Origin of the sequence: Campylobacter sp. 1569, assembly GCF_024723675.1 — a bacterium.
GTDB lineage: Bacteria > Campylobacterota > Campylobacteria > Campylobacterales > Campylobacteraceae > Campylobacter_D > Campylobacter_D jejuni_C.
On record NZ_JANQDB010000005.1, the window covers coordinates 1 to 57,671 of the forward strand.

Annotated in this window: 55 protein-coding genes (1 of these 55 running past the window's edge); 13 read left to right on the top strand and 42 right to left on the bottom strand. The window is 29.8% G+C overall.

Going from position 1 to position 57,671, the window contains the following annotated elements; all coding sequences use genetic code 11:
- A partial coding sequence (locus tag CAMP5060_RS03400) for a cache domain-containing protein (protein WP_337217906.1) occupies window positions 1-935 on the bottom strand: 935 nt, incomplete at its 3' end.
- 179 nt (window positions 936-1,114) lie between these two features.
- Window positions 1,115-1,711, bottom strand: a complete 597-nt coding sequence (locus CAMP5060_RS03405) for a peroxiredoxin (protein ID WP_337217907.1) — start codon at window positions 1,709-1,711, stop codon at window positions 1,115-1,117.
- A 186-nt stretch (window positions 1,712-1,897) separates the two neighbouring features.
- Between CAMP5060_RS03405 and CAMP5060_RS03410 the strand changes: the two genes are divergently transcribed.
- The 6 genes from CAMP5060_RS03410 to CAMP5060_RS03435 all read left to right on the top strand — a co-directional run bounded on the left by CAMP5060_RS03410 (window position 1,898) and on the right by CAMP5060_RS03435 (window position 5,210).
- Entirely contained in the window at window positions 1,898-2,182 is a 285-nt protein-coding gene (locus CAMP5060_RS03410) for a DUF362 domain-containing protein (RefSeq protein ID WP_337217908.1), read from the top strand.
- Window positions 2,183-2,326: 144 nt separating this feature from the next.
- The gene (gene ndk / locus CAMP5060_RS03415; RefSeq protein ID WP_214126485.1) at window positions 2,327-2,740 is read left to right on the top strand and encodes a nucleoside-diphosphate kinase; all 414 of its coding nucleotides are present in this window, start codon (window positions 2,327-2,329) and stop codon (window positions 2,738-2,740) included.
- Window positions 2,740-3,093, top strand: coding sequence for a hypothetical protein (locus tag CAMP5060_RS03420; RefSeq protein WP_214126486.1), 354 nt, complete (start codon window positions 2,740-2,742; stop codon window positions 3,091-3,093). Before ndk ends, CAMP5060_RS03420 begins: the two co-directional genes overlap by 1 nt.
- A gap of 14 nt (window positions 3,094-3,107) precedes the next feature.
- Window positions 3,108-3,254, top strand: coding sequence for a 50S ribosomal protein L32 (rpmF, locus tag CAMP5060_RS03425; protein ID WP_012662034.1), 147 nt, complete (start codon window positions 3,108-3,110; stop codon window positions 3,252-3,254).
- A gap of 5 nt (window positions 3,255-3,259) precedes the next feature.
- The gene (gene plsX / locus CAMP5060_RS03430; protein WP_214099955.1) at window positions 3,260-4,249 is read left to right on the top strand and encodes a phosphate acyltransferase PlsX; all 990 of its coding nucleotides are present in this window, start codon (window positions 3,260-3,262) and stop codon (window positions 4,247-4,249) included.
- Window positions 4,236-5,210, top strand: coding sequence for a beta-ketoacyl-ACP synthase III (locus tag CAMP5060_RS03435; RefSeq protein WP_087699612.1), 975 nt, complete (start codon window positions 4,236-4,238; stop codon window positions 5,208-5,210). The genes plsX and CAMP5060_RS03435 overlap by 14 nt, the downstream gene beginning before the upstream one ends.
- Window positions 5,211-5,215: 5 nt before the next feature.
- Here the strand turns inward: CAMP5060_RS03435 and motB are convergent, their stop codons facing one another.
- The 3 genes from motB to polA are packed head-to-tail and all read right to left on the bottom strand — an operon-like array spanning window position 5,216 to window position 9,397.
- Window positions 5,216-5,962 carry a flagellar motor protein MotB gene (motB, locus tag CAMP5060_RS03440; protein WP_337217909.1) on the bottom strand — a complete coding sequence of 249 codons (747 nt, stop codon included), beginning with the start codon at window positions 5,960-5,962 and terminating at the stop codon, window positions 5,216-5,218.
- Between the two features lie 9 nt (window positions 5,963-5,971).
- Window positions 5,972-6,745, bottom strand: coding sequence for a flagellar motor stator protein MotA (motA, locus tag CAMP5060_RS03445; RefSeq protein ID WP_039619177.1), 774 nt, complete (start codon window positions 6,743-6,745; stop codon window positions 5,972-5,974).
- A gap of 12 nt (window positions 6,746-6,757) precedes the next feature.
- On the bottom strand, window positions 6,758-9,397 hold the full coding sequence (gene polA, locus CAMP5060_RS03450) for a DNA polymerase I (RefSeq protein ID WP_337217910.1): 2,640 nt from the start codon (window positions 9,395-9,397) through the stop codon (window positions 6,758-6,760).
- Window positions 9,398-9,527: 130 nt separating this feature from the next.
- Between polA and CAMP5060_RS03455 the strand changes: the two genes are divergently transcribed.
- Window positions 9,528-10,883 carry an MFS transporter gene (locus CAMP5060_RS03455; RefSeq protein WP_087699617.1) on the top strand — a complete coding sequence of 452 codons (1,356 nt, stop codon included), beginning with the start codon at window positions 9,528-9,530 and terminating at the stop codon, window positions 10,881-10,883.
- On the top strand, window positions 10,883-11,887 hold the full coding sequence (locus tag CAMP5060_RS03460) for a nucleoside hydrolase (protein WP_337217949.1): 1,005 nt from the start codon (window positions 10,883-10,885) through the stop codon (window positions 11,885-11,887). Before CAMP5060_RS03455 ends, CAMP5060_RS03460 begins: the two co-directional genes overlap by 1 nt.
- On the opposite strand, the gene CAMP5060_RS03465 is transcribed toward CAMP5060_RS03460, so the two are convergent.
- On the bottom strand, window positions 11,843-12,286 hold the full coding sequence (locus CAMP5060_RS03465; protein WP_337217911.1) for a YqaA family protein: 444 nt from the start codon (window positions 12,284-12,286) through the stop codon (window positions 11,843-11,845). The two genes, CAMP5060_RS03460 and CAMP5060_RS03465, sit on opposite strands and share 45 nt — an antisense overlap.
- 275 nt (window positions 12,287-12,561) lie before the next feature.
- Between CAMP5060_RS03465 and trpB the strand changes: the two genes are divergently transcribed.
- Entirely contained in the window at window positions 12,562-13,737 is a 1,176-nt protein-coding gene (gene trpB, locus CAMP5060_RS03470; RefSeq protein WP_047208611.1) for a tryptophan synthase subunit beta, read from the top strand.
- A gap of 60 nt (window positions 13,738-13,797) precedes the next feature.
- On the opposite strand, the gene CAMP5060_RS03475 is transcribed toward trpB, so the two are convergent.
- The 20 genes from CAMP5060_RS03475 to CAMP5060_RS03570 all read right to left on the bottom strand — a co-directional run bounded on the left by CAMP5060_RS03475 (window position 13,798) and on the right by CAMP5060_RS03570 (window position 36,548).
- The gene (locus CAMP5060_RS03475) at window positions 13,798-14,871 is read right to left on the bottom strand and encodes a restriction endonuclease subunit S (protein ID WP_442863347.1); all 1,074 of its coding nucleotides are present in this window, start codon (window positions 14,869-14,871) and stop codon (window positions 13,798-13,800) included.
- A 50-nt stretch (window positions 14,872-14,921) separates the two neighbouring features.
- Window positions 14,922-16,964: an HsdM family class I SAM-dependent methyltransferase gene (locus CAMP5060_RS03480; RefSeq protein ID WP_337217912.1), complete on the bottom strand. Its 2,043-nt coding sequence runs from the start codon at window positions 16,962-16,964 to the stop codon at window positions 14,922-14,924.
- 151 nt (window positions 16,965-17,115) lie between these two features.
- On the bottom strand, window positions 17,116-19,941 hold the full coding sequence (uvrA, locus tag CAMP5060_RS03485; RefSeq protein ID WP_337217913.1) for an excinuclease ABC subunit UvrA: 2,826 nt from the start codon (window positions 19,939-19,941) through the stop codon (window positions 17,116-17,118).
- Window positions 19,942-19,962: 21 nt separating this feature from the next.
- Entirely contained in the window at window positions 19,963-21,039 is a 1,077-nt protein-coding gene (gene serC, locus CAMP5060_RS03490) for a phosphoserine transaminase (protein WP_337217914.1), read from the bottom strand.
- A gap of 12 nt (window positions 21,040-21,051) precedes the next feature.
- Window positions 21,052-22,215, bottom strand: coding sequence for an exodeoxyribonuclease VII large subunit (gene xseA, locus CAMP5060_RS03495; protein WP_337217915.1), 1,164 nt, complete (start codon window positions 22,213-22,215; stop codon window positions 21,052-21,054).
- Window positions 22,212-22,913, bottom strand: a complete 702-nt coding sequence (ubiE, locus tag CAMP5060_RS03500) for a bifunctional demethylmenaquinone methyltransferase/2-methoxy-6-polyprenyl-1,4-benzoquinol methylase UbiE (RefSeq protein ID WP_261529807.1) — start codon at window positions 22,911-22,913, stop codon at window positions 22,212-22,214. Before ubiE ends, xseA begins: the two co-directional genes overlap by 4 nt.
- Window positions 22,914-22,920: 7 nt before the next feature.
- The gene (locus CAMP5060_RS03505) at window positions 22,921-24,132 is read right to left on the bottom strand and encodes a hypothetical protein (protein WP_214099962.1); all 1,212 of its coding nucleotides are present in this window, start codon (window positions 24,130-24,132) and stop codon (window positions 22,921-22,923) included.
- Window positions 24,107-24,520: a Fur family transcriptional regulator gene (gene perR / locus CAMP5060_RS03510; protein WP_214099963.1), complete on the bottom strand. Its 414-nt coding sequence runs from the start codon at window positions 24,518-24,520 to the stop codon at window positions 24,107-24,109. The genes CAMP5060_RS03505 and perR overlap by 26 nt, the downstream gene beginning before the upstream one ends.
- A gap of 81 nt (window positions 24,521-24,601) precedes the next feature.
- Window positions 24,602-26,431: a 1-deoxy-D-xylulose-5-phosphate synthase gene (gene dxs / locus CAMP5060_RS03515; RefSeq protein WP_263667282.1), complete on the bottom strand. Its 1,830-nt coding sequence runs from the start codon at window positions 26,429-26,431 to the stop codon at window positions 24,602-24,604.
- Window positions 26,428-27,243: a flagellar assembly protein FliH gene (fliH, locus tag CAMP5060_RS03520; RefSeq protein WP_214135802.1), complete on the bottom strand. Its 816-nt coding sequence runs from the start codon at window positions 27,241-27,243 to the stop codon at window positions 26,428-26,430. Before fliH ends, dxs begins: the two co-directional genes overlap by 4 nt.
- A gap of 4 nt (window positions 27,244-27,247) precedes the next feature.
- The gene (fliG, locus tag CAMP5060_RS03525) at window positions 27,248-28,276 is read right to left on the bottom strand and encodes a flagellar motor switch protein FliG (protein ID WP_039619192.1); all 1,029 of its coding nucleotides are present in this window, start codon (window positions 28,274-28,276) and stop codon (window positions 27,248-27,250) included.
- A complete protein-coding gene (gene fliF / locus CAMP5060_RS03530) occupies window positions 28,276-29,961 on the bottom strand; it encodes a flagellar basal-body MS-ring/collar protein FliF (RefSeq protein ID WP_087699639.1) in 1,686 nt (561 codons plus the stop codon). The genes fliG and fliF overlap by 1 nt, the downstream gene beginning before the upstream one ends.
- Before the next feature lie 14 nt (window positions 29,962-29,975).
- A complete protein-coding gene (hisC, locus tag CAMP5060_RS03535; RefSeq protein ID WP_337217916.1) occupies window positions 29,976-31,067 on the bottom strand; it encodes a histidinol-phosphate transaminase in 1,092 nt (363 codons plus the stop codon).
- Entirely contained in the window at window positions 31,057-32,130 is a 1,074-nt protein-coding gene (gene pheA / locus CAMP5060_RS03540; protein ID WP_126341098.1) for a prephenate dehydratase, read from the bottom strand. Before pheA ends, hisC begins: the two co-directional genes overlap by 11 nt.
- On the bottom strand, window positions 32,127-32,888 hold the full coding sequence (locus CAMP5060_RS03545; RefSeq protein WP_337217917.1) for an HAD-IIA family hydrolase: 762 nt from the start codon (window positions 32,886-32,888) through the stop codon (window positions 32,127-32,129). Before CAMP5060_RS03545 ends, pheA begins: the two co-directional genes overlap by 4 nt.
- Before the next feature lies 1 nt (window position 32,889).
- Window positions 32,890-34,095: a diaminopimelate decarboxylase gene (gene lysA / locus CAMP5060_RS03550; RefSeq protein ID WP_337217918.1), complete on the bottom strand. Its 1,206-nt coding sequence runs from the start codon at window positions 34,093-34,095 to the stop codon at window positions 32,890-32,892.
- A gap of 17 nt (window positions 34,096-34,112) precedes the next feature.
- Window positions 34,113-35,174, bottom strand: coding sequence for an LptF/LptG family permease (locus tag CAMP5060_RS03555; RefSeq protein WP_261529785.1), 1,062 nt, complete (start codon window positions 35,172-35,174; stop codon window positions 34,113-34,115).
- A gap of 3 nt (window positions 35,175-35,177) precedes the next feature.
- Window positions 35,178-35,717 carry an aminoacyl-tRNA hydrolase gene (gene pth / locus CAMP5060_RS03560; RefSeq protein ID WP_214126200.1) on the bottom strand — a complete coding sequence of 180 codons (540 nt, stop codon included), beginning with the start codon at window positions 35,715-35,717 and terminating at the stop codon, window positions 35,178-35,180.
- Between the two features lies 1 nt (window position 35,718).
- The gene (locus tag CAMP5060_RS03565; protein WP_087699653.1) at window positions 35,719-36,255 is read right to left on the bottom strand and encodes a 50S ribosomal protein L25/general stress protein Ctc; all 537 of its coding nucleotides are present in this window, start codon (window positions 36,253-36,255) and stop codon (window positions 35,719-35,721) included.
- A 65-nt stretch (window positions 36,256-36,320) separates the two neighbouring features.
- On the bottom strand, window positions 36,321-36,548 hold the full coding sequence (locus tag CAMP5060_RS03570) for a helix-turn-helix domain-containing protein (protein WP_039627042.1): 228 nt from the start codon (window positions 36,546-36,548) through the stop codon (window positions 36,321-36,323).
- A 116-nt stretch (window positions 36,549-36,664) separates the two neighbouring features.
- Here CAMP5060_RS03570 and CAMP5060_RS03575 point away from each other — a divergent pair, with 116 nt between their 5' ends.
- Entirely contained in the window at window positions 36,665-37,147 is a 483-nt protein-coding gene (locus tag CAMP5060_RS03575) for a glycine-rich domain-containing protein (RefSeq protein WP_214135799.1), read from the top strand.
- A gap of 22 nt (window positions 37,148-37,169) precedes the next feature.
- Here CAMP5060_RS03575 and CAMP5060_RS03580 read toward each other — a convergent pair whose 3' ends face one another.
- From CAMP5060_RS03580 to CAMP5060_RS03645, 14 genes are all read right to left on the bottom strand, one after another.
- On the bottom strand, window positions 37,170-38,141 hold the full coding sequence (locus tag CAMP5060_RS03580; protein ID WP_261544957.1) for a transaldolase: 972 nt from the start codon (window positions 38,139-38,141) through the stop codon (window positions 37,170-37,172).
- On the bottom strand, window positions 38,138-38,764 hold the full coding sequence (gene serB, locus CAMP5060_RS03585) for a phosphoserine phosphatase SerB (protein ID WP_261544956.1): 627 nt from the start codon (window positions 38,762-38,764) through the stop codon (window positions 38,138-38,140). Before serB ends, CAMP5060_RS03580 begins: the two co-directional genes overlap by 4 nt.
- Window positions 38,764-39,282, bottom strand: coding sequence for a chemotaxis protein CheW (locus tag CAMP5060_RS03590; RefSeq protein ID WP_039619209.1), 519 nt, complete (start codon window positions 39,280-39,282; stop codon window positions 38,764-38,766). Before CAMP5060_RS03590 ends, serB begins: the two co-directional genes overlap by 1 nt.
- A gap of 4 nt (window positions 39,283-39,286) precedes the next feature.
- On the bottom strand, window positions 39,287-41,593 hold the full coding sequence (locus CAMP5060_RS03595) for a hybrid sensor histidine kinase/response regulator (RefSeq protein ID WP_087699661.1): 2,307 nt from the start codon (window positions 41,591-41,593) through the stop codon (window positions 39,287-39,289).
- Window positions 41,594-41,595: 2 nt separating this feature from the next.
- Window positions 41,596-42,549, bottom strand: coding sequence for a chemotaxis protein (locus CAMP5060_RS03600; protein ID WP_087699663.1), 954 nt, complete (start codon window positions 42,547-42,549; stop codon window positions 41,596-41,598).
- Window positions 42,549-43,277, bottom strand: coding sequence for a UDP-2,3-diacylglucosamine diphosphatase (locus CAMP5060_RS03605; protein ID WP_337217919.1), 729 nt, complete (start codon window positions 43,275-43,277; stop codon window positions 42,549-42,551). Before CAMP5060_RS03605 ends, CAMP5060_RS03600 begins: the two co-directional genes overlap by 1 nt.
- A 3-nt stretch (window positions 43,278-43,280) precedes the next feature.
- Window positions 43,281-43,766 carry a transcription elongation factor GreA gene (gene greA / locus CAMP5060_RS03610; RefSeq protein ID WP_039619215.1) on the bottom strand — a complete coding sequence of 162 codons (486 nt, stop codon included), beginning with the start codon at window positions 43,764-43,766 and terminating at the stop codon, window positions 43,281-43,283.
- Window positions 43,767-43,775: 9 nt separating this feature from the next.
- Window positions 43,776-44,873, bottom strand: coding sequence for a lipid-A-disaccharide synthase (lpxB, locus tag CAMP5060_RS03615; RefSeq protein ID WP_337217920.1), 1,098 nt, complete (start codon window positions 44,871-44,873; stop codon window positions 43,776-43,778).
- Window positions 44,870-47,710 carry a DEAD/DEAH box helicase family protein gene (locus tag CAMP5060_RS03620; protein ID WP_337217921.1) on the bottom strand — a complete coding sequence of 947 codons (2,841 nt, stop codon included), beginning with the start codon at window positions 47,708-47,710 and terminating at the stop codon, window positions 44,870-44,872. Before CAMP5060_RS03620 ends, lpxB begins: the two co-directional genes overlap by 4 nt.
- Window positions 47,711-47,820: 110 nt before the next feature.
- On the bottom strand, window positions 47,821-48,543 hold the full coding sequence (locus CAMP5060_RS03625; protein ID WP_337217922.1) for a hypothetical protein: 723 nt from the start codon (window positions 48,541-48,543) through the stop codon (window positions 47,821-47,823).
- Between the two features lies 1 nt (window position 48,544).
- Entirely contained in the window at window positions 48,545-51,010 is a 2,466-nt protein-coding gene (locus CAMP5060_RS03630; RefSeq protein WP_337217923.1) for a site-specific DNA-methyltransferase, read from the bottom strand.
- A 113-nt stretch (window positions 51,011-51,123) separates the two neighbouring features.
- Window positions 51,124-51,702 (bottom strand): cytolethal distending toxin subunit A, encoded by a 579-nt coding sequence (locus CAMP5060_RS03635; protein WP_261544952.1) that lies wholly within the window; start codon window positions 51,700-51,702, stop codon window positions 51,124-51,126.
- Between the two features lie 9 nt (window positions 51,703-51,711).
- The gene (locus tag CAMP5060_RS03640) at window positions 51,712-52,518 is read right to left on the bottom strand and encodes a cytolethal distending toxin subunit B family protein (protein WP_214126207.1); all 807 of its coding nucleotides are present in this window, start codon (window positions 52,516-52,518) and stop codon (window positions 51,712-51,714) included.
- A gap of 9 nt (window positions 52,519-52,527) precedes the next feature.
- The gene (locus tag CAMP5060_RS03645) at window positions 52,528-53,334 is read right to left on the bottom strand and encodes an RICIN domain-containing protein (RefSeq protein ID WP_337217924.1); all 807 of its coding nucleotides are present in this window, start codon (window positions 53,332-53,334) and stop codon (window positions 52,528-52,530) included.
- 150 nt (window positions 53,335-53,484) lie between these two features.
- On the opposite strand from CAMP5060_RS03645, the gene pepT reads away from it, so the two are divergent.
- Window positions 53,485-54,711: a peptidase T gene (gene pepT / locus CAMP5060_RS03650; protein ID WP_337217925.1), complete on the top strand. Its 1,227-nt coding sequence runs from the start codon at window positions 53,485-53,487 to the stop codon at window positions 54,709-54,711.
- Window positions 54,712-54,735: 24 nt separating this feature from the next.
- Here the strand turns inward: pepT and dcuC are convergent, their stop codons facing one another.
- The gene (gene dcuC, locus CAMP5060_RS03655; protein WP_337217926.1) at window positions 54,736-56,028 is read right to left on the bottom strand and encodes a C4-dicarboxylate transporter DcuC; all 1,293 of its coding nucleotides are present in this window, start codon (window positions 56,026-56,028) and stop codon (window positions 54,736-54,738) included.
- A 9-nt stretch (window positions 56,029-56,037) separates the two neighbouring features.
- Window positions 56,038-56,742 carry a dipeptidase PepE gene (gene pepE / locus CAMP5060_RS03660; RefSeq protein WP_214135793.1) on the bottom strand — a complete coding sequence of 235 codons (705 nt, stop codon included), beginning with the start codon at window positions 56,740-56,742 and terminating at the stop codon, window positions 56,038-56,040.
- A gap of 119 nt (window positions 56,743-56,861) precedes the next feature.
- Between pepE and surE the strand changes: the two genes are divergently transcribed.
- Both surE and CAMP5060_RS03670 read left to right on the top strand, forming a co-directional pair.
- Entirely contained in the window at window positions 56,862-57,635 is a 774-nt protein-coding gene (gene surE, locus CAMP5060_RS03665) for a 5'/3'-nucleotidase SurE (protein WP_337217927.1), read from the top strand.
- A protein-coding gene (locus tag CAMP5060_RS03670) for a ThiF family adenylyltransferase (RefSeq protein ID WP_087699690.1) crosses the window boundary here: on the top strand, window positions 57,628-57,671 show its start. 610 nt of this gene lie beyond the right edge of the window; only the first 44 of its 654 coding nucleotides appear in the window; it begins with the start codon at window positions 57,628-57,630; the stop codon falls past the right edge of the window. The genes surE and CAMP5060_RS03670 overlap by 8 nt, the downstream gene beginning before the upstream one ends.

Sequence of the window (57,671 nt, forward strand, 5' to 3'; positions counted from 1 at the left end):
AAAAACCTGCTAATAACTATTTTAATTAATAGCAAAGCCACAACTATTGCTATTAAAGTTACAACAACTTGTTTGACTAAATCTTTATTTACTTTTTCTGAGTACACTCTTTCTTTTGTGACTGTACATACTTTATATTTCAAATTAAAAGAATTTGTACACATTACAGCCTCTATACTTCCATCTTCATTTGGAATATATGCAATTTCGCTTTCATTTTGTGGATTTAAAAATTCAGGATTTGTTTTCATATAAGCTGAAATATTTTCACTGAATTTATCTTTTTTACCTATTTTCTCAATTTCGGGGTGAAAGAAAACATTTCCCTCGATATCATATATAGCTGTATATGCTTGAGAACTTTTTCCAACTGAAAGTACATCTTTTGAAAATCTTTCTAAATCATAATCTCCTCCAACAACACCTATAAACTGTTTATTTTTAAATACAGGTACTGCATATGCAATTTTCATTTTTCCATCAGCAAAACTAGAATATGGATCTGATACGATTAATTTCTTTTCTTCTTTAGCTTTAATATACCATGCTCTAGTTTTTACATCAAATCCTTTAGATTTATCCAAATAGGTATGATCAGATTTATAGTGTTTTCCTGTTTCGTCTAGAGCAAAATAAATAATATCAAAATTATTCGCTTTCTTAAAAGCTTCTAAAAAATTGTAAATGCTTTCATCGTCAGAAAAATTTTGCTTTACAATTTCTTCAGCCAAAATAGCAATTGCATCTCTTTTTGTATGTGAATATATAGCAAAAACTTCTGCTGTATCTAACATGGTTTTTCTTTGAATCTCTTCAAGATAAGTATAAGTATCCTCTTTAGAGTTGTAATAACTCATACCATTAACCACCGCAAGTACTATAATACTCACAATAGCGATCACCAAAGTTAATCTACCTGTAATACTTTGAAACATTTTTACTCCTTGTATTGAATGTTGTATTGACAAATAAGATTAAAATTGTATTATTTGATTTAAAATTGATAAAAAATGTAATTTAAATAACAAAAAATATAGAAAAAATATTTTTAAAATATACAAGTTATAGAGGAATAAAAAAAAGATTATAAAGCCTACATATAGCAGGCTTTTAGTTATAGTTTACCTTCGTTTTTGCTTAGATAATCAGCAACACCTTTAGGATCAGCTTTCATACCTTCATCACCTTTATTCCAACCAGCTGGGCAAACTTCACCATGTTCATTAGTAAATAACATAGTATCAACCATTCTAATCATTTCATCAATGTTTCTTCCAAGTGGTAAATCATTAACTACTGCATGGCGGATTGTTCCATCAGCATCAAGCAAGAAAGAACCTCTTAAAGCAACTGCTTCTTCAAATAAAACATCAAAATTTCTAGCAATTTGTTTTGTTAAATCAGCTACTAAAGGGAATTTAACTTGACCTATACCACCTTGATTTACTGGCGTATTTTTCCATGCAAAATGAGAAAATTCATTATCGCAAGATACGCCGATTACTTCAATACCTCTATCTTTAAAATCTTGATATCTTTTATCAAAAGCAATGATTTCAGATGGACAAACAAAAGTAAAGTCTTTTGGATAGAAAAATACTACTGCGCCTTTTGGTCCTATATTTTTATAAAGATTAAAATCTTCAACTATTTGGTTATTTCCTAATACAGCAGGTGCTGTAAAATCAATAGCTTTTTTAGTTACTACCATAATTTTATCTCCTAATTAATAAATTTTATTTGTAACAAAATAGTATCATTTGTAAATTTAAAAATTTATTAATTGTGTAAATTTGTATGTAAATTAATTTTATTATCAAAATTAAAAGGTTTTAAGAATAAAATTAAGACAATTTTGATAATCTTGCATTTAATATTTAATATTAAGGAGTAAAAAATGGCAGTTAAAATTACTGATATTTGTATAGCATGTGGTTCTTGTATAGATGAATGTCCAGTAAGTGCAATCGTAGATGATGCAAATAACCCTGAGGGTGAAGATAGATATTATGTTTATGCTGATAAATGTGTTGAGTGTGTAGGACACAATGACCAACCAGCTTGTGCAAGCGCTTGTCCAACTGATGGCTGTATTGTATGGAGTGATGTAGTTAGTGGACAACCAAGCCGTGATAACATCGGAAGTAATTTAAGAGATGGTTCAACTCCGGTATTTGCATAATAAATTTTCAATGTAAGTATCTTGTTTTCAAGCTACTTACAAACTCTTCTATGAACTCTAAATTTTTATATAATTTTAAAACATTTTTTGGTATAATTAACTCTTTTATAAATATAAAACTTATTTTAAATTAAGGGGACAATTTTGGAAAAAACACTTTCTATTATTAAACCTGATGCAGTAAAAAAAGGTGTTATTGGTCAAATTTTAACACGCTTTGAAAGTAATGGTCTAAGAATAGCAGCGACAAAAAAAATACAGCTTTCTGAAAAAGAAGCTCAAGATTTTTATGCTGTACACAAAGAAAGACCTTTTTTTAAAGATTTAGTTGAATTTATGATCAGTGGTCCGGTTGTAGTTTCTGTTTTAGAAGGCGAAAATGCTGTATTAAAAAACAGAGAATTGATGGGTGCTACAAATCCAAAAGAAGCGGCTCCTGGTACTATTAGAGCAGATTTTGCAGATAGTATTGATGCAAATGCGGTTCATGGAAGTGATAGCTTAGAAAATGCAAAAATTGAAATAGAATTTTTCTTTTCAAAAACTGAAATTTTATAATGAAAATCGCTTTTGCAAAACTTAGCTCTATAGCTTATCCTTTTAAACTAGATCTTGATAATATAGTTTTTGAAGGAACCATAACAAAAGTTAATCCAAAATTAGCTAAAATCAAAGCTAATTTCAAAGGCTTTGCTTATAGAAATTGCGATCGTTGTGGTGATGAGATGGAGCTTGAAATTAACCAAAATATAGAGCTTTTTGCAAGCGATGGAATTTTTAAAGATGAAGATAATACTTTAAGTGATACTATGGAGTTTTTTGACTCACATATTGATTTAATAGAACTTGCTACAAGTGAATTACAATCATACTTAAGTGATTATTTTTATTGCAATAAATGTTCAAATTAACAAAGGAGTAAAAAATGGCAGTACCTAAGAGAAGAGTGAGCAAAACTCGTGCAGCAAAACGTAGAACTCATTATAAAGTTACCCTACCTATGCCTATAAAAGACAAAGATGGTAGCTATAAAATGCCTCACCGTGTAAATCCAGTAACTAAGGAATATTAACAACGATGACAAGCATTGCTATTGATGCAATGGGAGGTGATTTTGGGGAAAAGCCTATTATAGAAGGCGTAATTCAGGCTTTAAAAGAGCGTGAATTTAAAGCTATCTTAGTAGGGAATCCTCAAAAGCTTAAAACCCTAATCCCTCAAGAATTAAATCCATACATAGAATACGAAGAAGCTTTTGATGTATTTGCTATGGAAGAAAATTCCACAGATGCACTAAAAAGAAAAGATAGTACTATTTATAAGGCTATAGATTTAGTAAAAAATCAAAAAGCAAAAGCTGTTGTTTCTGCTGGACATAGTGGAGCTACAATGAGTTTAGCTACTTTAAGGCTTGGAAGATTAGCAAATATTGCTAGACCTGCAATTGCCACCTTAATGCCAAATATCCATTCAAGAACACTTGTATTAGATGTTGGAGCAAATGTTGATTGCAAAAGTGAACATTTGTTTCAATTTGCTATTATGGGTGAAGCTTATGCAAAGGAAATTTTAAAAATTGCTAAACCTAGAGTTGCATTGCTTTCAAATGGTGAAGAAGAGTGCAAAGGAAATGAGCTTACCAAAGAAACTCATCAACTTTTAAAACAACTTCCAAATTTTGTAGGAAATGCTGAAGGTAGAGATATCTTTAATGGCACTATAGATGTATTAGTATGTGATGGATTTAATGGAAATATCTTGCTTAAAACCGGAGAGGGTGTGGCAAGTGTTATTACAAAACTTTTAAAACAAGAAATTCAAAAATCTTTTTTAGCAAAACTTGGTTATTTTTTAGCAAAACCGGCTTTTAATGAATTAAAAACTCATATTGACTATGAAGAATACGGCGGAGCCCCACTTTTAGGCGTAAAAGAATGTGTTATTATAAGTCATGGTAAAAGTGGTCCAAAAGCTATCAAAAATGCTATTTTTCAAGCATTAAATTTCACACAGTCAAATATAAACCAAACTATAGAAAAAGAACTTACAAATTATGAAATCAACTAAAGCTTCTTTAAAAAGTATAGCTTCTTATATTCCCAAAAAAATACTTAGTAATCATGATCTAGAAACCATGGTTCAAACTAGTGATGAATGGATATTAAGAAGAACAGGTATAGAGCAAAGACGTATAGCAAATGATGATGAAAACACAAGTGATCTTGGCACTAAAGCAGCTATTAAGGCTATACAAAGAGCTAATTTAAATCCTCAAGATATAGATGCGATTATAGTGGCTACTTTAAGTCCTGATTATTTTACCATGCCATCAACTGCATGTAAAATTGCTCACAATCTTGGTTTAAAAAATGTCACCGCTTTTGATATTTCTGCGGCATGCTCTGGGTTTATTTATCTCTTAGAGCTTGCAAAATCTATGGTTGAAAGTGGTGCTAAAAAAAATATATTAATCATAGGAGCTGAAAAAATTAGTTCTATTATAGATTATACTGATAGAAGCACATGTGTTTTATTTGGTGATGGAGCTGGAGCTGGAGTTGTATCATTAGATGACAACTTTCCAATCATAGACACTCATACTGCAAGTGATGGAGAATTTGGAAGTTTATTAATGACTCAAAGATCTCAACAAAGTAACATTTGTACTCCACTTTCGTTACAAATGAAAGGTAACGAAGTATTTAAAATTGCAGTTAATACCTTAAGTAATGATGTTATTGAAATTCTTGCAAAAAACAATATAAAAAGCGAAGAAATTGATCTTTTTATACCCCATCAAGCTAATTTAAGAATTATTAAAGCTGTGCAAGAAAAATTAAATCTCAAAGATGAACAATGTGTAGTTACAGTACAAAAATATGGCAATACATCAGCTGCTTCAATACCTATGGCTATAAATGATGCATATGAAGAAGGTCGTTTAAAACAAGGTTCGTTAATACTACTTGATGCTTTTGGCGGTGGATTTACTTGGGGTTCAGCGCTACTTTATTTTGGTGGGGAATAATAAATTCATTTATTATTTAACCCCCCCCCTATAATTCTATCCAAAACAGACTGTTTTATAGTGTTATCAGAAGAATCTACACGGATATAAAATTCAACTCTATTGTTCATCTCATCTTCTTTATTTTGAGTTAATGGATAATTATCTCCGTAACTTACAACCACCAATTGAGAAGAATTTATACCACTACTAACAAGATAATCAGCCACCACTTGAGCTCTTTTACTAGCTAAATCAAAATTTCTTTTTGGGTCCTTATCGCTTGCATCAGTATAACCTCTGATTTCTATTTGAGCTTGAGTTGGCATTCTCTTTAATACTTCACTAATACGCTTTAAAAAATCTTGCACATCAGTTGAATCAATTTGAGTACTACCTCTAGTAAATTCAACTCTTGCAGGTAGATTCAACACAACGTTATTTTCTCTTTGATCTAATGCTGCTTTTAGTTTTTCTATATTCTCTTGCTGAGTGATACTTAATTTTTTAAGCTTTTCAAGTTCTTCAACATTTGCATTAGATGGTGCACTGTATTTATTATGCACTTCACTTTCTTTTTCTAAGGGACTAGAAGCAGTAAATTCAAAAATTTTAACAAATTCAGTTTTTAAAGCCTCAGTTTTTGCAGGATTACTTTCAGAAATTGCCCAAAGAGCAATAAAAAGTGCCAAAAGCAAACTTAAAAAGTCTGCATAAGGCACAGCCCATCTCTCACCAGCTGGACATTCTGGACATTTATGTTTTTTTCCCATTTTTAACTCTTACTTATCAAACTGAGAAATTCTAGGCTCACCTTGTCCAAGATAATTAAACAATTTAGCCTCTAAATCTCTAGGGTTAGCTCCTTCTGCAATGCTTACAATAGCATGCGAGATCACTATCCTTTCTTTAATGAGCTCATGAGCATTAGCTTTGATTTTATGACCCCAAGGTCCAAATAAAGCATAAGCACCAAAAATCCCCGTTACTGTTGCAGTAAATGCCCCTGCAATACCTGCCGCCATAGCTTGAGGATCATCTAAAAGTTGTAAAGCAAGCATAAGTCCCATAACCGCACCAACAAGTCCCATAGTAGGACAAGTCTCGCCAAAACGGATCCAGTATTCTGCCGTTTCTTTATAGTATTCTTCCATTTCTTCTATTTGGATTTCCATGCTTTCTTTAATTTCTTCTACACTCTTGCCATCAACCATCATCATCATGGTTTCTTTTAAAAACTCATTATCTATTTCATTAGTTTTTGATTCTAAAGCCAAAAGTCCGTCTCTTCTTGCTATGATAGAGTATTCTACAAGTTCAGCTATTCTCTGACTTAAATTTACCCCTGCACCTTTAAAGGCAAGTTTTAATTCTTTATAAGCTGCTTTAACAAATTTTTTATGCGTTGCTGTCATCGCACAAAATGCCGCAGTTGGAACCACGATCAAAAACGAACTTAAGTGTAAAACATGCAAAGGGTTACCACCCTCTAAAATATCCCCTACAGAAATACTAACAACAGCTAATACCATCCCAAGTATGGTTGAAAGATCCATTAGTTATTCTCCTTATTTTAATGCGCCCCAATTTTTGGCAATACTTGATGAAGTTTTTAATTTAACTTTTAATTTTACAATATTTTCCATAATATCACTAGCATTTTTTGCAAATTCCTCACAAAGTTCATCTTTTACTTCAAAAATAAGCTCATCATGAATTTGTAAAATCAAGCGTTTATTTTCATCTAAATCTTTTGCAATTTCTATCATTGCAAGTTTTATTATATCGGCAGCAGAGCCTTGAAGTGTAGAGTTAATACTCTCTCTTTCATACATTGCCACATGCATAGGCTTTGCATTTTCAAAATCAAAATAACGCTTACGACCTAGCAAAGTCTTTATAAAACCATTTTGCTTAGCTTCATTTTTTACCTTTTCAAAATAAGTTTTAATGCTAGTAAAATTCTCAAAATATTTTTCAATATATTCTTTAGCTAACTTTGCTTCTATTTTTAAATTTTGACTCAAAGTCTTATAACCCATGCCATAAATAAGACCAAAATTTATACTTTTAGCAATACTTCTTGTCTCATAATCACTATAGCCAAAAATCATAATAGCAGTTTTTGCATGAATATCCTCATCATTTGAAAACGCTTCTAGTAATTTCTCATCTTCACTAAAATGCGCTAGCATTCTAAGCTCAATTTGTGAATAATCAAGCGAGATAAAGCTAAATCCTTCTTTTGTTACAAAACAAGATTTATAATCTTTAGCATATTGACCATGCGCAGGGATATTTTGCAAATTTGGGTCTTTTGATGAAAGGCGTCCAGTTGCAGTTCCTGTTTGTAAAAAGCTTGAATAAATTCTTGAGTTTTCATCTTTTTTAGCTAATTTTAACAAAGGTTCACAATAAGTAGAAACTAATTTTGCAAGCTCTCTATAAGCTAAAATTTCTTTCACAATCAGATGGTTATCTAAAATAGCATTCAAAACCTTTTCATCGGTAGAATAACCTGTTTTACTTTTTTTACCACTTGGTAGTTTTAGTTTTTCAAATAAAATATCCCCTACTTGTTTTGGAGAGTTAATATTAAATTTTTCACCCGCTAAATCATATATTTTTTCACTTAATATTTTAATATCTTGATTAAAACTTTGCATTAGGCTTTCAAGTTTTTGAGTATCAAGTTTAATGCCATTATTTTCCATCATAATTAGCACTTTGATAAATTCAAACTCATTTTTTTGTGCAAGTTCAAGCAAAGGCTTTTCTAAATTTTTTAAAAAATACAGATAAAATCTTAAAGTGATATAAGCATCCTCAGCTGCATATTTACAAGCTTTTTCTACATCCACTCCTGCAAAGCTTTCTCCTTTTTTTACCAAATCTTCAAAATGTAAAGTCTCATAATTAAACAATCTTTTTGCTAAATCATCCATATTTACACGCAAACTTGGCTCTTTAAGCCATGCAAGTATCATAGTATCAGCATAATTTTTTGGAGGAAGTAAATTAAAATTATTTTTTATGATTTCAAAATCATATTTAAGATTATGACCTATAACCATGCTTTGATAGATTTTTTCTATACCCTTTTTAGCTACTTGCATAGAAATTTGCTTACAAACTCCCAAATAATCATGCGCAAGTGGCACATAAAAGGCTTCACTTTCATGAAAACAAAAGCTAAACCCTACTATCTTTGCTTCTTTAGTATCTAAGCCCGTAGTTTCAGTGTCAAAAGCAACAATACTTTGATCATCAATTTTTTCTAAAATTTCAAATAATTCTTTCTCATCTAAAATTAATCTTGCATTAAATCCTAAATTTTTATCTTTATTAGTAGGATTAGTACGTAGTTTTTTTAATAAAGCATTTAATTCATAATACTCTAAAATATCCATAATCTTAAGCAAAGGTTCATCTTTTGGATACTCACAATTTAAAAGCATATTTTTCACATCTAAATCTTCGTACAAAGAAGCAAGTTTTTTACTCAAAAAAGCATTTTCTTTGCCTTCAAGCAATAAATTACGGTTTCTTTCATTACGCACTAGTGTTAAGTTTTCATAAATTCCCTCAATACTTTCAAACTCATCAAGTAAATTTTTAGCACCCTTAGCACCAATTCCTTTTACCCCTGGGATATTATCTGAGCTATCTCCACATAGAGCTAAAAAATCTCTTATTTGACTAGGTTTTACCCCATATTTTTCCAAACATCCTGCTTCATTATAATCATTTTTTGAAATAGGGCTATAAATACTAACTTTATTATCTTTTATAAGTTGATACAAATCTTTATCTTGAGTAATAATTCTTATAAAAATATCCTTATTTTCACACTCTTTAACTAAGGATGCGATGATATCATCAGCCTCATACCCTTCACAAGAAAAGCTTGAAAAACCCATTTTTTCTATCATTTGAATGCAAATTGGAATTTGAGCTAATAAATCAGGTGGAGGTGGAGTGCGGTTGATTTTATAATTTGGATCAATTTCACTTCTAAAAGTTTTTCCTTTGCTATCAAGAGCAAAAATAATCATATCACTAGGATGTTCATTTTTCAAACTATAAATAAAATTAGCAAAACCGCTAATCATATTACTAGGTTCGCCTTTTGAATTTTTCAAACCCTTTAAAGCATAAAAAAGTCTAAAGAAAAAGCCAAAAGTATCAATTATGGTTAAAGTTTTCATTTTTTTCCTATATTTAAAAAATAATAATAATTATCGCCCAAAATTATTTAAAAGTCGGTAAAAAGCATTAAATTTCCATTTTAAGCATTTTAGATAAAATTATCATTTTGAAATTTCAAATAAAGGTTTAATCTTGCAAACAAAATCAATCGCGGATGAAAATTTTCAAACTCCACAAGGAAAAAAAGCTTTTAAAAAAGCTGTGTTTTCATGTTGGCTAGGAACTGCCATGGAATATGCAGATTTTGCACTTTATGGCTTAGCTGCAGCTACTGTTTTTTCAGAAGTTTTCTTTCCTGAACAAACTCCTATTATAGCATTATTGCTTAGTTTTGTTACTTATGGTATAGGTTTTATTGCTAGACCTATTGGAGCTTTATTTTTTGGATATTTAGGAGATAAATACGGAAGAAAAAATGTATTAATGAGTACTATTGCATTAATGGGTATTTCAACTACTTTAATTGGTTTTATACCAAGTTATGCAGTAATTGGAATTTGGGCTCCTATATGTTTGGTTATTTTGCGCTTTATGCAAGGCTTTGGTGCAGGTGCTGAGCTTTCAGGTGGAACTGTCATGCTTGGAGAATACGCTCCTAGCAAACATAGAGGCTTAATCTCTTCTATCATCGCTCTTGGATCAAATAGTGGAACCTTACTTGCAGCTTTTGTATGGCTTTTAGTTACAAGTATGGATGATGCTAGTTTTAAAGAATGGGGATGGAGAATTCCTTTTATAGGAAGTATCTTTATAGCACTTTTTGCTGTTTATATGCGTTTAAATGTAAAAGAAACTCCTGTTTTTGAAAAACAAAAAGAATTAATGCTAAAAATTCGTCATGAAAATGAAGCACATATGAAAAAAGATGAAAGAACTTTTTGGCAAAAAAGTCGTGCATTTTGGACTATGGTGGGTATAAGAATAGGAGAAAATGGACCATCTTATCTTGCACAAGGCTTTATAGTAGGCTATGTAACTAAAATTTTACTTCTTGATAAATCAGTGGCTACAACTGCTGTTGTCATCGCTTCTTTGGTGGGATTTTTAGTTATACCTTTAGCAGGGTATTTGAGTGATAAATTTGGAAGGCGTATTACTTATAGAACCTTTTGCTTACTTTTAATGCTTTATGCCTTCCCTGCTTTTATGCTACTTGATAGTAAAAATGAAATTATCGTGATTTTAACCATCATCGTAGGTATGTCTTTGGCATCTTTAGGAATTTTTGGTGTGCAAGCTGCGTGGGGTGTAGAACTTTTTGGAGCAAAAAATCGCTATACTAAAATGGCACTAGCAAAAGAATTTGGCTCTATACTTTCAGGAGGAACCGCTCCTATGATAGCTTCAGCTTTACTTGCTTATTATGGTGCTTGGTGGCCAATAGCTTTATATTTTGTTATCACCGCAGGAATTGGTTTTATCACAACCTTCTTTGCACCAGAAACTAGAGGCAGGGATTTAAATTTAATAGAAGATGCGATATGATACGCCTTATTTTAGATACCGATATAGGCAATGGTATAGCAGGGGCTAATACCGATGATGGTTTAGCCCTTGGACTTATTTTAGCCTCCAAAGAAATCAAACTTGAAATGATTAGCACCTTAAGTGGCAATGTACAAGCTTTAACCGCTTATAGTGTTGCTAAAGATTTATTAAATAAGCTTAATCTAGACATACCTTTGTATTTAGGTGCTCATGAAGCTTTATGTGAAGATAGTCATTTTTGGAGACAAAGACTAGATAAAAGCGTAGAAGAGTTTAAGCTTACTCATCTTTGGGATCATATAAAACCTATAAAAATCTTAGAAAACATAAGTCCAAATGCTTGTATGAAAATGGGTGAGCTTGTTATGCAAAATCCAGATGAAATTTCAATTTGCGCTATAGGACCTTTAACAAATATAGCCATAGCGATGAAACTTTTTAAAGATTTTGATAAAAATGTAAAAGAAATTTTTATCATGGGTGGAAGTTTTGATATGCCTTATCATATCAAAGATACAAATTTTGGCTTTGATCCTGAAGCTGCTAGCATAGTTTTAAACTCAAGAGCCAAAATCACACTTGTTCCTTATAATGCAACAATGCAAACTATGCTCACTCATGAAGATTTAAATGCTTTAGAAAATCAAAATCCACTTTGTGATTTTTTAGTACAGACTTTAAGAATTTGGATTGATTATGCAAGCAAAACAAGAGGCACAAATGGCACATGGATACATGATGCATTAACTATTGCTTATATGCTTGATCCAAATTTAGCAAATTTTGATGAGTATTTAGTAGATGTCATTTGTGATAGTACTTTTGCTAGAGGAAGCACAATAAGGTGTTTTAAAGATGCTAAAATGCCTATGAAAAATCATGAATTAAAAAACACTATAAAAGTTTTAAAAGATATTGATAATGCTAGACTTTTAAAACTTTTAAAATCAAGACTTTTAAATGGAATTTGCTATGAAAATTACAAAAGCATAACGACTTAATTTACCCAAGGCTATAAAAATACTTGCTTTTAAAAAAGAATACTTAGCAAATCCAAGCCCTAGTGCAAAAAGATCTCCCACTATGGGCAAAAAAGTAAAAAAAGCATACAAAGAACCAAATTTTTTAAAGTTTGCATTGATTTTTTCTAATTTATACAAAGAGCCTTTAAAATATTTTTCTAAAATTTGACTCTCTCCAAAATAAGCTAACACATAAGTACTTAAACTACCCAAAGTATTTCCCAAACTTGCTACAAATAAAACCATACAAGCATTAAAATCTAATTTTACAAAAGCAAGCACAAAAGCCTCACTTGCCATAGGCAAAAGCGTGCTAGAGAGAAAACATACTATAAAAAGTCCTATATAGCTTATATCATTATATAAAAAATCAAACATTACAAATTTTCTTAGTATTTATTTTCCAAACTATCATTTTAAAGAATTTTTAATAATAATTATCTTAGAATGTAAAGTCATTTGGCAATTTTTTAAAAGGAAAAACTATGGAAAGGAAAAAATTTTCTAAACTAAATTTAGAATACTCATTTAACAAAGCTTCTTTTTCTTGGCGTTAAGCCTACTACTACATTTTCAATCATTTTTTATTTTACATTTTTAGTTTTAGTTGATCATTTTTGATTTTAAATTATTAATCATTCCAAGGAAATACTATGAAAAAATATTATGGAAAATTTGGTGGGCAATTTGTGCCAAATGAAGTAAAAATAGCATTAGATGAAGTAGAAAAAGCTTTTTTAAAACTCAAAAAAGATAAAGATTTTAACACAGAATTAAAAGAACTCTTAGCTAATTATGTGGGAAGACCTACGCCTTTATACCATGCTAAAAATTTAAGCAAGCTTTATAATCATGAAATTTATTTAAAAAGAGAAGACTTAACTCACACAGGAGCTCATAAGATCAACAATGCCATAGCTCAAGCCTTAATGGCAAAGAAAATGAATAAGAAAAAAATTATTGCAGAAACCGGAGCAGGACAACACGGGCTTGCAACAGCTACTGCAGCAGCACTTTTGGGACTTGAATGTGAGATATTTATGGGAGCTATTGATGTAAAAAGACAAGCCTTAAATGTCTATAAAATGGAGCTTTTAGGAGCAAAAGTTCATGCGGTAGAAAGTGGAAGTAAAACTTTAAGCGATGCAGTAGATGAGGCTTTAAATTTTTGGGTTAAAAATACCAAAGAAGTATTTTATGTAGTAGGAAGTGCAGTAGGACCTTATCCTTATCCGCAAATTGTTACGCATTTTCAAAGTATTATAGGTAAAGAATGTAAAATGCAACTTAGAAAATTAAATAAAAAAGTTGATTACATCATAGCAGCAGCTGGAGGTGGTAGCAATGCTGCTGGAATTTTTCATGCATTTTTAAAAGATGAAAAAGTTAAACTCATAGGCGTTGAGGCGGCAGGTTTAGGAAAAGATACACCTTATCATGCAGCCACACTTACTAAAGGTAAAGAAGGTATTATCCATGGTATGAAAACTAAGGTTTTACAAGATGATAAAGGAAACATTGCCCATACTTTTAGCATCTCTGCTGGACTTGATTACCCTGGCATAGGTCCTTTGCACGCATATTTACAAGAAAGTAAAAGAGCAAGTTATCATGCTATTAGTGATGATGAGTGTATTAATGCTTTAAAATTATTATGTAAAGAAGAAGGTATTATACCCGCTATTGAAAGCTCACATGCATTAGCTTATCTAGAAAAACTTTGTCCGACTTTAAAGAAAAAAAGTGTGATAGTTATAAATCTTTCAGGAAGAGGCGATAAAGATATGCAAAGTATTTATGAGTATAAAAAAGGTGAAATTTATGGTTAGTTTTTAATATTTATATAGGATTAAATCCTATATAAATCTACTATCAAATGCTAAATTTTTTTATTTTTGACTATTTTTTATTACTTGATTTATAATATCTTTATTTTTCTTTGCATATTTAACTACATCTTTTATTACAAGCTTTTCAATAGCTGATATAAAATTTTCTATAAATTCAAAATCTATCTCTTTATTTTTTGTTGGGAGTTTAAAATCTATTTCACTGATTGTTTTTGTAGTTGAACCTGTCCCCCAAGTCATTTGTGATAATCTAACATTAAAAACAGATATAATAAAATCAGCTATTTTCTCATTGAATTTTTTTGTTTTAGGATATAAAATTTTAACCTTATTTCCTGTAAAAAACGGGATTTTCTGATAAAATACGCTAAATGTATCTTGCGCAAATGATAAGGTATTTGCATCATTTAGATACTTTTCACTCTCTTTAATATAGCCTCTAATTCCATTATCCTGTGTTTTTCTAACTACATATGGATAACTATTTTCAATTTTTTTCTCATAAATTTTTATATAGTTTGCGTGAAATATTTTTTTTGAGGATTTTATAAAAAACAAATCACCTATTTTATACTCTCCCCACTCAATAGCATTTAACTTATTTAATGCAAATTTTTCTTTTTCTGTAAGTTCATAATTTTCTAGCCCTGTAATAGCTAAATAGGCTTCTAGCTCAGCGATATGTTTAGCTTCTAGTTCAGCGATAAATTTTTCCATAAATTCAAAATCTATTTCTTTGTTTTTTGTTGGAAGTTGAATTACTTCGTCTTTTATTTTTATCCAAGAACACATATTTTCATATCCAAATTTTTTATCTAAAAAATTAAAACTTGTCGATAAGAAAATTCCTTGATATTTTGTTATTTTTAATTTTGGTTTTAATGAGAAAACTCTAGCATGAGTAACCATTTTGTATTTAAAGCTTCTAAAAAAAGCATTTCCAAACATATCTATTGTTATTGTATTTTCATCAAAAATATTAGCTGGTATATCACTTTTTCCTAAAATTCCATAATCTGTTAATCCTGCTGTAACAACATAATCTCCTTTTTCATTTATGTGTTTTTTTTGAATATCAAAATTTCCATTACTGCTTTCAAATAAATCACCTATTCTATATTCTCCCCACTCAACGTTTTTTAATTTTTCATTGAGTGGGGCATCTACTTTCCCAATTCATCATCTAATTTTGTATTATTTTTTAATAAATTTGAAACCTCCCAAGCTAAATAATCCGAAACAGTTTTTTTAAAATCTTCTAAAGTTGGTGTTGTATCTACTGGGGCTGACTGATTCCAATCATCTCCTTTTTGAGGATCTATTTTACCTTCATAATATTCTTTTTCACTAAAAATACTTAATTTACTTTTTCCAAAACGAACTAAATCTACTAATTCTTGATATCTTTCTTTGGCTTTATCAGTATTTTTTAGATTATTTTTTGCTTTTTTTCTATTTGTTCTTGTATAACCATCATGTGAAAAATCAATAAATTTTACTATTTCATCTTTTTGATGAGCTTCTCCTACTCTAAAAACATAAATATATGTTTGAACGCTTGATTTTCCTATAAACAAATCTATTGGCATTTTTATACTAGCTAAAAGCGTATTGTTTTTTAAAATTTCTTTATTATACTCAGTAGCTTTTCCCGAACCTGCCGAACCTTGAATTATAATCGCAGCATAACCTTTTTCCATCATAGATAAAGCTTTTTTGACAAAAATCATGCCATTACCCTTAGCTGAATATGGAGGATTTAATATAAATGCATCTGCTGGAAATTTTGTTTTTGTTTCTAAAAATCCATAATTACCATCATAATATAATGAATCTTCATTCATTATATTTGAGCTTCCATCTCCCATTAAAATCATATTTAAAATAGCTAACATATACACACTTGGTAAAACTTCTAGTCCTAAAAGTTGCTTTGCTTTAATATGTAATATTTTTTGATTTAATTCATCTGGAGAGCTTATGTTTTCTTTTGCATCATTTATCATCTCATTCATAGCTGCAACCAAAAGTCCAGCTGAACCAGTAGCAAAGTCCCAAACATATGAATTTTTATTAACTCTTGCTAGTTTTGCTAGTAATATTGCAACATAAGATGGTGTTAAAACAACATCGTTTAATTTATCTTGCGAAAATCCAAGCCAAGAATACATCTCATTAAAGAGTTTTCCTGTAAAATCCGTTGTAAGTCCAATTTTATAGTAAATTCCTAAATCATCTATAATTTTTGAAAATACTCTTTTTAGCTGACTTTCTCCGTTTTTTACTTTGTTTATATTTTCATTTGTAAGTGTATTTGCTAAAGTTCTTTCTATTATTTTTCTTTTATTTTCAGGGATTTTTTTCTCCTTTAAAAAAGCTTCAATTTTTCTAAGGATAATATCCCCGTCTCTATTACCTTCTTCATTTAAAGATTTTAACTCAGCTTTTTCCAAAGGAGCTACTTTTCCAGCAATTCCAAGTGTTGCTATAATTGAAGCTGCTACTAAATAAACTCTATCATTTTCACCAAGCCCTTGTTCATTTTTATATATATCGTTGTTTAATTTTATTAAGCTAGCGTCTATTTCTTTTTCTCTTAACTCTTTAATTCTTTCTAGCTCTTCTAAAGATAAAGAAAGTTTTTTTACATCATTTTTTATAAAATCAGTAAAATTTTCATTTTTTAAAAATGATAAATCTGTAAATTTTCCAATCTCTTGTCCGATTCCAAAATTATCTTTTGATACTAAATATACTCCTATTAGATATTTTAACTTTCCACTTTCATCTTTATAACCTGTAATTCCTATTGATATAATATCTGTGTAATTTGTATAATGTAAAATTGCATTTGCGTAATGAATTGCTCCATTTACTGCATAATTTTTTATATTTGTATAGTTTGGTTCATTTTTTGATGTTGTATTATCAACTTGATTATTACTATTTAATTTTACTAATTTATCTTTATAGCCTTTACACTCGATTAAAATAGGGTATTTATTTAAATTTTTATCCTCTAAAAGCAATTTAATATCGGGTCTATTTCCACCTTTTCCACCATTTTTTGAAAAATACTCGCTTAAAGCATCATCTATTTCTTTATTTAAATTTTCTTGTTCTAATTTATAATCTAATTTATAATTTTTTAGCCAACTATTTACCAAATCAGTTATATTAGGTTCTACTGATTGAATTTTTGCCATTTTTACTCCTTGTTTACTTTAAAAAACAACACTCACAAAATAATCTAATTTCTACTTACAATAATTTCTAAAAATTTTCATTTTAAATATCTTTAAAATTGCATTGTTGTTCTATAAGTTGAATATATTTATTTAAAACTAAGCATTAATTTTAATTATGCTTAGTTTTTAGCTCTAAATTTAGATAATACCCCGTATAAGAACCACTTTTTTCATGATTTTTTGCAAGCTCTTCTACGCTACCTTTAGCTATAACCTTACCACCTTTAACTCCACCTTCAGGTCCCATGTCGATGATATAATCAGCATTTTTAATCACATCTAAATTATGCTCTATCACAAACACGCTATTTCCAAGATCAACTAAATGTTGCAAAACTAAAATAAGCTTATTAACATCTTCAAAATGAAGTCCTGTTGTAGGCTCATCTAAAATATAAAGAGTTTTTCCTGTATCACTCCTGCTTAATTCTTTAGCTAGTTTGATACGCTGAGCCTCCCCGCCACTTAAAGTAGTTGCATTTTGTCCTAAGGTAAGATAATCAAGCCCAACTTTTACCAAAGTATCAAGCTTTTGTTTTATCTTTGGCACAGAAGTAAAAAACTCACTTGCTTCAATAATACTCATATTTAAAACATCAGCTATGCTTTTACCTTTATATTTAATCTCTAAAGTTGCATCATTATATCTTTTACCATTACAAACATCACAAGTTACCATCACATCAGGCAAAAAGTGCATTTCGATTTTAATTTCACCATCTCCACTGCACTTTTCACATCTTCCACCTTTAACATTAAAAGAAAAACGTCCTGCTTTATAACCTCGCATTTTAGCTTCTTTAGTAGCTGCAAAAAGATTACGAATTTCATCCATAGCGCCTGTATAAGTAGCAGGATTTGAACGCGGGGTACGACCTATAGGACTTTGATCAAGATAAATCACCTTATCAAGTTTTTCTAAACCTTCTATTTTAGCCCCGCTTAGTTTTTTAACTTTTTTAGCACGGTTAAGCTCTTCTTTTGCAAATGGAAGCAAAGTTTGTAAAATTAATGAGCTTTTACCACTTCCTGAAACACCTGTAATTGCCACAAGGTTACGTAATGGAAAATCTACACTTAAATTTTGAATATTATTAATACTCACATCTTTTAAACTAATAAAATCTTTTTGTTCTCTATTTTTTTGATGAGCAATTTGCTTTTTGCCACTCATATAAAGGGCGGTTTGGCTTTTGCTTTTTAACAATTCTTTATAAGTTCCACTAAATACAACCTCACCGCCAAATTTACCAGCATTTGGACCAATATCTACGATAAAATCTGCCTCTTCTATAGTCATTTTATCATGCTCAACTACAATTAAAGTATTACCCTTTTGCTGAAGATTTCTTAAAGTTTTAATGAGTTTTGCTGTATCTCGCTCATGTAAACCAATACTAGGCTCGTCTAAAACATACATCACTCCACTTAAACCACTACCAATTTGAGATGCTATACGAATTCTTTGAGCCTCACCCCCGCTAATGGTTCTTGCATCACGCCCTAAAGATAAATACCCAAGTCCTACATCATAAAGAAAAAACAATCTTTCATTAATTTCTTTAAAAATAGGTTTAGCTATCAATCTTTCTTGCTCACTCAAATACGCAAAATTAGCTTCTTTTGAAAAAAATGCAGTGGTATTTTCTATACTCATATCTAAAATTTCACCCAAATTTTTTTCAGCTACTTTTACAGCTAAACTTTCAGCTCTTAAACGATGACCATTGCAATCTTTACAAGTTTTTTCGCTCATATACTCGCTTAAATCTTTTTCATCTTTTAGCATTTCATAGGCATATTTAACCGCACCTTCAAATTTGCGATTTAAACGATGTCTTTTCCATAAAAAGTTAATTTCTTTGGCATTACCATAAAGCACTAGACGCTTTTCTTCTTCACTTAACTCATTATATGGAATTTTTACCCTGATATCATTTTGCTCGCAAAAGGCCATTAAAAACTTATAATAATAACTTTTATTAAACCCATATAAAAGCTTTATAGCTCCTGCTTCTAAGCTTAATTCTTCATTGATAAGCTTTTTCATATCTAGCGTATATCTTATACCAAGACCATCACAACTTGGACAAGCGCCTTTTGGAGAATTAAAAGAAAAACTCAAAGGCTCAAGCAAAGGAAAAGAAATTTTACAATCAAAACAAGCATTATGCTCACTATAATGAAAATGTTTTGCTATGTTTAATTCTTCATTATTCAAAACTTCAATTTCCACTTCACCAAAGCTCTCACTAAGACCTTTTTCTATATCGCTTGCAAGTCTTGCTAGCATATCATCTTGCACTTCAAGCCTATCTATTACAAGTTTTATTGTATGTTTTTTGGTTTTAGCAAGCTCAATATCCTCATCAAGACGCGTTAAAACCCCATCAATTTGTGCTCTAACATAACCTTTTGCGACTAAATTTTCCAAAAGATCTGCAAAAGTTCCCTTTTTTTCTTTAATCAATGGCGCATAAATGATGATTTTTGCCCCTTTTGGAAGCTTTAAAATTTCACCTACGATATCTGCTGCACTCATAGATGAGATTTTTTGGCCACATTGATGACAATGCTGTGAGCCAATCCTTGCATATAAAAGTCTTAAATAATCATAAATTTCAGTAATAGTTCCAACGGTTGATCGAGGATTTTTAGAAGTTGTTTTTTGATCAATAGCAATAGCAGGAGTTAAACCTTCTATTTTATCAACATTTGGCTTGCCTACTTTATCTAAAAACTGCCTTGCATAAGCACTTAAACTTTCAATATAACGACGTTGTCCTTCTGCATAAAGCGTGCCAAAAGCTAAAGTGGATTTACCACTTCCACTAAGTCCTGTAAAAACTATGAGTTTATTTTTAGGAATTTCTAGGTTGATATTTTTAAGGTTATTCTCTTTAGCACCAATGATACTTATTTTGTCATTATTCATAAAAATCCTCTTTTTATCTAATCAAACATGTTTTTTAGCAAAATCTTTCATAAATTCACTTAACTTTTGAACCTTTTCAATACTGATAGAATTATAAATACTAGCACGAATTCCGCCTAAAATTTTATGCCCTTTAAGACCTATCATACCATTTTCTTCAGCTTCTTTTACAAAAACTGGCTCTAAGTTTTTATCATGAGCTATGTTAAAACTAACATTCATTAGCGATCTATCCTCTTTTTTAGCATGACCTTTATAAAAACCATTACTCTCATCAATCACATCGTATAAAATTTTAGCCTTTTGTATGTTTTGCTCATTGATTTTATCTAAGCCACCTTGATTAAAAAGCCATTTCATTTCAAGATTAAACATATATATAGCAAAGGTTGCAGGTGTATTAAATAAAGAATTATTTTCAGCATAAACACTGTATTTTAACATACTAGGTATATTTTTGTTTTTACTACGCTCTATCATATCTTTACGCACAAATGCACAAGCAAGTCCTGAAATTCCTGCATTTTTTTGCACTCCACCAAAAAGCATAGCAATATTAGAAAAATCTATCTTTTTGGAGAAAAAATCACTAGAAGCATCAATTATCAAAGGACTTTTAGTCTTTGGATAGCTTTTATACTGAGTTCCATAAATGGTATTATTAGAGCATATGTAAGCATAATCTGCATTATCGCTAAATTCAAATTGTGGGATATGATCAAACTCACTTTCTTGAGTGCTTGCTACTATTTTTGTATTTACTCCTAAAATTTCAGCCTCTTTAATAGCCTTTTTAGTCCAAACTCCCGTATTAGCAAATTCACAAACGCCACCCATATATAAATTCATAGGTATCATAGCAAATTGTAAGCTAGCTCCACCTTGCATTAACAGCACTTCATAATCATCATTTACACCATAAAGTTCTTTTGCCATTTTAATAGCTTCAAAATGCACTTCTTCAAAAACCTTTCCACGATGAGAAACTTCCATAATAGAAAAGCCTTTACCATGATAATCAAACAAATGCTCCTGTGCTTCTTTTAAAACCTCATCAGGCAGGTTTGAAGGACCTGCGCTAAAATTCATTACTCTCATTTTGTCTCCTTTTTATAGTATTTGGGCTTCTTTACTCTCATTTATTGAACAAAGTTTTATAATATCTCCTTTTTTTAGCTTTTCAAGAGAGATATTTTTGCCATCTTTTTGTAAATTTATCAAATTTTTGCTTTTATCAAAAAAATTTTTATGCTGAGTTAAAAGCTCTTCAAAATTATTAAGTTTGTTTTCATAGTTTAATAATTTTAAATTTAAAACGCTCTTTAGTTGACTTTGTAAAAAATCAAGCTTTTGTTTTCTAAGAAAAAAAGCATTTTCTAAAGATTTAGCTTTGGCTAAATTTTGTAAATGATCGATTTTATTTTGATAAAACTTAAGATGATTTAACATTTGGTTTTTAAAACGCATAGCAAGCTCATCAAGTCCTTGCTCCAAACTTAGTTTATTTGGAAAAATCATATCAATAGCTGCACTTGGAGTTGGTGCTCTTAAATCTGCTACAAAATCACTAATAACATAATCAATCTCATGTCCAATAGCAGAAATGATAGGCGTTTTTAAAGAAAAAATACATCTTGCAAGTTCTTCATCATTAAAACAAAACAAATCCTCTCTGCTTCCACCACCTCTTGCCAAAATAATCACATCTAAATTATACTTATTGGCTTTTTTTAAAGCATTTATCAAAGAATTTGGAGCACTTTGTCCTTGAGTGAGAGCATTAAAAATAGTTATTTTACAAAGATTGTATTCCTTTTGTGAAATTAACTTTAACATATCTTGCAAGGCAGCTGAAGTAAAAGAAGTGATTATGCCTATTTTTTTAGGAAATTTAACAATGCTTTTTTTAGCATTTGTATCAAACAAGCCTTCTTTTTCAAGCTTTTCTTTTAAGGCTAAAAATTTAGCTTCTAAATCCCCAAGGCTTGTTTTTTGCATACTTTTAGCAATAAATTGATACCTACCACTTGCTTCATACAAACTCACATAACCTCTTAGATCAAGCATATCGCCAACTTTTGGTTTAGCTTGAACAAATTGATTAAAGCCTTTAAACATCACACAAGCTATGCTTGATTTTTCATCTTTTAAATCAAAATACCAATGTCCTGAACTATGAATGGTAATTTTAGAAATTTCTCCACTAAGCTCTATATCATCAAGATGAAATTCTAATAAACTTTTAGCTTTTAGATTAAGTTCTGAAACTTTCATTTTTTTCTTGCAATAAACATAGAGCAAACACCAAAGCTAAAACTTTTATACTCTAACATTTCAAAATGCTCACTCAATTCTTTAATAAATTCTTCTTTGCTTAAAAAATCTTCTATAGAATTTGGTAAATACTCATAAGCACTATAATTTTTACTGATAAATCCACCCACTTTTGGCAAAATATTTTTTAAGTAAAAATCTCTACAAGCAGCTACAAAACCACCCTGCTCTCTTTTGGTAAATTCAAGTACAAGTAAAATCCCATCCTTTTTTAACACTCTTGCAAATTCTTTTATAGCTTCTTTTCTATCCACCACATTGCGTATGCCATAACTTATACTTATGATGTCTGCACTTTCATTTTCAAGTGGAAGTTCTTGTGCTTTTGCTTGCACAAAAGTTGCTTCAGGGATTTTTTTCTTAGCCACTTCAAGCATGCCCACACTTGGATCAACCCCTTTTATGCTAATGATATTTTTATTTGCTCTTAAGGCTTGATTTTGCCATTCTATAATCATATCGCCCGTGCCACAAGCCACATCGATAATATCAAGTTTATTATTAGAAAATTTAAAAACATCCAAACAAGCTTTTTTTCTCCAACTCACATCACTTCCAAAACTTAAAATTCTATTAGCCTTATCATAAGTTGGCGCTATATCATCAAACATTTTGACTATTTTTTCTTGTTTTTGCATGTTTTTCCTAACTATATATTTTTAATTTTTTAATGCTTTTTTCAATTTGTTTTATTATATTTGCATCATATGAAATTTGCTCTAAATGATTAGATTCAAAATAATTTTTTAGTTTTTCAATACTTTTTTCTTCAAACATAGTTGCAAAATAACATAATAAAAATTTTATTTTTTCTACTTCTTCTTCAAGATTTCTTTGAGATTTTACAATTTTTTTCTTTAAAAAAACTAATTCTTTTCTTAGCTTAAAAGCCACTAAAGACTTTAAAATTTGATTTTTTTCTCCTTGATAAAAATCACAATCATTCTTTAAGATAAAATCCATATCAAGAAAAATATCATTGATTTTTTCATCACTTAAAATAAAAATATATTTTTCTAATTCAAATTTACAATTTTTATCACTACATACTTGTTTTTCCAAATTTAAAATATAATTTTGAAGTTTATTTTGAATACTTTTTTCAAAAAGAGTGCTAAAAAACTCAAAGAAAATACAAATTTGCCTAAGGCTTATAAAAAATTGCTCTAAGCTTTCAAAAGTTAATTTTTGTAAAAAATTTAATCTATCATTTTTTAGTCTTTTTAAAAGCACAAAAAATAAAATTTTACCCGCTTCAAAACTTTGAATTTGACTTGGGAAATATAAACTAATATCTTCTTGCTTGTCTAAAATTTTAATACATTTTGCACTATCAAAAATTTTAGAAAAATCTCCATATAATGCTAAATTTTTACTATAAAAATTTTCATTATCTGTAATTTCTTTATAGTTTTGCAAAAAATGAGATAGGTTGAAGCATTTTGCTTGTTCAAAAGTAGGAAAAATAACTTTCAAAATAATTAAATCTTGCAAATTATTTTTAAATTTATAAAGAAAAAACCAAATGCCATTAATCTCAAAACTAATTCTAGTTTTTTTAATGATATCCCCTAGAGTATGTTTACTTTGGCGTTTAAATTCTTTTTTAGAGAGTTTATGAGTTTTTTTATCTATAATATCGTGTAGTTTATATAGTGAAAATTGATAATAATCTTGATTGATTTTTTTATATTTAACATCACAAAAAGGACTTATACGCGTAAAGAAAACACGTATTTTATCCTTAGAATAAGCAATTTTTTCTTCTTTTATAATTTTTATAAAATCATCATTTTCAAGTAAAAAGCGTCTTTGAACTTCACAAACCATTTTATTTTTTACAAGCTTTACAGCCATTCACATAAGCAAACACACCAAGGTAATCAATAATATTACCGATTTTTTTCTCAAGTTCTTCTTGATATTTATTAATCCCACTATCTTCATAGCATACATCTTCTATATGATTACATTTACTACAAATTACATGAATATGAGGATATTCATAAATATCATAACAAGTTTTTTGATTTGGAGTGTTGATTTCTACAACTAAACCTTGTTCTTTTAAGGTATTTAAATTTTTATACACTGTAGCTAAAGAAATAGAAGGATATTCTTCCTTAATACTTTCATATAAAGATTCAATATTAGGATGTTCATGGCGTTTTAAAATTTTTAAAATACAAAGTCTTTGTGGAGTAGCTTTTAAATCACAATTTTTAAGCATTTGAATAAGTTCCATTATTAATTCTCCGATATTTTTTATATAGTATAACGCTTTTTTTATAAAAAAATAATTATATTAAAGGATATTTTTTATCTTTTAATAACTTTTGATCTTTTTGCATAAAGAATCAATATCAAGCTCTAAAAATTTTTCTACCTCATTTGTTTTACCATGGGTTATAAATTGGTCTGCAAATTCAAAACTTATTAGTTTTATATGATAAAGATTTTCTTTTTGTAAAAAATTTGTAATTAAACTTCCCACTCCTCCTATCTTGGCACTATCTGAAAAAACAAACCAAATTTTTGTATTATTTGCTAATTCTTTTAAAAGCTCTTCATCTAAAGGTTTTGCAAAAATCAAATCTATTAAGCTTGCATAATCTAAACCAAGTTTATCTAAAACTAGTTTTGCCTTAGCCACACCTTGACCAAAACCTAAAAATACTTTATCGCTTTGTGCTTTAGATAAAATTTGAGCTTTTGCAGGTTTTATCTCACATGGATTAAAATCATCATCTAATAAAAAATTACCCCTAGGATAACGAAAAGCAAAAACACCTTGATGAAAATACGCATATTCTATAATTTTTTCCATCATAGCTTCATCTCTTGGGGCCGCTAAAGTAATATTTGGTATAGCACTTAAAAAACTAATATCAAAAACACCTTGGTGTGTTTCTCCATCTTCTCCTACAATTCCTGCTCTATCCATAGCTATAACTACATTTAAATTCATAATAGCGCAATCATGAATAACTTGATCGTAAGCTCTTTGCATAAAAGTGCTATAAATTGCTATAAAAGGCTTAAAACCTTCTTTTGCCATAGCCGCCATAGAAGTAACCGCATGTTGTTCTGCAATTGCTACATCCCAAAAACGCTCGGGATATTTTTCCATTAGCTTATCTATTCCAGTTCCACTTGGCATAGCAGCAGTTACACCTACTATATTTTCATATTTTTGAGCAAGTTTCAACAGTGTATTTGAAAAAATTTCTGTCGCACTTTTTTTACTTACATTTGTTTTTAAGCTTTCTCCACTACTTCTATCAAAAGCACCTACTCCGTGCCATTTAGCATTTTTACCTTCAGCTAATGTATAACCTTTGCCTTTGATAGTTTGTGCATGCACAACGCAAGGCTTATTCATAGCCTTAGCTTGATTTAGTGCGTTAATAACTTCATTTAAATTATGTCCATCAATAGGCCCGATATATTCAAGTCCTAATTCTTCAAATAAAAGTCCGGGCGTAATAAGCCTTAAACCCTCTTCAAAACGCTTTGCCATATAAGAAGCACTTTGAGGAAAATACTCTAAAAGATTTTCTATACGTTTTTTAAATTTTTGATAAAACTGCGTTGCCATTGCTTGAGAAAGATATTTTGAAATAGCTCCGATTGGCTTTGAAATACTCATTTCATTATCATTTAAAATAATCACACAAGGATATTCTCTATCGCCAAGCTCGTTTAAAGCTTCATATGCCATACCCGCACTTAATGCCCCATCGCCTATTAATACAACAGGCAAACGATCTTCTTTTTTTAATCTTATAGCTTTACAAGCTCCAACCGCTAAAGATATAGAAGTACTTGAGTGTCCTGCTACAAAATAATCTCCCTCATCAGGCTTTGTATAACCGCTTAAACCATTAAATTGTCTTAGAGTATAAAAATTATTTATTTTACCACTTAAAAGCTTATGCGGATAAGATTGATGTGAAACATCAAAAATAAAAGGATCTTTTTGCACATCAAAAACATAATGCATTCCTATACTAAGCTCAACTACACCTAAATTTGAGCTTAAATGTCCGCCATTTTTACTCACTGTATCTATGATAACTTCACGCAAATTACTAGCTAAATTTTCTAGTTCTTTAATTTGCATATTTTTAATATTTAAGTTATTTAAATCTATCATTCATTAACCATGTTTTTGATTTTTTGCAAACGATTATTAAGGTTTGACTCTATATTACCTGCATCGCTTAATATTAAAACACTTCCTTTATTAATCGCATCATCAAGACTGAATTTGATATTACTTTGCTCTTGTTCTAAATGTGATTTTACATATTCAAAATCTTCAGGGCTTAGTTTTAATTCTATTTTAGTAGCATTTTTAAGCTCATTCATAAGCTCTTTTGCTAAATTTAAAGCTATAAGTGAGGAATTTTCCTCAAGTTCTTTTGCAATCACTTCTTTTGCAATAATTACAGCTGTATCGGCTAATTCTTTTTCATTTTTAGATAAAAACTCATTTAAATTTTGCACTGTATTTTCAAGCTTTTCTACGCTTTTTAAGTATTTTTCCCTCAAGGCTTCTAATTCACTTTCAAAATTTTTTTGAGCCTGCTCATAACCTTCTTTGGTAAATTTTTCTTTCGCATGTTCTAATTCTGTATTTAAGCGATTATTAAATTCAGCTTCTTGACTTTCTATTTGCATTTGCAACTTAATAATATTTCCTGACATTTCATCAGTTTTTTTAAGTAAATCTTCTACAAAATCAGGTTGAATTTGAGGTTGTGGGGCTTGCGGAGTAGCTTCTATTGCTTGATTTTCTACTACTTGTTGAGTATTTTGACTAAGTGGAGTTTGATTTATAGTTTGAACTTCTTCTTGTTTTTGTTCTTCATTAGAAGACATTTCACTCATAACTTTAAAATGATATCCTTCAACCACATGGGCAGAAATATTTTCAGGTGAAATTACATTAGTTAATTTTGCCATAATCTTACTCTATCATCTCATCAGCCTCACCTACTTGGATAAGACCTTGTTCTGCAAGTTTTTGTACCACTTCTACAACTTTTCTTTGAGCCTCTTCAACATCTTTTACACGCACAGCGCCCAAAAATCCCATTTCTTCTACAAAGGCTTCAGCAGCACGCGTAGACATATTGGACATAAATTTTTGTTTTAAATCCTCGCTTGCACCCTTTAAACCTATCATCAAATCACGTTTATCAGCAGCCTTTAATACCTCTCTAATCGCATTAGTGCTAAGTTGAGAAATATCATCAAAGGTAAACATTAAATCTTTAATGGTTGTAGCAAGTTTTTCATCACTTTGCTCAATATAAGAAAGTGTTGTTTTAGAAGCTTTTTGACCCAAACGATTAAGCACTTCAGCAACTGCTCTTGGACCACCCACTTCAACTTTATAAGAAGTAAGACTTTCAAGTTTACTTTCAAGCACAGCAGATACTCTTTTAATGATTGAAGGTGAAATATCTCCAAGATTTGCCATTCTTATTACAACCTCAGCTCTTAACTCATCACTAAAATACTCCAAAGTTTCAGCAGCTTGAGTGGTATCCATATGAGCTAAAATCAAAGCTATGGTTTGAGGGTGTTCTTTAATGATAAAGTCTGCAAGCTGTTGTGGTTTGATTTGAGAAAGATAAGCAAAATTTTGGTTATTTTCCATACTTTTGGTAAGTTTTTCCAAAATTTTATTGGCAATTTCAGGACCAAAAGTTCTAAATAAAATCTCTTTTGCATATTCCAAACCACCACTTTTTAGATATTGGTTTGACTGTAATAAAGTATAAAATTCCTCAAGAACTGCAGTAGCAACTGGTTTGTCAACATTTTTTGCTAAAGCAATATAGCGAGAAATTTCAGTGATGACATTAATATCCATATGAGAAAATAAAACTGTCGTTACATCTTCTCCAAGCTGGATTAAAAAAATTGCGACCTTTTCTGGCATAGAAAGGTCATCATAGACCATTTTTTGTTCTTCACTAAGCTTTATCATCAGATATCCTTCTCACCAAATTCAGCTTCATTTTCAACAAGTTTTTGTAACAATAATGCCACTTCTTCGCCTTTTTCATTAGCTACTGCTCTTAATTTTTCAAGTAAAACATCATATTGAAGCGCATCTTCATCAAAACTATCTCCAAAACCAAGTTGTTCTTCAACTTTCTTACGTGCTGCGTTGAATTTTTCAATAGCATCTTCAGCCTCATCAATAATCTGCCCGTCCTTACCTTCCATTTCTTCTTCAAGCTTAATATCCGCAAGCATTTTTTGTGAAAATGGAACAATAACTTTTTTGTAAAAGATGAAAAGTAAAATCGCCGCAAAGACATATTTAACAGGCGGGATAAATGGCTCAACAAATCTTGAATAAAAAGTTTGAACTTTATTTTCAACTTTAGCTGTTCTATGAAATTCTAAATTATTTACTTCAACTGCATCACCCCTAGCAAGATTAAAACCTATAGCACCTTTAGTTAAATTTTCAATCGCTTTAATTTCTTTATCATTCAAAGGAATGTATTCATTAGTAACATTTCCTTGATCATCAGTAATTACTTTATACTTTCCATCTACCACAACGGCTGCAGAAATTCTTTTAACGGTTGCAAATTGCTTAGTAGTATTGGTGATTTTTTTAGAAATTTCATTATTAGTTGTGGTTTGGTTTTTAGTATAAACCTCGCGCGCGCCTTTATCATCCAAACCTTCCACAGGACCGATGTTTGAAACAGCACCTGGCACACCTTGAATTTCTTTATCTTTATAACCTTCTCTATGCTCTTCTAAAGTTTGCTCGCTACGCACAACAGTATTTGGATCATATACTTCACTTTGTGATTCCTCTTTAGAAAAATCATAATCAATACTAACCTTTGCTACCACCCTATCATAGCCACCTGCAAATGGAGCAATAGAAGCAACGATTTTTTGTTCTAATTCGTATTCTTGATCTCTTTTGTATTTAATTTGAGCAGCTATTAAATCACTTTCAAAAGCACCCTCATCATCTAAAGGAATACCTTTTTGATCCATGATTTTTACATTTTCTGGAGTAAGTTTTGTTACCGAAGAAGCAATTAAGTTTTTAATCCCCATAATTTGCTTTTTATTAAGCTTTAAACCTTCTTTTATTGTCAAAGCTACTGAAGCAGTTGGTGGAACTTGTTGCTGGGTAAAAAGTGTATCTTTAGCAAAAGCAATATGCACCGTAGCGCTATGAATAGGCTCTAAACTTTCAATCGTTCTAGCAAGCTCACCTTCTAATGCTCTTTGGTATTTTACCTTTTGTTCAGCTTCTGTGGCTCCAAATTCTTGTTTATCAAAAAGCTCAAAGCCTACTTTATTATCTTTTGGCAATAATCCTGCTGAGGCAATAGCTAAACGCTGTTTATATACTTGCTCATTAGGAACTAAAATCGTTCCTTCATTGCGCAAAATATAAGGAACTCCACTTTTTTCAAGCTGCGTTACTATCATCGCTGAATCACTAGTATTAGCATTTTCAAATAATACTGAATATCCAGCCTCACTAGCCACTGTAGAGCCACTTCTAAAAAGGGTTAAAAATACTAAAAATCCAACTACAACAACAATAGAAGCAGCAATGATAATACGCTGTCTTAAACTTAAATTTTGATAAAGCTGACCTACTTGGTGCAGTATAGTTTTATAATCCATTTATTTCCTACAAACTAAAAATTTTTAGAAAACTCTTCAAAAAACCTTGAATTTTCATACTCTGTACCTATACTTATACGCACAGCATTTAAACCATAACTTTGTAAATTTCTTATTATTATACCGTTTTTAAGCAGTTTTTCAGATAAATCTGTGCTATTTTTTTCATCAAAAAAATAGGTAATAAAATTTGTATAGCTTGGAATGTATCGAATTTTATATTTTTTAGCAAAATCTTCATAAAGTTTCATTTGTGAAAAATTATTTTCTAAGGTTTTTTGCACAAACTCATCATCATCTAGTGCAGCAACAGCAGCTTTTAAACTCAAATTAGTCACATTAAAAGGTGCTCTTAACTTATAAAATGCATTGATAATTTCCTTGCAAGCTATACCATAACCCACTCTCATGCCACCCAAACCATAAAGCTTAGAAAAGGTTCCTAGATATACTACATTTTGAAATTTATGAATTAATTCTTTAGGATTAATATGCTTTTTGCTATCTTTAAATGAAGCAAATTCATTATAAGCTCCATCAATGGCCACCAAACAATCCTCATCGATTTTCTCTAAAAATTCAAAAACCTCACTTGCGTCTAAACACTCACCCAAAGGATTATTTGGTAAGCATAGAAAGATTACTTTAATTTCATTTTTATGCTTTTGATATAACTCATATAACTCATTTAAATCATGGGTTAAACTTGGAGTTTTATAAATCTTAACTCCTAGTTGTTTTGCATAAATTTCATACATAGCAAAACTAACCCCGCATTGCAAATAAGCCTTAGAATGATCAAGTTTTGCATGCACTATATATTCTATGATTTGATCACTCCCACTACCTATGATGAGATTTTCTTTTAAAATATCATATTTTTGCGCTAGAGCTTGTTTTAATTCACTCATAGTATCATCAGGATATAAATGAGCTAAATGTGCATTATTTATGATGGCTTCTTTGGCCTTTTTGCTTGTACCATAAGGATTTTCATTACTTGCTAACTTAATAACTTCTTTTAAACCATATTCTTTAGCAACTAAATCCATATCCTTGCCACTTTCATAAGTTTTAATAGCTTCTAAAAAAGGATTAAATTTCATTGCTTTCTCCTGATAAATATGATCCAAGCCATTTTATATGCTCAGCTTTTTTTAATACTCTTTGGACATTTTCATCATCAATATGTCCTTCAAAATCTATATAAAAACTATGCACAAATTCTCTTGTTTTTATAGGGCGTGATTCAAGTTTTGTTAAATTTATCCCCTCTTTTTTAAACTCATACAACAAATCGCTAAGCCCACCTGGTTTGTGTGCAGCAAGTGCTAAGATAGAAGTTTTACAATGAGGCATTTGAGGTATTTTTATATCACTTAAAATCAAAAACCTAGTGCGATTTGCCAAATTATCCTCAATCGTTTCAAATAATATAGGTATATTATAAAGTTTTGCTGCAATTTTAGAGCAAATCGCAGCTGAAGTAACATCTTGAGAAGCTAAGTAAGCCGCATGAGCTGTGGATTTGCTTGCTACAAATTCTACTTCACTTAAATCATGACTTTCTAAAAAATTTCTACATTGATTATAGCCTTGTGGATGAGAATATATGCGTTTAATATCTTTTAAATTTTCACTCATACTTACAAAAGAATGATGAATGTCCATATAAATTTCAGCAAAAATTTTTACATCTTCGTATTTTCCAAGACAATCAAGCGTCACACCCACTGCGCCTGCTGTATTATTTTCTATAGGCACTACTCCATATTTTGCTTCTTTGTGAGCTAATTCTTTAAAAACATCTTCTATATTTGCAAGTGGAGTATAACGACTCATAGCACCAAAGCGCGTTCTTGCTACTTGATGTGTATAGCTTCCCTCAGGTCCTAAGTAAGCTATGCTTTGAGGCATTTCTAAATTTCTTGATACAGCAAAGATTTCTTGATAAATTGCTTCTATTGCATTTTGATCTAATAAACCATGATTATAATTTTTAAGTCTATTTATAATAGCTCTTTCGCGTTCAGGTCTATAAATACTCCCACCTAAATTTTGCTTGATAACTCCTATATCTTTAACATGGAGCATTCTTTCATTAAGTAAAGCCAAAATTTTATCATCGATAGTATCGATTTTATTGCGTAATTTTTCTATCTCTTTCATTTAAACCTCGATATGTAGTAATCCTTAATACTATCATATACAAAATTAAGTTTAGTTGTATCAAGACCTTGAGTGTTAGAAATTTTACCGCTTAAAACTAAGGCTGTTTGCATGCCAAGCTCATAAGCACCAAGCAAATCACCTTTAAAATCATCACTAATGATTAAAGTATTTTCAAAACTTGCATTACAATCTTGCTGTTTTAATAAATTTAAAGCACTTTCATAAAAAGCCTTGCTAGGTTTTCCTATCACCTTATAATCAAACTCGCATGCATTTTTAAGCATAGACATGATACTTCCAACACCTGGATAAAGCCTTGAGTTTTTCTTATAAATACTACTTTCATGCATTGCTATAGCTTGCACACCATTTTTAAGATACTCTATCATACCAGCAAAATCTTGAAATTTAAAATCATCATAACTTGCTACCAAGAATGCTTTTGGATTTTTATAATCAAGCTCATAACCTAGCTCTTGAAGTGAATCTAAAAATTCTTTTGCTCCAAAAGATGCTATTTTACAAGGTTTTAAATGATCTTTTAAAACACAAAAAGGATCGATATAAACTTTTTCATTAATTTCAAAACCCAAATTTTGCAAATAATTTAAAAAATCTAATCTTTTGGTATTATTAGTAATAATCACATAAGGAATTTTTTCCTTATTTAAAGTTTTAATGAGTTCTAAAGCACCATTTATAGGACTTTTGTCATAATCTGAAATCAAAGTCCCTTGCACATCTAAAAACAACATTTTAATCCTTTAAAAAATCAAGTTCTAAAGCAATTTGATCCTCATAACTTTCTCTTTTTCTAATTATTCTTACTGTGCCGTTTTCATAAGCTAGCTCACATACTCTATTGCGAGTATTATAATTACTACTCATACTAAAACCATACGCACCTGCGCTTTTAACTATAATCAAATCTCCTGCTTGTGTTTTAGCTAATTTTCTATCTTTAGCTAAAAAATCTCCACTCTCACAAACCCCACCAACAATATCACAAAGGCTTTCTTCTTTATTTTCGCTCAAAAGTTTGATTTCATGATAAGCACTATATAAACTTGGACGCAATAAATCATTCATTGCCCCATCAACAATCACAAAACGCTTTTTATCATTAAATTTTTCATATAAAACTTTAGTAACAAACTCGCCTGCATTTGCCACCAAAAACCTACCAGGTTCCATACCTATACACACATCAAGACCTTGTAAACTTGCTAAAATTCCTTGAGCATAATCATATAAATTTGGCTCTTGTTCATCTTTATAACAAACTCCTAAACCCCCACCTATATCAAAGAATTTAATATTAATTTTCAAAGCTAAAAGTTCTTTTACTAATTTCGCAACAATCACTGAGGCCTCATGAATACTGCTTATATCAAGAATTTGTGAACCTATATGAAAATGCACTCCAACTGGCTCTAAAAATTGTGAGTTTTTAGCATAAATATACATTTTTTTAGCACTTTCTATATCAACGCCAAATTTATTTTCATGCAAACCTGTAGAAATATAAGGATGTGTTTTAGCATCTACATTTGGATTTACCCTTATGCTTATACGAGCTATCTTTTGACTTTCTTTAGCAATTTGCTCTAAAAGAAGCATTTCTTCATAGCTTTCTAAATTTACATAAAGTATGTTTTGCTCTAAAGCATATTTTAACTCATCAACACTTTTACCTACCCCACTAAAAATAATTTTATAATTTTTAGCTCCTGCTTTTAAAGCTCTATAAATCTCACCCGCACTAACACAATCAAACCCACTATCTAAAGAAGCTAAAAGCTTTAAAACACTTAAATTAGAATTTGCTTTGACTGCATAAAAAATTTGTGATTTTCTTGCCTTAAAAGCATCTTTTAACATTGTAAAACGCTCTTTGATTTTATCAAAATCGTAAATATAAAATGGTGTGTTGTATTCTTTTGCTAGTTTTAAATAATCCATAAAAACCTCACTTGTAGTTATTTGTGTTTAAAATAATAAAAACTTCCTATACTTATTAAAATAAATACTGGTAGCATTATACCAAGCTCTGGAAGTAAAATTTCATTTTCACTCAATCTTGTTAATAAAAACAACAAACCCCAAACTAAAAGTATACACACAAAAAACACAAAAGCTAAAAGTGCGAGATTAAAAAATCTTGCTGTTAAAGGAAAATAATAATACACAATAAGCATTAAAAATGGCGCAAAAAATGGTGTAAGAACTAAAGAATATAAACTTGTTCTAAGTGTATTAGTAGAAATATTTTGTTTTACAAAAATCGCCATACTTTCTAGCGCGTCTAAAATAGAATAAGAAGGATTACTCTCTACTAAAGAAATTCTTTCTAAAATTTTTGGAGAAAAATCTTCTAAGCCTTTAATATTTTTAAATTCTTCTACACTTAAACCCTCTTTTGAAACAATCAAATTTTGCGGTACATTAGTAGCTTTAGCATCATTTAAATTCCAAGAATCTCCATTAAATTTAGCAGTTTTTGCATGGATTGTGCTTTGAATATCTAAATTTTTTACATCAAAAATTTTTACATTATATAGGGTTTGAGAATTTATTTTTTGTATATAAATAAATTTATCATTGTATTTAATCAAAACCTCCCCGCCTTCTCTATCTACAACACCACGCTTAAGAATATTACTTTTATATTCATCTGCATAAGCAAAGGCACTAAAATTAAGTCCTACATAAACACAACAAAAAAACATAGCCCATAAAAAAGGATAAAAAATCACTTGGTTTTTACTTAAACCCAAGGCATATAAGCTAACAAATTCATTCGAGCGTATCATATTAAAAATACATAAAACCAAAGCAAGGACTATGGCTAAAGGCAGTATATAAGAAGCTGCTGAGCATGTTAAAAAAAATATATATAAAAGCTCCAAATTTGCACTTTTTGGCAGTCTATTAAAATTGAGTAAAAAGTCAATCGCTACAAAGAAAAAAGTCAAAGAAAAAAACAAAATAAAAAATGATTTTAAATACAAAGATGAAATATAGCGAAAAAATATACTCATCGTTTAACTTTTTAAAGAATATTTTGAAGCGATTTTTTCTATATCAGAATTTAAAAGCTCAAGTAAGGCTTTTTTGCTATGTTCTAAAACCTTAGTTAAACTTTCTTGCTCTTCTTGTTTAAATTTCCCCAAAACATGAGAAATCACATCTTGTCCTTTTCCTACTCCTATGCGTACTCTCTCATAAGCATTACCACAAAGATTATCTATACTTTTAAGTCCGTTATGTCCACCACTTGATCCACCTATTTTAAATTTCAATGCACCTAAATTTAAGTCTATATCATCATGGATTACAATAATTCTATCACATTTATAATATTCACTAACAGCTTTTACACTTTCTCCGGATAAATTCATATAAGTGGAAGGTTTTAAAAAAAGAGTAGAAGAGCCTTTAAAAAGCTCTCCTTTAAATTTAGCATTTGAAAGCTTTGTTGTTTGCAAATCTTTCAAAATTAAGTCAATTAGCATAAACCCTACATTATGACGGGTTTGAGTGTATTGTTCTCCTATATTACCAAGTCCTACGACTAAGGTCATTTTATCTTGCTTTTTCTACGCCAACTACAGCCACTCTATCAGCATCAACCATAGTTACACCCTCAGGTACAACTACATCGCGGATTAAAAGTGCATCACCAACATCAAGTTTAGTTACATCTAGTTCAAAATAATTTGGTAAGTTTTCAGCTGCACATTTTACTTTTAATCTTCTTTTTGATTGGATTAAAACACCTTTATTTTTAAGACCTATAGCCGTTCCTACGATTTTTACAGGAACCATATATTTAGAAATAACACCTTTTTGTGCTACTTTTAAATCTACGTGTTTTAATTCTGCAGTTACAGGATCTTTTTGATAATCAACCACAACAACATTTAATACTTTATCTGCTACTTTTACATCAAAAGCTAAAGTAGTTTTTTTGCGTACTTCTTTAATAAATTCATTTACTTTAAAAGCAGCATTAATGTTTTCTAATCCTTTTCCGTAGATGTTTGCGATTAGATAACCATCTCTTTTTAAAGCTTTAGCAGCTTTTCTACCGATACTCTCTCTAACGATACCTTCTAACATTTTTTCCCTTTTTTATAAAATAAAAGACTTAATAATATCAATTTCTGGCTTAGTAAAGTATAAATTTATTTAAAAAAATCACAAATATCTATTTCAAAAATCTCAGCCATTTGAAATAAATGATTTAAATTAAAATGAGCACCTCTATAATGTCTTTCTGCGCTTGCAACTATAGAAACGCTTTTATGTCCCAATAATAATGATAATTCTAGTTGAGAAATTCCTTTTTCTTTTCTTATTTTTGCAACTCTTTTACCTATTTCTCTATGTTTATCAGATATATCTTGCTTCATATAACCAAGCCTTATAACACTTTATTTATTTATAAGTCTAGTTTTTATATAATTTTTTTACAATCGTTTATAACACTAAGTGTTATTAAACTATAATTAAAAATAAAAGGAATAATATGTCTACAATACTATTAAAAGAATTGGATTTAGAACCAATCATAGTAAAAATAATTGACAAAAATGAAGGGTTAGGGTGGAGTTTAGAATACACTAAATTCATTGAAACTGAATATAGAAAATTTCTTCTTTTATGTCAAGAAAATAAAGATACCTCAATAGTACCACCAGCTGATGTTGATAAATTTTGGCATTATCATATTTTAGATACATTAAAATATGCTCAAGATTGTGAAAATCTTTTTGGCTATTTCTTACATCATTTTCCTTATTTTGGAATGAGAGGCGAGGAAGATTTCAAAAATCTTAATAAATCTTGGGAGGAAACATGCGTTTTATATGAAAAAAGATTTGGGAAACCTTCGGAATATATAAAAGAAAATTTATGGAAAACAATAGCTAGATGTCCAAATTGCGGTAGAAGATCTCCATCTAATGTTTTTTCACTAAAAAGACCAACTTTAGCAAGTATTAGTGCTTAATCTCATTTGAGATTAAGCCACATTATAAAGATTTTAAAATATCTTCATAAGCTATACAAAATTGCTCTAAACCATCGTCAAGTAAATTTTTACAAGCTTTACTTAAAGCATCTTTTGAAATATTTGCATTCAATTTTTTCTCTATACATTCATCTTTTAAAGGCTCTTTAAATACAATTTGCTTACCCTTAAAAGCTTTTATAGCATCTAGTGGTGCGGTATTAATAGCTTTATCATAGAGTAATTCTTTAATATAATAATCTTTTTCTAAATCATCACCCTTAACACCCGTACTTGCAAATAAAGCTCTAATATTTGCATCATTTTGTTTAATGATATAATTATAAGCCTTAGTTGCAGTAAGAATTCCCATATAATTTTTATCTAAAACTTGATTATTTAATAATCTATCAAAACGACTTACAAAAATGCTAATAACAGCTTGAGGTTCTTTTTTGGCTATGATATTATTTTTTCTAAATTCTTTTAAACCTAAATTTAAAGCTTCAAAGCATTTTTTAGTTTGTTCAAAATCAAAAATCAAAGTAGCATTGACACTAATACCATTTTTCATTAATTCTTGCATTACTTCATAAGAAGCTTCTGTAGCAGGAATTTTCATCATCACATTTTCTTTTGCAATCTGTGTGTATAATCTTTTTGCCTCAGCTAAAGATAAACTAGTATTATCTTTTAATCTTGGGTCAATTTCAATACTAATAAAACCATCATTATTTTCATAATAATTAATAGCTAATTTATCTGCGGCCTTAGCTATATCTTCTACCGCAAGATACTCATATAAAGCTTTTTTATCTTTAAGATTTGATTTTTTGATTTTTTCTTTATAAATAGCAGAGTTTAAAATCGCATTTTTAAAAATGGCAGGATTTGAAGTAGCGCCGTTAATTGTTTTTGAGTAAATTAAATCTAAAAATTCATGATCTAAAAATTCATTTTCTATAAAATCACACCATAGTGAAAATTTTTTCATTGTATTACCTTTATTATTTCTTTTAAATCTTTTTTATCTATACAAATATCTGCATGAGATCTTAAAATTTCTTTGGCACAAAAAGCTATTTTTAATCCACATTCTTTAAACATAGAAATATCATTAGCTCCATCGCCTACACACATAATTTCTTCTGTTTTTAAATTTAAGAATTTCTTAAGTCTTTGTAGTATAATACCTTTTGAATTATTAAACATAATTTCCCCGCCAACTTTTCCTGTTAAAATACCATTTTTACTATGTAAAAAGTTAGCAAAACCAAAATCAAAATGAAGTTTATCTTGTATTAAGTCAATTCCTTCATGAAATCCACCGCTAAAAACAATAATTTTTATGTTTTTATTTTTTAAATACTCGCATAATTCTTTAGCGCCATTCATCAAAGGTAAATTTTCACAGCACTTTCTTACCTGATCAATAGGCATTCCTTCAAGTAAGGCTACTCTAGCACTTAAGCTTTCAAAAAAATCAAGCTCACCATTCATTGCTTTGTTGGTGATTGCTTTTACAGCATCACCAACATTATATTCTTGCGCTAAAATATCGATGGTTTCTCCATCCATTAGCGTAGAATCAAAGTCAAAGGCACAAAGCTTTATCATTAAAACTCACGCTTTAATAAAGCTTCAGCTTTTAATATAGTCAAGATATTTTCTTCTCTTTTGCCTATACCAAAAATCATACCTTTTTCTTTTAATAAAGTTTCAGGCGGTGGATCAATCCTGCTTCTGTGAATTTTAATAGCTTCTGTTAATCTATCTATCACAAAACCCGCATTACCTGCAGGAGTTTGATTACCATTTGCCATACCTTTTAAAACAATATATCTTGTTTGAGGTGTCATTTTAGAACTACCTTGATTAAATCTTTTAGCAAGATCTATCAAAGGCATAACATTACCCCTCATATTAAACACACCTAAAACATAATCAGGCACACTTGGAACCCTAGTATATTCTATAGGTTTAATAATTTCTTGGATATTAAGAATAGGAATAGCATATTCCTCATCCCCTACCACAAAACCAACAAGCTGAATAATATCCTCTTCTTTATCTACATCAGGTTCTGCAATTTGCGCTTGTTGTTTTTGCAAAACCTGGCTTAATTTATCATTCATCTTCTTATCCTAGTTTTAAATTTTTTCTAACTACATTTTCTAAGTACTCTGGAGAGTAAGGCTTAGTAATATACTCAGTCATTCCTACTTCCACACCTCTTAAGCGGTCTGATTTACTAGTTCTTGAAGTTACTGCAACAAGCGGAAGGTTTTTATACTTAGAATACTTTCTGATTTCACCTGCTAAGGTATAACCATCCATTCTTGGCATTTCAATATCAATTAACACTGCATCAATATCATGCTCACCTGATTTGATCATATTTAAAGCTTCCACACCATTAGTTGCTTCTATAATGCTCACACCTAATGGCTCTAGTGATTTTTGCATGATATTTCTATCCATTTTAGAATCATCCACTATAAGCACTGTGTAATCACTTGGTTTTTCTTTAGCAGTTTTTTTAGATTGTGATTCAATTTGTGCTTTAATATCTACTTTAATCTCTTTAGCTATATCCATCATAGCAGCAACATCAATAATCAAAGTAACCCTACCATCACCACGAATAGTCGCTCCTGCTATACCTTGAATGTTTTGTAAATACTCACCCATAGACTTAATAACAATCTCTTCTTGACCCACTAAAGTATCTACTATAATACCAAGCTTACTTTCTGCTACACCTATAACAACGACATAAGTTTGATCGGTATTTTCAAGCACTTGTTTTACACCAAACACATCTGAAAGTCTTACCAAAGATAACACTTCATCTCTTAGACGTAATACATTTTTACCTTCAATAGTATAAATATCATCAATTGGAACTCTAACTGTTTCAAGAACGCTTGCAAGTGGAATAGCATAAAATTCTTCTTGCGTACCAACAAGTAATGATTGAATAATTGCTAAAGTAAGTGGAATTTTAAGCTTCATTACAGTGCCTTTTCCAAGCTCACTATCGATTTCAATCACACCATTTAATTTTTCAATATTGGTTTTAACAACGTCCATCCCAACGCCACGGCCTGAAACATTAGTAATTTTTTTCGCAGTTGAAAAACCTGGTTTGAAAATCAATGCAAACGCTTCTTTATCGCTCATTTGATCAGCTTCACGTTCTGTAATTAGATTTTTCTCCATAGCTTTTGCTTTTAATACATCAGCATCAAGCCCTTTACCATCATCAGCAATCTCTACTACAATATGATTTCCCTCATTGTATGCTTTAAGATTAACCGTTCCTTTTTCTGGTTTACCATTAGCCACACGCGTTGCTGGATCTTCTATACCATGATCACATGAGTTTCTAATCATGTGCATAATAGGATCGCCGATTTCTTCCACAATAGACTTATCAAGTTCAGTTTCTTCCCCTGAAATTTCAAGCTCCATTTGCTTACCAAGCTCACGACCCAAATCACGTACAACCCTTGGGAATTTATTAAATACTTTTGCAATAGGTTGCATTCTTGTTTTCATAACCGCAAGCTGAATATCTGTAGTGACAATACTAAGTTGAGAAACAACTTGATTTAATTCTTCTAAGAATTTTTCCCCATCATATCTTTCTTCAACATCATCATAAATTTTCAATAAGCGGTTTTTACCTAGTACCAACTCACCAATTAAATTCATTAAATGATCAAGTCTTTTAACTTCAACCCTAATGGTTTGATCCATATTTGCACCACTGCTTCCACCACCTGCTGCAGGAACTTTTTTCTCAGCAGTTGCATTTTGTGCTTGAGCAGCTGGTTTACTTGGAGCTGGGTTTGCTTCTTGTGTTTTTTTCTTTTCAGCACGTCTTGCTTGATCTTCAGCTTTTCTTACCTTTAAAAGCCTTTCTATTTCAGCTTCAACTTCATCATCACTAAGTTTATTAACATCAACTTCAGGCTCTTCAGCTTTTGGCTCTTCTTTGACTTCTTCTTTTGACTCTTCAGCTTTAGCCGGTGCAACAGACTCTAAGCTTTCACCTTCTGAAATAGCGGTTAGTCTTGCGCAAATTGGAGCTATGTCAAGCCCTATTGCTGTATCATTTCCATTATCTCTAATAGAATTTAACAAAGTTTTCATCATATCAATAGACTCTAAAACCACGTCCATTACTTCAGGAGTAATTTTAAGCTCATTATGTCTTGCTTTATTTAAAACATCTTCCATATGATGAGTAAGTTTTGTTAAAACATCAAAATTTAAAAAGCTTGATGAACCTTTAACAGTGTGTGCGACACGGAAAATTCTATTTAATAGTTCTAAGTCTTCAGGATTTGCTTCTAATTCAACCAAATCATGATCAATTTGCTCGACTAATTCAAAGGCTTCAACTAAAAAATCCTCAAGTATTTCTTGAATATCTTCCATTTTTACTCCTCACCTTTTTCATGTTTTGCTATAATACGAGAAATTTCAGCAAAGAAATCACTTGCGTTAAATTTAACTAAATATCCATCACCACCTGCTTCTTTAACACCTTTATCACTCATAAATTCATTTGACAAAGAAGAATTAAACACGATAGGAATATTTTTAAATCTCTCATCTTCTCTTACTTTAGCTGCAAAGTGAAAACCATCCATTTGTGGCATTTCAACATCGCTTACGATGATTTTTAGATGCTTTCTTAAATCAGCACCATAAGCATTATAAAGCTCTTCTAATTTTTGTAAGCCTTCAACACCATCTTTTGCTTCAACAACTTTTAACCCGATTTTGTTCAGAATATCTTTTACAAGTTTTCTTGCAGTAGAGCTATCATCAAGCGCTAAAGCCATACCTTCTATTTTTTGGATTTTATCATCTTCAATATCAGTTTGTGGGGTATAAATTCCAAGCTCTTGCACTATGCTTTCTAAATCTAAGATAAGTAAAACCTCATCACCTTCAATTTTGGTTACACCAGTAATTTTACCCTTATCTAAGCTACCCGCACTTGTTGCAAAAGTAGCTGGCTCAATATTTTTCCAATTAATTCTACGAATTCTTTTTGCTTCATGCACTATAAAACCGATCAATACATTACTAAATTCAGTAATGATAACTCTAGGTTTTATATTTGTCATTTCTGGTTCTTGAATTTGCATCCATTTTGCTAGGTTGATTACAGGAATCACCACACCACGAAGATCAAAAATACCTTCCACATATTCAGGCACTCCTGGAATTTCAGTCAAAAAAGGAATTTTAATGATTTCTCTAACCTTAGAAACATTTACACCATAAATTCCCTCATAGACTTTATCGTGGCCTTGCTTAAAGATGCGAAAATCAACAAGTTCCATTTCATTTGAACCTGTTTTAACGACATTCTCATCAAACATTATGCCTCCTTAAGTTCTATTTTGTGAAATCTGATTTCTGGCTCATATTTTACTACAAAAAAACTTTCCTTGTATGCAAAAGCAGCTAAATTTAAATATTTTATATTTTCATATTCTAAAAACACATCTTGATGATAATGACCTTCTATTATAAAACCTATATTATAGTGCTTTAAACGCTCTTTTACTAAGACAGAAAAATGAGGAATTTTTCTAATAAGTTGTTTTTTGTTTTGACTTTTTAGAATTTTTTGAGTAATTTTTTCTTTACTAGTAACATTTAAAAAATTTAAAAAAAGTAGTAAATAATGATTTCTCAAACTTTTTAAGCAAAATTGCAAAAAAGGTTTTAAAAAAATATCCCCATGGGCTAATTTTACTAAGGTTTTGTCATGAAATTCACAAAGCAAAGGTTGCTGTTTTATACTAAAAACTTTCACTTTTTTAAAAAATTTAGCTAAATTAAAATCATGATTACCTTCTAAATATATGATTTCAATTTTACACGCAAGTTCTTCAAGTAAGTCTATATAAGCTTTTGCAAAATCATGTGTTGCTTTTACTTCATAAATTAAAAGATCAAATATATCACCCATCAAAAAAAGCTGTGGAGTTTGAATTTTTTTATTTTTTAAGGCTTGCAAAAACTCCCAAAAACCACGCCTATTTTCATTTTCATGCACATCAGCAATAAAAATAGCATTTTCTTTTATAATTATTTTTTGCAAAAACTAAAATTCCAAAGCTTTGTATTCTATAGAAATGATTTCAAATTCACTCTCACCTTTTGGTAAACGCACTTTAAAATCATCGCCCTCTTTTTTACCAAGCATTGCTTTAGCAATAGGCGAGCTAATGGAAATATAACCTTTTTCTAAATTTCCCTCATTTACCCCTACCAAAGTATAAGTGCTTTGCTTTTCACTTTCTAAATCCTCTACAACAACAGTTGAGCCAAATTTCACACTATCATGCTCATAAGAAGATGGATCGATGATTTGTGCTCTTGAGATCAAATCTCCAAGTTCAGCAATCTTTCCTTCTATAAAAGCTTGTTTTTCTCTAGCCGCGTGATATTCTGCATTTTCTTTTAAATCTCCATGGCTTCTTGCTATGTCTATTTCTTCTACTACTTTTGGACGTTCAACTTTTTTTAAATGCTCTAATTCTTTTTCTAATTTCTCATAGCCGTATTTACTCATAGGTTCTTTTTGCATGATTTATCCTTATTTGATTTCATAAAGTATTTTAGCTAAATTTTTTGCACTTGCAAATTGCAAATATTCTTTTAAAAAATCTACTTTATCAAAAAATGCCTTATAATCGTATTTAAGATAAGCTTGATATAAATTTTCCACATTCACTTGCTCTTGTAAAAATTCAGGATTAAGCTCGCTTTTTCCTGCAAAATCCAAAAAGATATTTGCAAGGCCTATATGTTTGAGTTTTACAAAACATCTTGCGATAAATACATCAATAGCTTTAGCTTTATAGGCAAGCACAAAAGGCGTGCCAACCAAAGCTGCTTCAAGCGTAGCTGTACCACTACAAATAAAAGCAAAATCAGCATTTTTTAGCACCTTTGGGGTGTTAGTTTGAATTTCAAAATCATTTATATCCCCATAAAGTTCTAATCTTTTTAAATTAAACTCAGGCACACAAAGGATTTTTTTACCTTCAAATTTAACACTTAATTCTCTAAAAATAGGCATTAAACGCTTTATTTCACTTTTTCTTGAGCCTGGTAAGAAAGCGATTACTTTTTCATCATCTTTTTTTGAAAATATAGAATTTATATCTTCTTGGTTTTTAAACTCTTTTATCTCATCTAAAAGCGGATGTCCCACATAAGTACTTTTACTAAAAAACTCACTATCAAAAGGCAAAATAGAAGCTAACACATCAAAATGACTTTCTATGATAGGTATGCGACCTTTTTTCCATGCCCAAACTTGAGGTAAGATATAATAAATTCTTTTTACTTTAGAATTTGCTTTTTTTAAAGCCTTTGCAAAAGGTATGTTAAAAGCAGGAGAATCTATACATAAAATCGCATCAATTTTTTGCGCAAAACTTAAACTCACCAGCTCTTTTATGGCTCTTTTAGCTTTGAAAATGAGTGGCAAAACCTCTACAAAACCCATAGCACTAAACTCATGTGAGCTATAAAGTGGCTTGGAATTTAAACTAAATTCTTTGCGCAAATTCTCATCATAAATTCCTACTAAATCAAATTCTTTATACTCATTTTTATAAGCTTTTAAAACTTCTTTTAAATGCAAATTTGCTGAAGGCTCTAAAGCACAAACTAAAAAGGTTTTCATTTGAAAATATCCTCTATTGTGGATTTAACAAAGTCTTTTAATTCATCTGAAAAAGTATAATTTTTATTATAAAAAAACAAATTAACTTTTATACTTTTATCTTCATAACTTAAATTTTTATTTTCAAATATTGCTTTAAAGCCTTTTAATTTAAATCTAGGATTATCTTCTATTTTTAAGCCTTTTGGATCTATAAAATATATAAAAAAATCTCCGCTTTGTTTATTTTTTAACCAAAATATAAAATCAGGATAAAATTTTCTTTCTTTTTGCTGTTCTTCATCAAAATAAGGGATATAAATTTCATCTTGATTTTCTACCAATTTAGAAAAATACCATTCATATTGTTCAAAAAAAGACAAATTTAAATTACTTTCTAAATCTTCTAAAAATTCTTTTTCACTTTTATTAGAAATGGCAAAATTAATCTTATTTTCTTTATCATTTTTATTGTAAATGATTAAAGGGCTATAATAATGCTTGCTAAGTTTTGCACTAATTATATAGTTTTGCACCTCCTTGCTTTTTTGACTTTCTTTTATACCTTGCATTAGCTCATCTAAATTTATTTTTTTATTTTCAAAATCTGCTTTTAATTCATATTCGCTTTTTGCATTTAAAACATCTTTTATAGTCTTATTGATTTTTTGAACGGTTTCAAAATCTAACTTTGCTTGTATATTTTTATGGTGCGTTATTTCTTCTTCTAACTTTACAAATTTATCCAAAACTTTGGCCTTAGAATTTAATACACTATTAATTGTTTTTAATGTTGTTTTTTCATTAAATTCTACTCTATCTCCTGATAATTGTATTTTACTTTCTTTTCCTTCGCTAAATTTATAAAATTCTTCTAATGTAGAATATTTAAAATTTTTATACAAACACTGCTCTAAAATCAAAACATCCTCATCGTAAGATTTTATAAATTCTTTTAAAGATTTTGCTTCTTTTTCTGAAATTTTATAAAACTTTTTTAGCTTTGCTTCGTTTTTGTATTTTGGCACAGGTAAATTAAATGACAATTTTGTTTCTTTAAATCCTTTTAAATGCCTATTTTCCATAAATTCACATTCTATACCCTCTATGATAGCTTTTATGGCTTCATTATCACTTGCCATTACAAAAAGAGTTTCTAAACCACATGCTAAATTTACACATCGCTCATCGATTTTAAACATCTCTTTTAAAGCATTTAATCTCTTTCTTATATTTAAGAAAGGTTCTATTCTAACACCTCTTCCTATAGTTTGCAAAACATATTTTTTAGCATTAATGCTTCCTATATTGATAAAAGAAATTAAATTTACACGATTGCTATCCCAACCTTCTGAAAAAACCTTACTTCCTAGCATTATATTGATAGAAGATTGTGAGCTATTGATATTTTCAAAATGACTTTGTGATATATCACTTATGCTTTCTACCCCAAGCTCAAGTAAAAAATCTTTTTCCCATTCTTTTGCATTTGAAATATTTAAAAGCATGAAAGGTTTGTTTGAATTTTTACTCTTAAAAGCCAATTCTTTATCATTTCCTTTAATGCTATAACATTCTAATTTTGCATTTGCATTTGCATAAAAAATATTTTCTCTAAGTTCATCGTTATTTGCATTTTTTATATATTTTAAAAAATCATCACTTAGTGTATTTATACCAAAATATAAATTTTGATTTTGAAGTTTTTCACAAAGCTCTAAAGCTATATTGCCTATATCTACTTTATTTTTTAATACATTATACACTGCCTTAAAATACGCTTTTATACCCGCATCTTGAGTATTTACTTTATCAGAAACTGCTATGATTAAAGGATTGTGATATATAAAATCTTGTCTTTTTAAAAACAATTCTTCTTTTGATTTTACAATAGCATTAAAGATTATAAAACTTTCTAAAATCGTTTTAATTTTTACTTCTTCGTTATTTTCACTTTTAAAATCTAAATTCTCATTTAAAACTGCTATATTTTTACCATATCCCTCTTGATTAAATTTTTGAAGATTATAATTATACGCACAAGTTATAAAATCTATTTCATCTTCAAAGGTAGCAGAAAAATTAAAAACAAAGCCTTTTGGAAATTCATCTTCTTTGATAAAACCTCTAGCAAGTTCATGATAATAGTTTTTTCTTAGTGATGTTTTACTATCACCTCTATGAGCTTCATCTAACAATATATACCAACCATCTTTATTAAGATAATTTTTATAGTTTAATCTTTTTGCTTTTTTATCTTTACCTACATTTTCTTCACTCTCAAGTAAATCACTTCTTGCAAAATACACTACCGCTTCATTTAATAAACTAGCTTCTTTTTCTATGCTTTCAAAATCTTTTAAATCTTTTATTTTGATAAAATTGCTGTGATGATTGTTGTATTTAGCTATATTTGCTTTGAATTGATTTAAAATCTTATCATTTGGTGCTAAAAGCATGATAGGCTTTTTAGGTAATTGATTATTTTTAATAAATTCATGTATCAAAGATATAAGTTTGATCATAACTATAGTTTTACCACTTCCTGTAGCCATCCAAAATGAAGCTCTTGCAATATATTCTTTTTGTAGTTTTAAATTCTCGCTTTCATCTTGATAAAATTCTAAAAGTTTTCTACGCTCTTGATTATATTCATGCGAATTTAACTCATCTTTCATATAAAAAGAGAGTATAGCTAAAGCATTTTTAACACTTTCTTGCTGATAAAATTGCAAATTTATAGCTTGAGAAAAATTACCAAAATCATAACTTTCATCAAGCTTTTGCACTAGTGATTTATCATGGATAAATTTATTTAGCAATAAATGTTTTCTTGTGTTTTGTTTTGCTTTAGCCATTATTTTTCCTTTAAAGCTTTAATTGTTTTTATCATTTGCAGTATGTAAGAATTTTTACATACTGAAATTTCTTACAACCACCTATCTTGCAAGTAGTGCAAAGGATGATGTTATTTTGTATTATTACTTAGAATATAATTTTTTAACATTGAAATTTCTTGACATTGAGTATCTATAATACCATCAAGCAAATAAATAATAAACTCATAAAAATTTGAATTACATTTTATAATCGGGCATCTCCAATATACTTTATTTGCATGATGCCAAACTTTATCTAGACTTAAAGAATTAGCCAAAATAGCATTCTGCCTTGAAATCCAAAATAAATCAAAATTTAATGTAGAATATAATTTTAACAATTCTTTTTGATTTTGGTTTGTTTCATAAATATTTTGAATACGTTTTTCCCATGGTATTCTATACTCATGAAAATAAATTTGAATTCCAAAATCCCAATATATATCATTCTTAAAATCATTGGTTTTTTTATAAATTTTAATATCTCCTTCATTTATATAATCAAATCCATTGTATGGAATTAAAGATGTTTTGATTTCTATTTTTATTTCTTTTTGAAATAAAATTTGAGATGATCTGATATTTAATCCATAAATTAACAAATCTCTATCAGTGTTATCATCATTATTTTCATTTGACTTTGTTATAAAGCCATAGCTATCTAAAATATCTCTAATAAAAATCTCTCCTAAGACACCTCTTATATAACAATCTTTTTGTAAATTTCCATTTCTGTATCTTAAATTATTTACATAATCCGGAAAAGGTCTATTTAATGCCTCTTGTATTTGTTTTTCATTAAAAGTATGCATTTTATTTTCTCCACCATATTAGATTTTTTAGTTTTGGATATTTAATTAAGTCTATATTTTCTAAATTTATAATCTCATCGTTTTCAAATTTGCAAGATTTTATGCCATTTTCATCTATAAAAATATTTTTGATTTGAAGTCCTAAAAGATTTGACATCGTTAAAAATATATCAAATTCTTTATCATAAGCTTTCATATCAAGGCATATATTCTCGCCTTTTTTAAGTGCTTTTATGAGTTTGCGTGATTTTCTATAATCTATAAGTGAATTTTCATCGAGTTTATACTCACAATTTTCTAAACTTTCTTCATAGCTTTCAAGTTCATAGTATCTAAAAGCACCACCACCTTTAAATTCTACTTCTTTACTTACACCACAAACAAAACCATTTAAAACTTTTTTCATTCTTGGGATGATGACTTTGTAAAAATGCTCTCCCATTTCCACTCCAAGCCATTTGCGTTTTAGTTTATGTGCAGTAGCTATCGTGGTACCACTTCCTACAAAAAAGTCTAAAACAAGTGAATTTTGATTGCTACCTATATCACAAATCCTTTTTAGAAGCTTTTCAGGTTTTGGTGTATCAAAAATTTTATTTTCGAAATTTAATTTAATTTCATTTGTAGCATCAGCATTTAATACAAAATCGTACCAAATAGAAGATGGCTTAAGATTAGAAGCTATATCAATATAGTGTTTGTAATACACTTTATCATTATTTTTAAAAATAATTTCACCTCTTTCAAGTCTTGAATAAAAGGTGTTTTCTGACATCTTCCATTGATATTCACTGCCTTTTAGTATTTTTCCATTAGGTAATCTAATATCATAATGCAATCCAGGACTATCTTGCAAAGAGGTATCATTTAGTGGCTTTTCAAGATAATATCCCACTTTATCTTTTTTATATTTAGAAATATTTGTTCTTGCAATTCCATATGTTTTAAGATGTTCTATATTTTTTGCATATATATTTATATACTCTTGTTCAACTGCTATATGATTAGAGTCATTTCCACCACCTGCTCGCTTTCTCCAAACAACATTCGCTACAAAATTTTCTCCACCAAACACCTCATCGCATAAAATCTTGAGCCTTGCTTGTTCATTATCATCTATACTTATAAAAATACTCCCACTGCTTTTTAGAAATTCTTTTGCCAATTCTAAACGATTATCTATCATAGCAAGCCATGAAGAATGATTAAATTTATCAGTATATATAAAGCCATCATTGCCTGTGTTATAAGGCGGATCTATATAGATCAGATCTATTTTGCCTTGGTATTTTGGCATTAGAGAGTTAAGTGCTTGAAAATTATCTGCTTTTATAAGTTCTCCATTTAAAATTTCATCTAAATTTTCAAAACTTTGTAAAAGTTTATAATAGTTTTCCTCACTTAAATACTTTGTATCAAACGGTAGGAATTTGTATTTTTCATCATTTATAGCCTTTATATCAAACTCATCATTTATGAAATTTAATTCTTTCCATTCTGCGATTTGCTCTTTAAATTTTGTATCTTTATAGATGGATTTTAAAATTTCATCAGCATTGTTTGAGTGTGATTTAATAATATCTAAGCTAAATACATAGTGAGCATTTTTAGCAAATTTTGGCTTTAACCATATAGCTTTTAACTCATTTTCAAAGTCAGCTATCAAGTCGATGATAGCAAAAGCAATTTGTTTTAGATCGTTAATCTCATCTATCTTTTCTTTAGTCCATTCAGTAATGCTATCATTCACATAGGAAAACAACCACAAATCAAATTGTTCTTTTAAAAATTCTTTCGCATTTTTATGGATAAAAAAATCTACTTCATTTTGTTTTTTATAAGTTTTAAAAAGCTTTTTTAGCTCTTCTTCTTTTATGTTTATTTGTGCATTTTTTAAAGTCTTTAAAAAAACATCGCTAAATTCACTTGAATTTTGTTTAAATACATTTGCGCCATCATTATTTTTAGAATTTATCACTTTTATGTTTATATTATCATCTTGTATATTTTGCAAATAAAAATTGATTTTACTTTTATTATTATCAGCATTTTGCTCATACTCATCGGTAAGAAAATTTAAAGTATATTTTTTATCTTCATTTTGCAAGCTTAAAGGATTGTAAATAGTATCTGATTTTACATAGTATAAATTTTGTGTTTTATAAAAAAGACTTGTGTCTTTTGAGTTTGAATATACCCTTGCATAGATATTTTTATACATAGGTGTATCGTAAAAAAACGGCGTTCCTGTTTCGTTTAAATAAGTGCTAAAAAAATTATAAAGTTTATTATAAGTATCTGTATAAAGCTTTTGTGTGTCTAAATAGTCTTTAATTTTTTGAAAATATTTTTCTTTTATAACGAGTAAATTTGTAAAACCATTTTTAGCTTGATTTTGTGAATGTTTGATTTTTGTTCCCAAATAGCAATCCTCTAATTTTAAATAAAATGCTTTTTTATAATCCATACTTTACCTTTAAATTTGTAAGTTAAAATAATATCTTTTTTTGACTTAAAAAAATGAATAGATATTACTTTAAGAAAAGTAAAAATTTACTTGCTAAAATAGCAAGTAAATTTTTAATAAAGCGGAGTTGCTTCAACGATAGCAGGAGTAAAAAACATTAATTCATAAAGTTCCAAAAATAAAGCAGGATCATCAAGAGTACATTGTTGAATTCCAAAACGCTGTTCAATAGGAACTTGAGGATTATTAAATACTACCATACATTCTACACCCCCAAGCACTAAAGAGCGAATTTGCACAGCAGAAGTAGTAGTTGGCATTATAGAATAAACCGTTTCTAATTTTCCATCTTCTAAATCCTGTTTACAAGATTTTCCACCAAAAAAACCACTTTCTAATATAGCTAAACACAAATCATCATCACTTGGATTTACAAATTGTACATAACCAAAAGGAAGTTTATCTGCCAAAGTATCTTTTTGTTTTAATTCTTCGCTAAGTACAATTTCTCTTAGAATCCAATTTTGATCTTCTAGTTTTGCCGAGCTTTCCCTAAATGGACTTAACGAAATTCCTGTTTCAAGCGATCTTATAGCAAACATAGGGGTAAAATCTGGTAAATCTCCTTGCGAAGGAGGCGCACCAAAAGAAAAACCAATATATGCAAATAACAAAAATATAATTTTTTTCATCACAAACTCCTAAAATCTTCTAAAATTTACTGGAAAATGATCTGAAGCTAAAAAACTCCTTAATCCAGCTAATGCTAAAACAGCAGCAAAAGCAGGTGGAGTATAAAGTGCACTTTGATTTGAATTTCCGGTAATTGCATAATCAATTATATTGCCACTAGTTTGTGTAAAAGAAGGCGGTGATACTATATTAACACGCGATCTTAAATCCGGATCAAGTAATCCTATAAGATTATTAGGTGTTCTATTAAAATCGCCCATAATCATCCAATTAATTTGTGGCATATTTCTAAAATGCATATCCACTGCCGTTACAATGGCACCTGCATCATTGCCACCTCTTGCCAAAGCGTGTATACTAAAAAATACATCATTTCCTATACGAATTCCTATAATAGGTCTTGAAGCAACAGTTGGGGGAGGTAAAACTATAACCTCATCAGCTTGTCTTCTACTAACTATAGCCATATTAACACGATTTGCTCCAACATCTACCCTAGAATAATATATAAAAACAGAATTTGGACGCGACAAAGAGCCCAAATTCCATTCATATTCATGAATAGGAATACCTACCCCTGGTGGCTGAACCTGTCTTGGAGTCATCATTGCAGTAGAAGGTAAAACTCCAGCTTCTTGTACTGCTAAAACATCTAAAGGATTATCTCCAGTTACCAATTGTCTTATACTAATATTCCATTTACTTTCAGTTGATGCTGATGATCCTTGTAAATTCCAAGTTCCTACATTATAATCATCTAAAGCGCTAAAAGCCAAGCTCACACTAAAAATAAAAGATAATATTATTTTTTTCATATTCTTCTCCTATTTTCCCATATAAGGGGTTTTTGCTGTGAAAGTTGGTACAGTTATATACCATTGTCTGTCTAAATTTTTCTCCCCTTTTTTCACACAATCAGTTAAATATATATTATAAAAACTAAAATCAAACTCATGCATTACATCTTTTACCGGAGTTTGAATACACTGTTGCGTTGCAAAATTTTGAATTTGAAAAGATCCATTACTCATAGGAAAAAATTTCCAAAATTGTGCGTAATTACTTTGATCACAAGGATAATGTACTATACCATTTCCGTAAGCATTTAAGCAAGTATTAGTTTTTGCGTTCTTAATCATAACTATATCATTTGGAAATTCTATAAGTTGCCAAACCCTAGCATCGCCAAAAGGTTTACTATTATATAAATTATAACCCCAAATCCAATTTCCAGCAGCTAAAGCCCATACAGTTAACGCAGCTCCATTTGGATTCATAATAGTAACAAAATCACTCGGAAAACCTCTATTTTCAAACACTGAGCTCTCACTAAAATTCCCAGTTGATGTCAATCTTGGTAAAGGACCTTTTATAGCATTATTACCTTTAAAAGTATTTGTTTTTATAAGCGGTGGATCTAAAGGCACAGCTGGAACTATATCTTTACCTTCTACTAAAGCTGGAATTGTTTGCTTTGCAGGTGGTGTTGGATTTTTACCTATTTTTAAAGGATCAGTATCATTTATATTACCAAAAGAGCGTCCTAAAGGATTTAATTGTTCCTTAGAAGAACACCCCATAAGAAATGCTATAAACGCGATCAACATCATCGCAAATTTAATTTTATGCATTTTTCCTCCTTGAATTTTTAAGTTTGAATATATTAACATAATTTTAAAACATTTTGATAAAAAATATCATTAATAGCTTTTCTTGATTTTATTAAGTATTTAAAAAATGAATTGTTATAATTTACTAATTTTAATCTAAAAGGAAAAATTATGGATATTGTGCAAAGATTTATAAACTACACTAAGATTAACACCACTACAAGTAGAGAAAATGGCGCCAAAGGCATTATGCCATCAAGTCCTAATCAAATGGAGCTTGCAAAATTACTTGAAAAAGAATTACAAGAACTAGGTTTAAAAGACATCAAAAGAAGAGAAAACACCATCACCACAGCTCTTTTACCAGCAAACACTCCAAATGCTCCTAAAATAGCCTTTTTTGCGCATTTAGATACAAGTATGGAACAAACCAACGATACCAAAGCACAAATCACTAAGTATCAAGGTGGGGATATATGTTTAAATAAAAACTTAGATCTTTATTTGAAAGAAAGTGAATTTAAAGAGCTTAAAAACTACATAGGAGATGATATTATCCACACTGATGGCACTAGTTTGCTTGGTGCTGATGATAAAGCGGCTATTGCAGCTATTATGGATATGCTTGAGTTTTTTGTTAAAAATCCTGATATTAAACATGGTGATATTTATGCTTGCTTTTTACCTGATGAAGAGCAAGGTTTAAGAGGAGCAAAAGCTTTTGATATAAAAGAAATTGATGCTGATTTTGGGTATTGTTTAGACTGTTGTGGAATTGGTGAGTTTATTTATGAAAATTGGAATGCAGGAGATTGTGAAGTAGAATTTATAGGAAAATCTGCTCATCCTATGAGCGCCAAAGGAAAATTAGTTAATTCTTTACTTTTAGCACATAAATTTATCTCTATGCTTCCAAATGGCGAAGCACCTGAATACACAGAAAATAAAGAGGGATATTTTTGGGTTAAAGAACTCCAAGGAAATAGCGCTAAAACTATTTTAAAAATAGATATTAGAGAATTTGATGATGAAAAATACAAACAAAGAATGCAATTTTTACAAGATTTAAACGATAGTTTTAAAAAGTTATACGGAGAAGAAAGAATTAACATTAAGCTTAATGATCGTTATAAAAATGTCTTTAATAGTCTAAAAACAACCAAATCTTTACCTATTAAACTTGCTTTACAAGCTTATGAAAATTTAAATATCAAAACTAAAATCATTCCTATGCGTGGAGGATATGATGGAGCGGTGCTTTCAGAAAAAGGCTTGCCTTGTCCAAATATCTTTACCGGAGCACATAATTTTCACTCTATTTATGAGTATTTACCTGTTAAATCTTTAAAAGCAGCGAGCAAAGTTATACAAGAAATCATCATCCTAGCTGCAAAATAAATTTAAGCCTTAAAAGGCTTAAATTTATAATAACACAAAAGCAATTATAACCACCGAAACAACACAACCTAAAGCAGTTCTTTTAACAATTTCTAAAGGACTAACCCCAGCTATAGCTGAAACGATAATACAAGCTCCTAAAATAGGCGAAAGATATCTTCCAAGCACTGCTGACATTGCCACTGCGGTACCAAGTTTAACTTGATCAAAACCAAGATCTTGAGCATGAATAGTTACAGCCTTGTTAAATGCCATAGCAGCAGCATCACCACTACCTGTAACCATAGCCATTAAAAATGGTATAAAAGTTCCACCAAAACGCACATAATGTTGTTCATTTTTAAGCCATTCTATGATGATATCAATTACCCCGCATGCTTTTAAACCTGCAACAAAAACACTAGCAGCTATGATAATCCCTATAATCTCTGCATAAGATTTTCCCATACCATTAAAAAACTCTTTAAAAATATTATCAGGCTTGCTCATAGTTACTACTAAAGCTATAATCGCTCCTAAAAGCATAGCTTCAGCAACTCCAACTTCTTTTGTCCATGTTAAAAACTCATAATCATTTAAAGGACTTGCGCCTATGATTAGCACAATTAAAGGCACTAAAGGCATAAACGCATAAAATACATTTACTTTTTCAATATTATCTTCAGTCTTGTTTTGATTAGCCACTTCAAAAACTTGCCCTTTTTGATAATCTTTAAAAATCACTGCCATAATCATCAAAGAAATCATCACTATTACTCCTGCCGTTAATGCATTTGGAGTTTGAGTTAAAACAATTTCTTGTATATTTTTCCCCGAAATTTCAGAAATCAAAGCCGTATGAGAAACACCTGGACTTAAAATTCCTCCTATAGTTCCACAAAGCACTGTTGCTGCTGCCATAGCAGGTTTTATACCTGAAGCCATTAAAAGCGGTATCAAAGTCGCACCAACTGCAGCTGAACATCCTGCTGCGGAAGGTATAGCAATAGCAATAAAAAAAGTCACTATAAAAGCAAGCGGGATTAAGAAAAATCCTACATTTTTCAAAGGTGTTGTAAGTAGTTTAACCAAATGCTTATCACACCTAGTCACTTTCATCACAAAAGCAAAGCCCATGCTTGCACAAATTGCCTTAATCAAAGCAGGTTGCACCATAGCATGCGTAAAAGCACTCAAAGCTTCAATGGGCTTAAGTGAAATCAAACATAAAATAAAACCAACACTAATTAAAGCTGTTTTTGTTTCTACTTTTTTAATAAGCAAATAAACCACAGCCACAATACCAAAAATCGCAGCTAAAAGATAAAAAGTTTGCATTTTTCTCCTTTAGATTTTAGTTATTTGATTGACTTTTAAATATTCCACATTAAAAGGATAGCTTAGCTTTAGCACATCATGATGACCTATGATTTTTAAGCTATCATCTTGCACTTTTAATGCAGAACCCTCCGGTATAGCATAAACAATGTCTTTTGGATTAGTTAATAAAAACTCTTCCAAGCGCTCCTCTCTGCTTTCTCCATTATGGCCAGGAATTTTACCACTAATAAAATGCGGGTTGATTTGATAAGGAAAAACCCCTAAACTATCAAAACTTTTTGGCATAACAATAGGCATATCATTAGTTGTTTTTATGCTAAGTCCTGCTATATTTGAGCCTGCACTCCAACCCATATAACAAGCTCCTTTTTCAATACGTTCTTTTAACACTTCAAGCAAATCATTTTCATATAATTTATGCAAAAGCATAAAGCTATTGCCTCCACCTACTAAAAAAACTTTTGCATTTAAAATTGCTTCTTTTAAATTTTCAAAATGGTGTAATGATTTGATATTATCTTTTTTTAAGCCTTCTTTTACCCTAGCTTCATAAGCATCATAAGTCCTTCTAACACCTGCATAAGGTATAAAAAGAATTTCTTCATCTTTCATGGAATTTTCTTTTAAAAAATCATCTATAAATTCTCTAGTATGACTTAGATACGCACTATCTTTATAACCAGAAGCACTAAAAAGCAAAAGTTTTGACATCATTCTTTCCTTTAAAAATTTAATCAAAACTATAATTTTAATATTTAAAAAATGAAAAAACAATTTAGCAATAAAAAATATTGTATTACTTGTGTTAAAATTTAAAAAAAGGAAAAAACATGAAAGAAATTTTAATAACAAACGATGATGGCTATGAAAGTGAAGGTTTAAAAAAGCTTATTAAAATGCTAAGAAAGTATTTTAAAGCTAAAATTACCATAGTAGCTCCTGCTAGTGAAAAATCAGCATGCTCACACTCTATAACACTAACCAAACCTTTAAGATTTCACAAGGTTGGTAAAAGATTTTACAAGCTTGATGATGGCACACCTGCAGATTGCGTTTATCTTGCTTTGCATGCTTTATATAAAAAGCGTTTGCCTGATCTTGTCATAAGTGGGATTAACAAAGGTGCCAATGTAGGTGAAGATATAACCTATTCAGGAACTTGCGCAGGTGCTATGGAAGCTGTACTTCATGGAATTCCTGCCATAGCTTTATCACAATTTTACAAAGATAGCCAAAAAGAGCTTGATTATAAACTTGCTTTAAAACTTACTAAAAAAATAGTCAAAAATATCTTTGAAAAGGGCTTTCCTTTAGATAAAAAAGAATTTTTAAATATCAACTTTCCTTCTAGCAAAACAGCCTTTCAAGGCTTAAAAATTTGTAAAGCAGGTAAAAGAATTTATAGTTATGAAGCACACTCAAATACAAATCCAAGAGGTGTAGAATACTACTGGCTAGCTGCTGCTAATCTTGATCATGAAAATGAAAAAGACTCAGACATAGCACTTTTAAAACAAGGTTATGCCACAATAACCCCTATAATGCTTGATCTAACAGCTTATAAACAAATGAAAAATCTCAAAAAATGGATGAAAAATGGATAGATACACGCGTATAAAATGGCTTGTTAATGAAGATAA

Bases quoted from the DNA above. Each gene is read 5' to 3' on its own strand.
- CAMP5060_RS03405 (WP_337217907.1), bottom strand. From the start codon at position 1,711: ATGGTAGTAACTAAAAAAGCTATTGATTTTACAGCACCTGCTGTATTA.
- CAMP5060_RS03410 (WP_337217908.1), top strand. From the start codon at position 1,898: ATGGCAGTTAAAATTACTGATATTTGTATAGCATGTGGTTCTTGTATA.
- CAMP5060_RS03420 (WP_214126486.1), top strand. From the start codon at position 2,740: ATGAAAATCGCTTTTGCAAAACTTAGCTCTATAGCTTATCCTTTTAAA.
- rpmF (WP_012662034.1), top strand. From the start codon at position 3,108: ATGGCAGTACCTAAGAGAAGAGTGAGCAAAACTCGTGCAGCAAAACGT.
- plsX (WP_214099955.1), top strand. From the start codon at position 3,260: ATGACAAGCATTGCTATTGATGCAATGGGAGGTGATTTTGGGGAAAAG.
- CAMP5060_RS03435 (WP_087699612.1), top strand. From the start codon at position 4,236: ATGAAATCAACTAAAGCTTCTTTAAAAAGTATAGCTTCTTATATTCCC.
- motB (WP_337217909.1), bottom strand. From the start codon at position 5,962: ATGGGAAAAAAACATAAATGTCCAGAATGTCCAGCTGGTGAGAGATGG.
- motA (WP_039619177.1), bottom strand. From the start codon at position 6,745: ATGGATCTTTCAACCATACTTGGGATGGTATTAGCTGTTGTTAGTATT.
- polA (WP_337217910.1), bottom strand. From the start codon at position 9,397: ATGAAAACTTTAACCATAATTGATACTTTTGGCTTTTTCTTTAGACTT.
- CAMP5060_RS03465 (WP_337217911.1), bottom strand. From the start codon at position 12,286: ATGTTTGATTTTTTATATAATGATATAAGCTATATAGGACTTTTTATA.
- trpB (WP_047208611.1), top strand. From the start codon at position 12,562: ATGAAAAAATATTATGGAAAATTTGGTGGGCAATTTGTGCCAAATGAA.
- CAMP5060_RS03480 (WP_337217912.1), bottom strand. From the start codon at position 16,964: ATGGCAAAAATTCAATCAGTAGAACCTAATATAACTGATTTGGTAAAT.
- uvrA (WP_337217913.1), bottom strand. From the start codon at position 19,941: ATGAATAATGACAAAATAAGTATCATTGGTGCTAAAGAGAATAACCTT.
- serC (WP_337217914.1), bottom strand. From the start codon at position 21,039: ATGAGAGTAATGAATTTTAGCGCAGGTCCTTCAAACCTGCCTGATGAG.
- xseA (WP_337217915.1), bottom strand. From the start codon at position 22,215: ATGAAAGTTTCAGAACTTAATCTAAAAGCTAAAAGTTTATTAGAATTT.
- ubiE (WP_261529807.1), bottom strand. From the start codon at position 22,913: ATGCAAAAACAAGAAAAAATAGTCAAAATGTTTGATGATATAGCGCCA.
- CAMP5060_RS03505 (WP_214099962.1), bottom strand. From the start codon at position 24,132: ATGGCTGTAAAGCTTGTAAAAAATAAAATGGTTTGTGAAGTTCAAAGA.
- perR (WP_214099963.1), bottom strand. From the start codon at position 24,520: ATGGAACTTATTCAAATGCTTAAAAATTGTGATTTAAAAGCTACTCCA.
- dxs (WP_263667282.1), bottom strand. From the start codon at position 26,431: ATGATAGATTTAAATAACTTAAATATTAAAAATATGCAAATTAAAGAA.
- fliH (WP_214135802.1), bottom strand. From the start codon at position 27,243: ATGGCAAAATTAACTAATGTAATTTCACCTGAAAATATTTCTGCCCAT.
- fliG (WP_039619192.1), bottom strand. From the start codon at position 28,276: ATGATAAAGCTTAGTGAAGAACAAAAAATGGTCTATGATGACCTTTCT.
- fliF (WP_087699639.1), bottom strand. From the start codon at position 29,961: ATGGATTATAAAACTATACTGCACCAAGTAGGTCAGCTTTATCAAAAT.
- hisC (WP_337217916.1), bottom strand. From the start codon at position 31,067: ATGAAATTTAATCCTTTTTTAGAAGCTATTAAAACTTATGAAAGTGGC.
- pheA (WP_126341098.1), bottom strand. From the start codon at position 32,130: ATGAAAGAGATAGAAAAATTACGCAATAAAATCGATACTATCGATGAT.
- CAMP5060_RS03545 (WP_337217917.1), bottom strand. From the start codon at position 32,888: ATGTTGTTTTTAGATGTGCAAGGGACTTTGATTTCAGATTATGACAAA.
- lysA (WP_337217918.1), bottom strand. From the start codon at position 34,095: ATGGATTATTTAAAACTAGCAAAAGAATACAACACACCATTTTATATT.
- CAMP5060_RS03555 (WP_261529785.1), bottom strand. From the start codon at position 35,174: ATGAGTATATTTTTTCGCTATATTTCATCTTTGTATTTAAAATCATTT.
- pth (WP_214126200.1), bottom strand. From the start codon at position 35,717: ATGACCTTAGTCGTAGGACTTGGTAATATAGGAGAACAATACACTCAA.
- CAMP5060_RS03565 (WP_087699653.1), bottom strand. From the start codon at position 36,255: ATGTTAGAAGGTATCGTTAGAGAGAGTATCGGTAGAAAAGCTGCTAAA.
- CAMP5060_RS03570 (WP_039627042.1), bottom strand. From the start codon at position 36,548: ATGAAGCAAGATATATCTGATAAACATAGAGAAATAGGTAAAAGAGTT.
- CAMP5060_RS03575 (WP_214135799.1), top strand. From the start codon at position 36,665: ATGTCTACAATACTATTAAAAGAATTGGATTTAGAACCAATCATAGTA.
- CAMP5060_RS03580 (WP_261544957.1), bottom strand. From the start codon at position 38,141: ATGAAAAAATTTTCACTATGGTGTGATTTTATAGAAAATGAATTTTTA.
- serB (WP_261544956.1), bottom strand. From the start codon at position 38,764: ATGATAAAGCTTTGTGCCTTTGACTTTGATTCTACGCTAATGGATGGA.
- CAMP5060_RS03590 (WP_039619209.1), bottom strand. From the start codon at position 39,282: ATGAATGATAAATTAAGCCAGGTTTTGCAAAAACAACAAGCGCAAATT.
- CAMP5060_RS03595 (WP_087699661.1), bottom strand. From the start codon at position 41,593: ATGGAAGATATTCAAGAAATACTTGAGGATTTTTTAGTTGAAGCCTTT.
- CAMP5060_RS03600 (WP_087699663.1), bottom strand. From the start codon at position 42,549: ATGTTTGATGAGAATGTCGTTAAAACAGGTTCAAATGAAATGGAACTT.
- greA (WP_039619215.1), bottom strand. From the start codon at position 43,766: ATGCAAAAAGAACCTATGAGTAAATACGGCTATGAGAAATTAGAAAAA.
- lpxB (WP_337217920.1), bottom strand. From the start codon at position 44,873: ATGAAAACCTTTTTAGTTTGTGCTTTAGAGCCTTCAGCAAATTTGCAT.
- CAMP5060_RS03620 (WP_337217921.1), bottom strand. From the start codon at position 47,710: ATGGCTAAAGCAAAACAAAACACAAGAAAACATTTATTGCTAAATAAA.
- CAMP5060_RS03625 (WP_337217922.1), bottom strand. From the start codon at position 48,543: ATGCATACTTTTAATGAAAAACAAATACAAGAGGCATTAAATAGACCT.
- CAMP5060_RS03630 (WP_337217923.1), bottom strand. From the start codon at position 51,010: ATGGATTATAAAAAAGCATTTTATTTAAAATTAGAGGATTGCTATTTG.
- CAMP5060_RS03635 (WP_261544952.1), bottom strand. From the start codon at position 51,702: ATGAAAAAAATTATATTTTTGTTATTTGCATATATTGGTTTTTCTTTT.
- CAMP5060_RS03640 (WP_214126207.1), bottom strand. From the start codon at position 52,518: ATGAAAAAAATAATATTATCTTTTATTTTTAGTGTGAGCTTGGCTTTT.
- CAMP5060_RS03645 (WP_337217924.1), bottom strand. From the start codon at position 53,334: ATGCATAAAATTAAATTTGCGATGATGTTGATCGCGTTTATAGCATTT.
- pepT (WP_337217925.1), top strand. From the start codon at position 53,485: ATGGATATTGTGCAAAGATTTATAAACTACACTAAGATTAACACCACT.
- dcuC (WP_337217926.1), bottom strand. From the start codon at position 56,028: ATGCAAACTTTTTATCTTTTAGCTGCGATTTTTGGTATTGTGGCTGTG.
- pepE (WP_214135793.1), bottom strand. From the start codon at position 56,742: ATGTCAAAACTTTTGCTTTTTAGTGCTTCTGGTTATAAAGATAGTGCG.
- surE (WP_337217927.1), top strand. From the start codon at position 56,862: ATGAAAGAAATTTTAATAACAAACGATGATGGCTATGAAAGTGAAGGT.